This window comes from Vagococcus hydrophili (genome assembly GCF_011304195.1).
In the GTDB taxonomy this organism is placed as follows: domain Bacteria; phylum Bacillota; class Bacilli; order Lactobacillales; family Vagococcaceae; genus Vagococcus; species Vagococcus hydrophili.
Window position 1 is genome coordinate 2,938,788 of the sequence record NZ_CP049887.1, and the last position, 57,671, is coordinate 2,996,458.

General features: G+C 34.6%; 55 protein-coding genes and 1 riboswitch (2 of these 56 cut by a window edge). Of the genes, 12 read left to right on the top strand and 43 right to left on the bottom strand.

Annotated features, from left to right (window positions below; genetic code table 11):
- The 11 genes from G7082_RS14385 to G7082_RS14435 form a co-directional block, all read right to left on the bottom strand.
- Positions 1-789, bottom strand: the 5' portion of a protein-coding gene (locus tag G7082_RS14385) for a YlbE family protein (RefSeq protein WP_166035888.1). 468 nt of this gene lie to the left of the window's left edge; 789 of the gene's 1,257 nt are visible here — the first part of the coding sequence; the start codon lies at positions 787-789; its stop codon lies off the left edge, out of view.
- Positions 790-801: 12 nt separating this feature from the next.
- Positions 802-2,535 carry an acyl-CoA synthetase FdrA gene (gene fdrA, locus G7082_RS14390; RefSeq protein WP_166035889.1) on the bottom strand — a complete coding sequence of 578 codons (1,734 nt, stop codon included), beginning with the start codon at positions 2,533-2,535 and terminating at the stop codon, positions 802-804.
- Positions 2,536-2,563: 28 nt separating this feature from the next.
- Positions 2,564-3,637 (bottom strand): ureidoglycolate dehydrogenase, encoded by a 1,074-nt coding sequence (gene allD, locus G7082_RS14395; protein ID WP_166035890.1) that lies wholly within the window; start codon positions 3,635-3,637, stop codon positions 2,564-2,566.
- A gap of 20 nt (positions 3,638-3,657) precedes the next feature.
- On the bottom strand, positions 3,658-4,443 hold the full coding sequence (gene allE / locus G7082_RS14400) for a (S)-ureidoglycine aminohydrolase (protein ID WP_166035891.1): 786 nt from the start codon (positions 4,441-4,443) through the stop codon (positions 3,658-3,660).
- A gap of 22 nt (positions 4,444-4,465) precedes the next feature.
- Positions 4,466-5,698 carry an allantoate deiminase gene (allC, locus tag G7082_RS14405; RefSeq protein WP_202983115.1) on the bottom strand — a complete coding sequence of 411 codons (1,233 nt, stop codon included), beginning with the start codon at positions 5,696-5,698 and terminating at the stop codon, positions 4,466-4,468.
- Between the two features lie 120 nt (positions 5,699-5,818).
- Positions 5,819-7,045, bottom strand: a complete 1,227-nt coding sequence (locus G7082_RS14410; RefSeq protein WP_202983116.1) for an MFS transporter — start codon at positions 7,043-7,045, stop codon at positions 5,819-5,821.
- Positions 7,046-7,219: 174 nt separating this feature from the next.
- Entirely contained in the window at positions 7,220-8,587 is a 1,368-nt protein-coding gene (gene allB / locus G7082_RS14415) for an allantoinase AllB (RefSeq protein WP_166035893.1), read from the bottom strand.
- Positions 8,588-8,610: 23 nt separating this feature from the next.
- On the bottom strand, positions 8,611-10,065 hold the full coding sequence (allW, locus tag G7082_RS14420) for an allantoin permease (RefSeq protein WP_166035894.1): 1,455 nt from the start codon (positions 10,063-10,065) through the stop codon (positions 8,611-8,613).
- 314 nt (positions 10,066-10,379) lie between these two features.
- On the bottom strand, positions 10,380-11,612 hold the full coding sequence (locus G7082_RS14425) for an aminopeptidase (RefSeq protein WP_166035895.1): 1,233 nt from the start codon (positions 11,610-11,612) through the stop codon (positions 10,380-10,382).
- Positions 11,613-11,636: 24 nt separating this feature from the next.
- On the bottom strand, positions 11,637-13,088 hold the full coding sequence (yjeM, locus tag G7082_RS14430) for a glutamate/gamma-aminobutyrate family transporter YjeM (RefSeq protein ID WP_166036114.1): 1,452 nt from the start codon (positions 13,086-13,088) through the stop codon (positions 11,637-11,639).
- Between the two features lie 261 nt (positions 13,089-13,349).
- Positions 13,350-14,504, bottom strand: a complete 1,155-nt coding sequence (locus tag G7082_RS14435) for a hypothetical protein (RefSeq protein WP_166035896.1) — start codon at positions 14,502-14,504, stop codon at positions 13,350-13,352.
- A 131-nt stretch (positions 14,505-14,635) separates the two neighbouring features.
- Between G7082_RS14435 and G7082_RS14440 the strand changes: the two genes are divergently transcribed.
- Positions 14,636-15,334 (top strand): DsbA family oxidoreductase, encoded by a 699-nt coding sequence (locus tag G7082_RS14440; protein WP_166035897.1) that lies wholly within the window; start codon positions 14,636-14,638, stop codon positions 15,332-15,334.
- A gap of 48 nt (positions 15,335-15,382) precedes the next feature.
- Here the strand turns inward: G7082_RS14440 and G7082_RS14445 are convergent, their stop codons facing one another.
- Positions 15,383-15,901 carry a GNAT family N-acetyltransferase gene (locus tag G7082_RS14445; protein WP_166035898.1) on the bottom strand — a complete coding sequence of 173 codons (519 nt, stop codon included), beginning with the start codon at positions 15,899-15,901 and terminating at the stop codon, positions 15,383-15,385.
- A gap of 227 nt (positions 15,902-16,128) precedes the next feature.
- On the opposite strand from G7082_RS14445, the gene G7082_RS14450 reads away from it, so the two are divergent.
- Both G7082_RS14450 and G7082_RS14455 read left to right on the top strand, forming a co-directional pair.
- Entirely contained in the window at positions 16,129-16,755 is a 627-nt protein-coding gene (locus tag G7082_RS14450) for a FusB/FusC family EF-G-binding protein (RefSeq protein WP_166035899.1), read from the top strand.
- A 14-nt stretch (positions 16,756-16,769) separates the two neighbouring features.
- Complete coding sequence (locus tag G7082_RS14455) at positions 16,770-17,288, top strand: GNAT family N-acetyltransferase (RefSeq protein WP_166035900.1); 519 nt, start codon at positions 16,770-16,772, stop codon at positions 17,286-17,288.
- Between the two features lie 82 nt (positions 17,289-17,370).
- On the opposite strand, the gene yjeM (G7082_RS14460) is transcribed toward G7082_RS14455, so the two are convergent.
- Positions 17,371-18,885, bottom strand: a complete 1,515-nt coding sequence (yjeM, locus tag G7082_RS14460) for a glutamate/gamma-aminobutyrate family transporter YjeM (protein WP_166035901.1) — start codon at positions 18,883-18,885, stop codon at positions 17,371-17,373.
- Between the two features lie 256 nt (positions 18,886-19,141).
- On the bottom strand, positions 19,142-20,332 hold the full coding sequence (locus tag G7082_RS14465; protein ID WP_166035902.1) for a coenzyme F420-0:L-glutamate ligase: 1,191 nt from the start codon (positions 20,330-20,332) through the stop codon (positions 19,142-19,144).
- 123 nt (positions 20,333-20,455) lie between these two features.
- On the opposite strand from G7082_RS14465, the gene G7082_RS14470 reads away from it, so the two are divergent.
- On the top strand, positions 20,456-21,352 hold the full coding sequence (locus G7082_RS14470; protein ID WP_166035903.1) for a LysR family transcriptional regulator: 897 nt from the start codon (positions 20,456-20,458) through the stop codon (positions 21,350-21,352).
- 99 nt (positions 21,353-21,451) lie between these two features.
- Positions 21,452-22,822, top strand: coding sequence for an LPXTG cell wall anchor domain-containing protein (locus G7082_RS14475; RefSeq protein WP_166035904.1), 1,371 nt, complete (start codon positions 21,452-21,454; stop codon positions 22,820-22,822).
- A 108-nt stretch (positions 22,823-22,930) separates the two neighbouring features.
- Here the strand turns inward: G7082_RS14475 and G7082_RS14480 are convergent, their stop codons facing one another.
- From G7082_RS14480 to G7082_RS14500, 5 genes are read right to left on the bottom strand one after another with little or no spacing between them, the layout of a single operon-like run.
- Positions 22,931-23,494 (bottom strand): cob(I)yrinic acid a,c-diamide adenosyltransferase, encoded by a 564-nt coding sequence (locus tag G7082_RS14480; protein WP_166035905.1) that lies wholly within the window; start codon positions 23,492-23,494, stop codon positions 22,931-22,933.
- A 17-nt stretch (positions 23,495-23,511) separates the two neighbouring features.
- Positions 23,512-23,928 carry a DUF4430 domain-containing protein gene (locus G7082_RS14485; protein ID WP_166035906.1) on the bottom strand — a complete coding sequence of 139 codons (417 nt, stop codon included), beginning with the start codon at positions 23,926-23,928 and terminating at the stop codon, positions 23,512-23,514.
- Positions 23,929-23,944: 16 nt separating this feature from the next.
- On the bottom strand, positions 23,945-24,619 hold the full coding sequence (locus G7082_RS14490) for an ECF transporter S component (RefSeq protein WP_166035907.1): 675 nt from the start codon (positions 24,617-24,619) through the stop codon (positions 23,945-23,947).
- Positions 24,612-26,288 carry an ABC transporter ATP-binding protein gene (locus G7082_RS14495; RefSeq protein WP_166035908.1) on the bottom strand — a complete coding sequence of 559 codons (1,677 nt, stop codon included), beginning with the start codon at positions 26,286-26,288 and terminating at the stop codon, positions 24,612-24,614. Before G7082_RS14495 ends, G7082_RS14490 begins: the two co-directional genes overlap by 8 nt.
- Positions 26,261-27,172, bottom strand: coding sequence for an energy-coupling factor transporter transmembrane component T (locus G7082_RS14500; protein ID WP_166035909.1), 912 nt, complete (start codon positions 27,170-27,172; stop codon positions 26,261-26,263). Before G7082_RS14500 ends, G7082_RS14495 begins: the two co-directional genes overlap by 28 nt.
- Before the next feature lie 191 nt (positions 27,173-27,363).
- Between G7082_RS14500 and G7082_RS14505 the strand changes: the two genes are divergently transcribed.
- Entirely contained in the window at positions 27,364-28,254 is an 891-nt protein-coding gene (locus tag G7082_RS14505; RefSeq protein ID WP_166035910.1) for a LysR family transcriptional regulator, read from the top strand.
- A 125-nt stretch (positions 28,255-28,379) separates the two neighbouring features.
- Positions 28,380-28,512, bottom strand: a riboswitch (cobalamin riboswitch).
- Between the two features lie 51 nt (positions 28,513-28,563).
- Here G7082_RS14505 and G7082_RS14510 read toward each other — a convergent pair.
- The 18 genes from G7082_RS14510 to G7082_RS14595 all read right to left on the bottom strand — a co-directional run bounded on the left by G7082_RS14510 (position 28,564) and on the right by G7082_RS14595 (position 46,267).
- The gene (locus tag G7082_RS14510) at positions 28,564-29,937 is read right to left on the bottom strand and encodes a GlmL-related ornithine degradation protein (protein ID WP_166035911.1); all 1,374 of its coding nucleotides are present in this window, start codon (positions 29,935-29,937) and stop codon (positions 28,564-28,566) included.
- Position 29,938: 1 nt separating this feature from the next.
- Entirely contained in the window at positions 29,939-32,158 is a 2,220-nt protein-coding gene (gene oraE, locus G7082_RS14515) for a D-ornithine 4,5-aminomutase subunit OraE (RefSeq protein WP_166035912.1), read from the bottom strand.
- A gap of 2 nt (positions 32,159-32,160) precedes the next feature.
- Positions 32,161-32,520 carry an ornithine aminomutase subunit alpha gene (locus tag G7082_RS14520; protein WP_166035913.1) on the bottom strand — a complete coding sequence of 120 codons (360 nt, stop codon included), beginning with the start codon at positions 32,518-32,520 and terminating at the stop codon, positions 32,161-32,163.
- 13 nt (positions 32,521-32,533) lie between these two features.
- Complete coding sequence (gene ortB, locus G7082_RS14525) at positions 32,534-33,940, bottom strand: 2-amino-4-oxopentanoate thiolase subunit OrtB (protein ID WP_166035914.1); 1,407 nt, start codon at positions 33,938-33,940, stop codon at positions 32,534-32,536.
- On the bottom strand, positions 33,940-34,239 hold the full coding sequence (gene ortA / locus G7082_RS14530; RefSeq protein ID WP_166035915.1) for a 2-amino-4-oxopentanoate thiolase subunit OrtA: 300 nt from the start codon (positions 34,237-34,239) through the stop codon (positions 33,940-33,942). Before ortA ends, ortB begins: the two co-directional genes overlap by 1 nt.
- Before the next feature lie 18 nt (positions 34,240-34,257).
- On the bottom strand, positions 34,258-35,316 hold the full coding sequence (gene ord, locus G7082_RS14535; protein WP_166035916.1) for a 2,4-diaminopentanoate dehydrogenase: 1,059 nt from the start codon (positions 35,314-35,316) through the stop codon (positions 34,258-34,260).
- 19 nt (positions 35,317-35,335) lie between these two features.
- Positions 35,336-36,415 (bottom strand): ornithine racemase Orr, encoded by a 1,080-nt coding sequence (orr, locus tag G7082_RS14540; RefSeq protein ID WP_166035917.1) that lies wholly within the window; start codon positions 36,413-36,415, stop codon positions 35,336-35,338.
- 100 nt (positions 36,416-36,515) lie between these two features.
- Complete coding sequence (locus G7082_RS14545) at positions 36,516-36,677, bottom strand: alanine racemase (RefSeq protein ID WP_420825016.1); 162 nt, start codon at positions 36,675-36,677, stop codon at positions 36,516-36,518.
- Positions 36,678-36,744: 67 nt separating this feature from the next.
- Positions 36,745-38,109 (bottom strand): APC family permease, encoded by a 1,365-nt coding sequence (locus G7082_RS14550; RefSeq protein ID WP_166035918.1) that lies wholly within the window; start codon positions 38,107-38,109, stop codon positions 36,745-36,747.
- Positions 38,110-38,609: 500 nt separating this feature from the next.
- On the bottom strand, positions 38,610-38,843 hold the full coding sequence (locus tag G7082_RS14555) for a hypothetical protein (protein WP_166035919.1): 234 nt from the start codon (positions 38,841-38,843) through the stop codon (positions 38,610-38,612).
- A gap of 82 nt (positions 38,844-38,925) precedes the next feature.
- Complete coding sequence (gene folP, locus G7082_RS14560) at positions 38,926-39,705, bottom strand: dihydropteroate synthase (RefSeq protein ID WP_238842665.1); 780 nt, start codon at positions 39,703-39,705, stop codon at positions 38,926-38,928.
- 5 nt (positions 39,706-39,710) lie between these two features.
- Positions 39,711-40,298, bottom strand: a complete 588-nt coding sequence (locus G7082_RS14565; protein WP_166035920.1) for a non-canonical purine NTP pyrophosphatase — start codon at positions 40,296-40,298, stop codon at positions 39,711-39,713.
- A 2-nt stretch (positions 40,299-40,300) separates the two neighbouring features.
- Positions 40,301-40,864 (bottom strand): GTP cyclohydrolase I FolE, encoded by a 564-nt coding sequence (gene folE / locus G7082_RS14570; RefSeq protein ID WP_166035921.1) that lies wholly within the window; start codon positions 40,862-40,864, stop codon positions 40,301-40,303.
- Positions 40,865-40,869: 5 nt separating this feature from the next.
- Positions 40,870-41,358 (bottom strand): 2-amino-4-hydroxy-6-hydroxymethyldihydropteridine diphosphokinase, encoded by a 489-nt coding sequence (folK, locus tag G7082_RS14575; protein ID WP_166035922.1) that lies wholly within the window; start codon positions 41,356-41,358, stop codon positions 40,870-40,872.
- Complete coding sequence (gene folB, locus G7082_RS14580) at positions 41,355-41,726, bottom strand: dihydroneopterin aldolase (RefSeq protein ID WP_166035923.1); 372 nt, start codon at positions 41,724-41,726, stop codon at positions 41,355-41,357. The genes folK and folB overlap by 4 nt, the downstream gene beginning before the upstream one ends.
- Before the next feature lie 209 nt (positions 41,727-41,935).
- Positions 41,936-42,346 (bottom strand): GTPase, encoded by a 411-nt coding sequence (locus tag G7082_RS14585; RefSeq protein WP_166035924.1) that lies wholly within the window; start codon positions 42,344-42,346, stop codon positions 41,936-41,938.
- Between the two features lie 127 nt (positions 42,347-42,473).
- Complete coding sequence (locus G7082_RS14590; RefSeq protein ID WP_166035925.1) at positions 42,474-45,317, bottom strand: endo-beta-N-acetylglucosaminidase; 2,844 nt, start codon at positions 45,315-45,317, stop codon at positions 42,474-42,476.
- A gap of 224 nt (positions 45,318-45,541) precedes the next feature.
- Positions 45,542-46,267, bottom strand: a complete 726-nt coding sequence (locus G7082_RS14595) for a nucleoside/nucleotide kinase family protein (RefSeq protein ID WP_166035926.1) — start codon at positions 46,265-46,267, stop codon at positions 45,542-45,544.
- Positions 46,268-46,309: 42 nt separating this feature from the next.
- On the opposite strand from G7082_RS14595, the gene G7082_RS14600 reads away from it, so the two are divergent.
- Positions 46,310-47,212: a LysR family transcriptional regulator gene (locus G7082_RS14600; RefSeq protein ID WP_166035927.1), complete on the top strand. Its 903-nt coding sequence runs from the start codon at positions 46,310-46,312 to the stop codon at positions 47,210-47,212.
- Positions 47,213-47,287: 75 nt separating this feature from the next.
- Here the strand turns inward: G7082_RS14600 and G7082_RS14605 are convergent, their stop codons facing one another.
- The 4 genes from G7082_RS14605 to G7082_RS14620 form a co-directional block, all read right to left on the bottom strand.
- Positions 47,288-48,844 carry an acyl CoA:acetate/3-ketoacid CoA transferase gene (locus G7082_RS14605; RefSeq protein WP_166035928.1) on the bottom strand — a complete coding sequence of 519 codons (1,557 nt, stop codon included), beginning with the start codon at positions 48,842-48,844 and terminating at the stop codon, positions 47,288-47,290.
- Positions 48,845-48,854: 10 nt separating this feature from the next.
- The gene (fabV, locus tag G7082_RS14610) at positions 48,855-50,048 is read right to left on the bottom strand and encodes an enoyl-ACP reductase FabV (protein WP_166035929.1); all 1,194 of its coding nucleotides are present in this window, start codon (positions 50,046-50,048) and stop codon (positions 48,855-48,857) included.
- A 3-nt stretch (positions 50,049-50,051) separates the two neighbouring features.
- Positions 50,052-50,492, bottom strand: a complete 441-nt coding sequence (locus tag G7082_RS14615; protein ID WP_166035930.1) for a MaoC family dehydratase — start codon at positions 50,490-50,492, stop codon at positions 50,052-50,054.
- A gap of 198 nt (positions 50,493-50,690) precedes the next feature.
- A complete protein-coding gene (locus G7082_RS14620) occupies positions 50,691-51,590 on the bottom strand; it encodes a LysR family transcriptional regulator (RefSeq protein ID WP_166035931.1) in 900 nt (299 codons plus the stop codon).
- Between the two features lie 227 nt (positions 51,591-51,817).
- Here G7082_RS14620 and G7082_RS14625 point away from each other — a divergent pair, with 227 nt between their 5' ends.
- The 5 genes from G7082_RS14625 (at position 51,818) to G7082_RS14645 (ending at position 56,676) form a co-directional block, all read left to right on the top strand.
- Complete coding sequence (locus G7082_RS14625; RefSeq protein WP_166035932.1) at positions 51,818-53,014, top strand: acetyl-CoA C-acetyltransferase; 1,197 nt, start codon at positions 51,818-51,820, stop codon at positions 53,012-53,014.
- A 15-nt stretch (positions 53,015-53,029) separates the two neighbouring features.
- Positions 53,030-53,680, top strand: a complete 651-nt coding sequence (locus G7082_RS14630) for a CoA transferase subunit A (protein ID WP_166035933.1) — start codon at positions 53,030-53,032, stop codon at positions 53,678-53,680.
- A gap of 3 nt (positions 53,681-53,683) precedes the next feature.
- Positions 53,684-54,346 carry a 3-oxoacid CoA-transferase subunit B gene (locus tag G7082_RS14635; protein WP_166035934.1) on the top strand — a complete coding sequence of 221 codons (663 nt, stop codon included), beginning with the start codon at positions 53,684-53,686 and terminating at the stop codon, positions 54,344-54,346.
- 23 nt (positions 54,347-54,369) lie between these two features.
- On the top strand, positions 54,370-55,149 hold the full coding sequence (locus G7082_RS14640; RefSeq protein WP_166035935.1) for a 3-hydroxybutyrate dehydrogenase: 780 nt from the start codon (positions 54,370-54,372) through the stop codon (positions 55,147-55,149).
- Between the two features lie 195 nt (positions 55,150-55,344).
- Positions 55,345-56,676, top strand: a complete 1,332-nt coding sequence (locus tag G7082_RS14645; protein ID WP_166035936.1) for a GntP family permease — start codon at positions 55,345-55,347, stop codon at positions 56,674-56,676.
- 102 nt (positions 56,677-56,778) lie between these two features.
- Here the strand turns inward: G7082_RS14645 and G7082_RS14650 are convergent, their stop codons facing one another.
- Both G7082_RS14650 and G7082_RS14655 read right to left on the bottom strand, forming a co-directional pair.
- Positions 56,779-57,156: a VOC family protein gene (locus G7082_RS14650; protein ID WP_166035937.1), complete on the bottom strand. Its 378-nt coding sequence runs from the start codon at positions 57,154-57,156 to the stop codon at positions 56,779-56,781.
- 1 nt (position 57,157) lies between these two features.
- On the bottom strand, positions 57,158-57,671 hold the 3' portion of the coding sequence (locus G7082_RS14655) for a GyrI-like domain-containing protein (protein ID WP_166035938.1). 104 nt of this gene lie beyond the right edge of the window; only the last 514 of its 618 coding nucleotides appear in the window; its start codon lies off the right edge, out of view — the gene reads right to left on this strand; the stop codon is at positions 57,158-57,160.

Genomic DNA, 57,671 nt, shown 5'->3' on the forward strand with positions numbered 1-57,671 from the left:
AAAGTCTTTTCCGTTACGACACATTGCTGTAACGATCGTTCCTTCAGTCACCGTTCTAGCGCCATCCATAACGGCTTTACTAGCTGCCATCATGACATTCAAGAAAAATTGATCTGTGTCTGCTAAGAATTGAGAGACTTCTTGTTTTTCTTTTTCAGTAATATCTAAAGTGGTGATAATCGGTCCTAATTCTTTGTAGAAAGCAAGAGACGCTGCAATATTACGTTGGTGAAACTCATCTCCCATCGCAATCGCTTTAGCTACTAACACATTGATATTCACGCCGTCTTCCATGGTTAAAAGAGCTTTGCTTAAAACTGGTCCTAATGTGTCTCTCATCCATCGTAAGCGAGTGACAACTTCTTCAGAGTAAGCCCCAAAACGTAGAACTGCTCCAATTCCTTCATTCATTGTACAGTAAGCTGTATTTCCTTCTGATTTGTTTTCTACCACAAAAACTGGCATGTTAGCAGAAGTAATTCCGCCCATTGGTCCCACTGCATTGTGGTGGTGACAAGGAGAAAATTCGACTTCACCTGAGGCTAACATCTTGCGAGCATCCTCTTCATTATCAGCCCATTCTTCAAAAAGAACAGCTCCCACACAAGAACCTTGCATTGGATCAGTCATGTCTTCCCATTTAATTGGAGGACCTGCATGAAGTAACATTTTTTTATTTAAATCTGGAATCACTGATTTAGCAGGGACAACATCTAATAAGAAAGGTGCTGATTGAACCACTTTATCAATGACTGCTTGATTGGCTTCTTCTATTGTTTTAAAATTCATTTACGTTTCCTCCTATTTAGCGTTAAATTCAAATTGATTTAAGAAATACAAGACTTTTTGTAATTCTACGTTACCACCAGCAGATGGTCGCCATTCAAAATGAACCACTTCCCCTTTATTATCGACAATTGATTCTGTAAAACTTTGTAAGCCAATGTTGATAATTTTTGGTGTTTCTGAAATTAACTTAGCTAAACTTTCAGAGACTTCTGGTAATTCTTTTAATGTACTCGCTTCTTTTGCTTTCACTTCTTTTGGTTCAAAGATTAATTCACTACCTACGACACGAAGAGCAGTTTGTAAGGCTTGAACGTTATTCTCACAAACAATGACACCAATCTCTTCTAAAATAGCAATTTGATTGTCCATGTTTTGACGGTCTTCATCTGTTCCAACAACAACGGACACAAAAGTAACATCACTCGCTGCTTTTGCTTCAACAATCGCTGGTTTCAAGGCACTTGCCATATCTTCATGAGCACCATAACCAAGAACCACATCAAATACTACAACGGCAGTTTCAGGTTGGTTTACAACGGATTTGATTTTCTCAATACGGATTTCAGGATCAATCATTGGATGTGGTTTCCCTTTGGTATACATATCATCCCCTAAATCAATCACTTCATGAAGGTCTGATTTTAACGTGTAACCTTCTGATGTGTTCTCTTTTGATAACTTAAGGGCATCACTTAATAAAAAGGCCGCTTCATAAGCTAACGTACCACCTGAATAATAACCTTTGATTCCTTCAGACTCACTCAATGAAACTTCTTTAGCAGGAAGAGGAGCGTAAACAACTTCTTCTTTGTTCATTAATTTTGTTCCAAGTTGAGCGGCTTCTTCTAAGGTATACGCATGGTATAACCCTTCTTCATGAGCCACAGGTTTTGAACCTAGGAATAATGTAACAACTGGTTTCTCAACTTTTCTTAACACATCTAAAACACGTGCTTCGATTTCTTTTGCTGGTGGTTTTGAAATAACCACAATGACTTCTGTATCTGGATCGTTGTTAAGAGCCACAATACTATCAATCATTGAAACAGCTCCAACAGCCGTTGATAAATCTCGTCCACCTGTTCCAATAGCATTCGTCACACCTTGTCCATAACGGTGAATTAAAGTTGTTACTTCTTGAATACCAGTTCCAGAAGCACCGATAATGCCGATTTTTCCTTTACGATTGTTGTTAGTAAACGCAAGTGGCAAGCTATGAATCACGCCTGTTCCACAATCTGGTCCCATTACTATTAAGCCTTTTTCATGAGCTTTCGCTTTTAACCTGGCTTCTTCTTTAATCGGCACATTGTCACTAAAAACAAAAGCGTGTAAACCATTATCAATTGCTTTTTCAATTTCTAAAGCAGCATATTCACCTGGAATTGAGATTAAAGCAACATTGGCGTCTGGTGCTTTTTTCAAAGCTTTTTCCCATGAATTGATTTTCTCTTCAACAGCACCACCGCCGTCATTTGTACTACTCAACTCTGTTTCAATCATGTTTAAGACGTTTTCTTTGTCGTCTTCTGATGCTACTTCAAGCATCACAATCATGTCGTTACTTGTTGCTTCATCTAATTCTGGTGTGTCAAAGCCACTTGCTCTAAAGATATCAATATTTGAAGGTGTTCCCATCATGATTGACACTCTTTCAACTTCTGCTAATTGATTTAATTTACTTGTTAAAAGCATCAAAACAACAGAGTCTTGATAACTATTTTTCATTATTATTGTTTGAAGCATATTGTTCTCCCCTTTTTTCTTTCAAAAATTATTTCTCAGTTTCTGCAAAAGCATCAGAATGATCGTAACGGTCAAAATGAACCGCATCACTGACTAAGTAATCATAAATACTTTTGGCAACAGGAACACCACTGGTTTCGTGTTCTTGCTGGCGAATTTCTGAAAGCTCCCCTGGATAGTAAACTTGATCAAATCCTGGTGCGGCTTTATTATCATGTAATTCTTGAATCATTTGAGATAAATTTTGTTTGAATTGATCTAATTCTGTGAAATAACTTGGATTAATCAAGATAAATAATTGCCCCAAATCACGACCCTTAGATAAATCCGAATACATTGATGAGACGTGTTGTCCAAATGGCAATCCTAATAATGATCCTGATAAAATATCAACCATCATCATAAGTCCATATCCTTTAGGACCAGAAATTGGTAATAAGCCATTTACCTTATTGGCATCTGTTGTGGCTTCTCCGTTTTCATCGACCGCCCAAGTATTAGGAATTGGCATGTTTTTACTGCGAGCATCTAAAATTTTTCCCCATGCTTGAACCGTTGTTGCCATATCAAAAATAATTGGTCGCGCATCGTTGGTCGGTGCACTAAAAGCAATCGGATTAGTCCCAAAATAAGGCTTAGTTCCACCAAAAGGCACTGCCATTGGATCCGACTGACAAACAGCTAATGCCACAAGATCATTTTGAGCGGCTAAATCAACGTAGTAAGATAACATCCCGCTATGTCCCATTTTAGAAACACCAACGATCGCAACTCCAGTTTCTTTTGCCATCTCAATGCCGTAACCTAAAGCTTCTTTAGCAGCAACGTGACCGATGGCATTATCAGCATGAAATACTCCCGTACTTGGTCCCGTTTTCTCAAATCTGAATGCTGGATCAATGGTTGTTCCACCTTTTGCGATTCGCTCAGCATAGTACTCCACACGAACTGTTCCGTGAGAATGCACCCCTCTTAAATCAGCATAAGTTAAATGATTCGCCACTTCTTTAGCGTGTGATTCTTTTAAGCCTGCTTTTTCAAGTTTCGTTTGCATTAAACTTTGTAGTTCTTCTTTATTTAAATAAACTAATTCTTCACTCATTGACTGACTCCTTCTATTCTTTATAGTTCCACATCACGATTACAATCTTTAGAATAAAGGTAAGTTAAGGCTCCCTTACGTCCAACTGAATAACCAGCTTGTAGATTGTAAGCTCCCATAAAGACATAATCCCCCTCACGAACTGGAAGCCAGTGATTATCTAGGTTATAAAGACCTTCACCTTCTAGCATTAAAGCACCATGTTCTTGATAGTGCGTTTCAATATAGCCATGAGAAGCGCCAGTTTCAAACTTTAAAATATGGAAGTTCATATCAAAGTTTAAGTCAGTTGGTAATAAATCCTTCAAACCAACATCTGTCATGCCTTCATAGTCCTGGTAATCCATTTCATTTGTATTCCCTGTTACTGGATAAGGGGCATAACCTTCTGCTTCTTGGTAACGTTTTTTATAAAGGAACGTTTCTGTTTTCTCATTTGATTTATTTTCAAATTTTAAGCTTTCTGTTGGTGGGCAATACGCATAACCACCTGTTGTTAATTCATAGGTTTCTGCACCGATTGTGACAGTTAATTCACCTTCTAAACAATAGATAAACGTTTCAATTCCGTTGCCGCCAAAACCTTTTTTATTGCCACCACCTGGTAAGACACGGCATAAATAATCAACAAAAGCCGCTCCTAACTTTGGTGTCGCTAAAATAGTCATTTCACAGTTTTCGAAATTTGGTAACACATTTTTAACCAATCCTTGTGGTGGAATCAAGGCAAAATTGCCTCTTTCCACGATTGATCTTGATGCTAATAAATCATTTGGATAACCTAATTCATTTGTACGATAACCCATTACTAATACCTCTTTCTATTTTCTATTCTTCGTAAGCCAATTTATATAGTGAAGCTATTAACGCTTTAATCCCTTCAACTAAATCTTCTGTTTTTGTTGCTTCTGCTGGATTATGACTAATACCCCCAACACTTGGTACAAATAACATCGCTGTTGGTACTTGTGGTGCAAATATTTGCGAGTCGTGACCAGCACCACTGTGCATCGTTGTATAATTCAAGCTTTTTTCCTGACAAGCTTCTTCTAATATTTTTACTATTTTTTCAGACATTGGTACTGGCTTTTCATCCATCCAATTATCAATATCTATTTCCAGTTCTAAATCCTTTGCTATTTTTCTAAATAAACTTTCCATTTCCTTTGTAAAATCACCAAGTACCTGGCCATCTGTATGACGACAATCCATGGTAAAGAACGTTTCTCCCGGCACAACGTTTACTGTATTGGGTTTCACATCAATATGTCCAAACGTTAAAACTAAGGGATCGCCCAGTTCTTTCGCTTGATCAATACTTTCAGAAATCATTTTACTCATTCCATAAACCGTATCATGTCTGAAGCCCATTGGTGTTGTCCCTGCATGATTTGCTTGACCTTTCAGCGTGATATCATACCTTTTTTGTCCAACAATACTATTAACCACAGCGACCTGTTTTCCAGTTTTTTCAAGGACATTACCTTGTTCAATATGAATTTCAACAAACGCTTTGATATCTTCTCTAATTTTTTCATTTTCATCTCTAAAATTAAACCCAGCTTGATTCATCGCATCTTTAAATAAAATTCCTTTTGTGTCTTCTGCATAAAGAACATCATTTTTATCTGCTAAACCGAATATGTTTTTACTACCCCAAAATGCGTAAGGGAATCGACTGCCTTCTTCTTCTGCCATAGCAACTACTTCTAAGTTTCTAAGTGGTTGACCATACTGCTCTTTTAACATTTTAATAGCTAAATAAGAGGCTATTATACCAAATTGACCATCTAACGCCCCACCATTTACAACAGTGTCAACATGAGATCCTGTCATAATAGTTTCTTTAGGGTATTTAGATCCTTCTAATTTACCAAATAAATTCCCTACACTATCAAATGAAGCGGATAATCCTGTTTCCTCAAATTTATTTTTCAAGCTGTTTTGAGCTTCAATCCAAGCTAAATCATACAACAATCTTGTTGTTCCACCTTTTGGATCCAGTCCGATAGAAGATAACCAATTCACATGTTTTTCTATCTCTTTGTACAAATCTGTCAACACGAACACATCCTTAATCGTTTATATATTAAAATTGTAAGCCTTTACTAACATTCTTTCATTGGTCATCTTCACAAATTGTACTTCCATTTTGTGCACTTCAACCAACTCAGATAAATATTAACTAATTACAGTTTTTTCTTTTGATTTATTCGTTACAAAAAAGATCGTTGTTCCAATAATTAGAATGACAATCGCTATATAGAAGGCATTAATTTTAGAACCAGTTGCATCTGAAATTACACCTGTCAAAGAGGGTGCAATCACTGAAGAGCTCATGCCTAAAAAATTAAATACTCCCAGTGTTGTTGCTAAACCTTTTCTTGGTATTTGCTCTCCTAACCAAGAAATAATAATCGGCTCTACCACTACTTTCCCAAAAAAACCATATAATACTAAGCCTAGCATCAACATATTTTTATTAGTAGACATAACAGCTAAATACAAGGATGCTGTCGCTACAATTTCAAGAAATACAGCAATTTCAACCTTTTTATTAACATGTTTATCTGCTATTCGACTAAATATTAAGGCACCTGGTACTGAAGTAACAAAAATCAATGAGGAAGCCAAACCAATCGTCGCTCCTTCAAAACCTCTTTCTGTTTCCAAAAAATTAGGTAACCATGTATTCACTAAATAATAAGCATAACAAGTAGCAAAATAGATTGAATAAGCTCCTATCATTTTGGGTATAAATAACCTTTTCAGTGTTACTTTCTTTTCTATATCTCCACTAATTACAGTATCCTCTTGTTTTTTAGGTTGCTCTTTTTTAATAAAAACAAAAAATACAACTGTCATCAATAAAATTGTAACAAATGACGTCCACTCTACATATTGCCAAGGAAGTCCCAATTGAGATACAAAATAACTGGAGGCTATCATACCAATACCACTACCTATTGCTGTTCCACAATTTACAACAGCTGTTGCAACACTTCGATATTTAAGAGGTACATATTCATTAGTTAAAGAAAAAGCAACACCATAAAAAGTACCGCTACCTATTCCTGCTAAAACATTTCCTACATACATCATTTCCAAACTTTTAGAAGATGCTAAAATTAATGTCCCAACTGCAAACAATAAAAAGCCAGGAATTAATACTGTTTTCTTTCCATACTTATCAACTAAAATCCCCGAAGGAATTTGCATTAATACATAGCCCAAGAAGTAAAAACTTGAAATAGCTCCTATTTTTGCATCACCTACTCCACCAAAAAAGTCACTTAATTGTGGATAAATAGGTGTTAACGCCGTTCGATTTAACCAAACAACAATCCATCCAAAAGTTAAAACGATGACTATTTGTTTCCAATAATTATTCTTTAGTTTCTCATTCACATTATCTCTCCTCATTACTATCATTGCTTATCTTATTAATTATAGTGTGTTTTTTCCTCATTTTCATTAGCTGATTTTTGCAAAGTTGATAGCTTCTTTGGTCAAAATGAACGAAAATTCATATTAAATGAATAAAAAGAAGCTGGCGACACGTTCAGCTTCTCTTCTTAGTTATTATTTTTTTATGAACACACCAACGGCATCTTCAGAAACACCTGTTTCTTTAGAATAGATTGTTTGACCTCTTAAAACAGTCTTAACAACTTGCGCTCCAATTTCACGACCAATATAAGGACTAATTTTATTTAAATATTCTAGATCCTCTGCTTTTAACACATAAGAGTCATTAGGCGAAATGAATACAAAATCTGCATCTTTTCCAATAGAGATACTTCCTTTTGAGTTTAAGCCAAATCTTTCAGCTGGATTCGTTGCAATCATCTCAGCGAATTTTTTTAATGACATACCACGTTTTTGGACACCTTCATCAAATAATACATCCACATTATTTTGAACCCCTGGAATGCCTCCCCAAGCTTCAAAAGCATTTTCTTTATCCTTTAAATCTGGTGTACAAGGAGAATGGTCAGATGTCACAAATGAAATTTCACCTGTCATTACTTTTTCCCACAAACCATTTTGAACTGCTTTATCTCTAATTGGTGGTGAACATTTAACAATCGGTCCAATACTATCTAACTCGTTAGTTTCAAAATATAGGTAATGTGTACATGTCTCACACGTAACATCCACACCTTCTTGACGAGCTTTTGTCACTTCATCCACACCTTCTGGACAAGCCACATGACAAATATGAATGCGACAACCCGTTTCTTTAGCTAACAGAATAGCTCGGCGTATTGGTTCGACTTCTGTAAAAACTGGTCTTGTTTCAACATATGCTTTTAACGTTGTTTCACCATTTTGATAGGCTATTTCACCTAGTTTATCTGTGATTCCTGCATTTTCAGCGTGAATCGCGAGAACTTTACCCGTTTTAGCAATTTGTTTCATTCCTTCATAAAGTGAATAATCATCCACATTCATAAAGTCGCCTTCAATCGTCCGATCCCCACAAGTTGCCATAAAGGCCTTATACGCTGCAACACCTCCGTCATTTAATTCTTGAATCCCACCATCTAAATTATATGGCACCAAACCACCAAATGATCCCACATCTGACATTAACTTACCTTCGCCCGCAGCGAACTTAATTTCTAGTGATTCTTTATTCACTGTTGCTGGTACCTGATTTAACGGCATCTCCATAAACGAAGTTACACCACCTTTAGCACAAGATCTCGTTCCTGTCACATAACCTTCCCAGAAATCACGGAATCCACCTCCTGGATCAGTAATATGAACATGAGCATCTACCATACCTGGACTAACGATTAACCCTTTCGCATCTATCACTTCTTTAGATTCACCTAAATTTTCTCCAATTGCTACAATTTTACCATCTGTTACCGCGACTTCAGTAGTAACTTCACCCTCATTAAGAATAACTAAACCATTTTTTATCAATAAATCAAAACTCATACTAATTTCCTCCTAAATTGAATTTATTTTAATTTTTTTAATCCTAAATATATGATAAATGATAAGCCAGCCCCAACAATAAATGACAGGCTAGAAATAATACTTAAACTCGGTATAAATTGTCCTAACATTGAAACAATTAATGCAATGATAGTTGCTATGTACGCTTCTTTATTAATTCCTTTGTATTGATTGTCTTTATTATCTTTGATTGGATCCATATAAAGTTCATTTAAATCTATTTCCTCTTTAAGGATAAAGAAATATTGAGCTAACATAACACCTGCCACAGGTCCTAATACTGCCCCGATCATATTTAAGAAAGCAAAAATACTATCCGAATTTTCCATTAACTTCCAAGGCATAATAATATAACTTATTACTGCCGCAATAATAACACCTTTACGATAGTTAATTTTCTTTGGAAAAAGAGCTGATAATTGATAGGCTGCTGGTACTATATTACCTGTTGCATTGGTTGAAATCGTTGTCATTAATAAAACAATAATCGCTAATAACATTGCTGGTAAATTATCCCATTTATCTACAATATTTAACACATTCCACTCTTGTACACCATAATGAATAGAGCCACCAATCAAAATTGAAATACTTGAAAAAGCGAAAATTGCATACCCCACTAACATGCTTGCTGTTTGACCAATTCTTTGATCTTTTGTTGATTTTGCATTTTGAGTAAAATCAGATACACTAGAACCTGGTCCTGCCCAAACTGCTAGAACAGAATTAATAATCATAAAATAAACTAGAATTGGAGAATGGTTTTGAACTTGATTTCCCGTTGGTGTAAAATTTAAAATATTTCCAATTCCTCCACCCACGTTAATTGCCCAAATGGTCATTCCTATAAAAACAACGTAAATCAAAGGATTTAAAATTGCTGTGAATTTATTTAACGCTGCTCCGCCACCTAATCCTATTAAGAGATTTATTGCCCAAAAAATAGTGAAAGCAATTAAACCAGGTAAACTAATACCAAAAAAATTAAAGTCACCACCAAGCACTAAAAATCCAGGCCATAATTTTCCTATTAAAATGAGCAATGCTAATGATGCTGTATAATTCTGTAACCCAAACCAAGCAATTGCTGCCACTCCACCCCTTAGGAATCCAGGTAATTTTGCACCAACATCTCCGTAAACTGATCTTAAGTGCATTGAGAAAGGAATTCCATATTTAGAACCGGCCTTACCATTTAAAACCATTAATGCTGAAACGGCTAGTCCACTAATTATTAAAGCAATCATTATATTAATCGGTGAAAGGCCTAAAAATAGAAAACCTCCTACTGCAGTATAATTAGGGATATTATGAATAGAGCCCATCCATAAAGTAAAGTAATTCTTAGCACTCATATTCCTTTTATCTTCAGTTTTTGGTAATAAATCTTCATTATATCCTCTCTCTCGGATCAAATCTACTTGTTCCCTCGTTACCGATATATCTTTGTTCGACATCGGAATATCCCCTGATTCGCTTCCATATTGCCCTCCTTAGATGTTATATCAGCTGCTGATATCCTTATATTACACAAAGTGTAAAACGGTTACATTGTCTCAATTTTACAATTTCCAGTTTTTGTTTGTGCATTTTAAACAACTCTCTTATTAACTCTACACTCTAATATACATAAGAGTTAATAAACTTTCATTTCAAACGTTTGTCATTTTAATTTCTATTTTGTCTATTTAATACAACCAGATTTTTTTGTGAAACACAAAAAAGCGAAGAGATTCTCATCTCTTCGCTTTAAAATAGATTTATTCAGTTATTAAGCCCAGTTACCATTTCTAAAAATAGGAATGATTGTGCCGTCTTCTTTGATTCCATCAACGTTCATTTTGTCAGAACCAATCATGAAATCCACATGGTTTTGACTTCTATTCAAGCCGATTTCTTCTAATTGTTTTTCATCCATCTCAACACCATCTTTAATGTTGAAGGCATAACCATTACCAATAGCTAAGTGGTTAGAAGCATTTTCATCAAATAAAGTATTGTAGAATGTAATACCTGATTGAGAAATTGGTGAAGGATCCGGAACAAGTGCTACTTCACCTAATCGCTTAGAACCTGGGTCCATATTGATTAAATGATTTAGAACGTCTTCCCCTTCTTTAGCTGTTGCTTTAACAATTTCGCCGTTTGCAAAATGGAATACCATATCGATTAACGTTGTTCCACCATAACTTAATGGTTTTGTACTTGTCACATAACCATCAGCCACGCGGCAATCAGGAGCTGTGAAGACTTCTTCTGTTGGCATATTTGCCATGAATTCTTCACCTGACGCGTTAATACTTCTAGCGCTGTCCCAAACATGATTTTTAGGCAATCCTACGGTTAAATCAGTTCCCGGAGCAGTGTAGTGAAGTTTTGTAAATTGCTCCTTATTTAACATATCTGCTTTTTCTCTAAGTAAGGCTTCATGTTCTTGCCAAGCTTGAACTGGTGAATCAGCATACACTTTTGTGGCTTTAAAGATTGCATCCCATAAAGCATCCACTTGTTCTTCTTCTGTTGCTAATTCTGGGAAGACTTTTTTCGCCCATTCAACCCCACCAGCAGCAACCACTGTCCAGCTAATTTTATTTGATTGACCTGCTTGTCTTAAATTAAACAATAATTTGCGGTCAAATTTTTGATACAAACCAACACGTTCACTTGGTACACCTGAAAGCGCATCTGGATTAGCTGAAACAACACTGATTCTTGATGCTTTTTTGTCTACCCAGTCTTGCACTTCTGCTAACTGATAGTCAGTAACTGTTTCTAAGGCAACAGCTTCTTTATGAGCCACTGTTTCTTTTAAGATTTCATCATCATTCCATCGAACTATTACTTCTTTAGCGCCCATTGCATAAGCTTTTTTAGTAATCAAACGAGCAAGTGGTGCTTGTGTCACTGAGATTTCTAAAATAACGCTGTGATTGCCACTAACATTCACACCGGTTTTAACAATTAATTCAGCATATTTGTCTAAGTAATGATTAAAATTTTCCATCTTTAAAGACTCCTTTAATAATTTTTATTTGATATTATTTTTCTTTTCATATCTACTATACATGAAATATGCTAATAGACCAAAGAAGATTGGACCCATGATTGAGAAGATTGTTTCTTTCAAGTTTCCATTCATCGCTGGGTTGATAATTGTAAAGACATTAGCAAAACCAACCACGAAAGTTACACTAAATACAGCAATTTTGTAGAACGATTTTGATTTATATATCTCAAATGGTTTATGAATATTTTCTTTTTTCTTAAATCCTAAGAAAGCTAAAGCTAAGAACATATAAGGAACGGTCATTGATACGTTAGTCATAGCTACTAAAATTTTGAAGAACTCAGTTGCACCTTCACCACCAAATGAAACTAAAAAGATAATTCCAATAACGATAGCTGCTTGTACCCACATTGCAACAATTGGCATACCATTTTCTCTTTTGCTGAAAGATTTAGGCCAAACTTCTTTTGGTGTTCCTTCAATCAATTGTTTTAATGGTGAGAAGATTAAGGTAAAGAATGCACCAGTTAAAGCTAAGAACATAGAAAGACCCATATAACGAGAAACCCACATTCCTATTGTTACAGCAGTAGCATCTGATAAATTAAGGGCTAACCCTAATTGATATCCCATGTTGTTCATGGCAACATACGCCACGTTACCTAATGTGATATCTGCTTTTGAAAACTGAGTGAAAGCAAATGTCCAGTTAGTAAATGCCCCCATAATAAAGATACCCACAGCGTAACCAACTGCGATAATAATTGCTGAAATAGTTACACCTTTAGGGAAAGTTACTTCGGCATTTTCTGTTTCATCCACTAAGCCACCCACAACTTCTAAACCACCGTAAGCAAAAATAGCAAATACTAAGAAACTAAATACCGAGATAAGTGATGTATAATCTGCATTTGGTGAATGAGTGAAGGCTGCCGCTGTTAATGGTTCAGCCATTTGACCTTTGTTAAGGCCTAAAATTAATAGACCACCTAAAATTAAGACCACATTAATTAAGGCAACTGCTGTCCCACCGATTGATGTTACTTTTTTAATTTTGTCTAAACCTTTAGATGAAACGAAGGTGATTAAAAGAATCCAAGCAATTCCTAAAAGTCCTAAACTTTGTACACCGTTTAATCCAAAAAAGCTCATTGTTTGTGTCTTATCAACACCAAAAATCCCGTTTGATAAAGGAATCCAAATCCCTGTACCAACGTTTACCATCCATACGATATATGAAGCATACCACATGAATGTTCCAACAAAAGCATACTTAGGATTGACTGATTCAGCCATCCAAGAGTAGATACCACCCTTACTATCTTTGAACGCTGCCCCAAATTCTGATAGCATAAACGCAAATGGTAAGAAGAATGTTACTGCTGCAAGAATGTACCAAATGATTGAGCCATAACCCATTAAGTAATAGGCTCTAATAATGTTGGTAAAACCGAATACTGATGTAAAGATCATGAGAATAAGTGCTTTTAGTGTTAACTTCTGTTTTTTCTCCACTTGTACCGCTCCTTTTAATTTAGTTATATAGCACACTAAATATAACACGCTTTCACGATTTAATTATTTAACATTAAAATGAAATAATCTATATTAAACCAACATCTTACGTAACTTTAATCATCCTTTCACAATGTAAGCGTTTTTTGTCATAATCTTCTCCTTTTGTCTTTTAATTTATTAAAACTACGATAGATATAAAAAAACAAGACTGACATTTTAATCAATCTTGTTTTTAATTAAAAGTTCTAATAACTTTTCTCTTTCTGCAACATCATATTTGGCTAATATTTCCGTTATTTCTTCTAAATCTTGTTTGAGCTCTATATCTTTCTGATCTTCAACAATATAATCGCTTAATCCTTCTCTCATAAATGGATGAATCCCATTTAGAAAACTTTCTGATAATCCGTATTCTTCGACAGTTTTTAATAAGTGAAGATAGACTTCTTTTTGAATCCACTTGCCCATTCCTCTATTACCAAATGCGAGCAATTTTTTTTCTCGATCTTTTCCTGATTGACTTAAGATTTCATATAACTCTTCAAAATAAGTCGTAGGTAACTTCGGTTCACTGACGCCTGAAGCCATTTGTTTTTGAATTTGAAGAGACCAAATAGAAACTCGATCAAACAAGCTTTTTTGTTGAATATTAGATAGTAGGTTTCTTTTAAACTCTTTTAAATTTGATTCGTTTATTGTCTCCTGAGGCATTTCAATACTCGCTTTTTGTAACTCTTTGATTTCTTTTATTAGTAACTGATAATCAGAAAAATAAATCGGCATATCAGCTTCTTTAAAAGCTCCAATTCGTTGAGCTAAAGAATAGTTAATCGCAAATGGTTGTTTTACTTGCTGATTTTTATAAAGGTACAAGGCGTAGTTTTCCCACAATTCTCTTGGAAACTCGATTCCTTTTCTCTTTAACCATAACAATTCGTCTAAGCCAAAATCTACATTACTTAAACGATCCACTATTTCTTTAGCAACTTGCTGAGGGATATTTAAATGATCTTTAAAATGCTGAATGCCTAATCCCATCTTCTTGCCTGTTTCCTTTGATTTAACAATATATTGATACTTTAATCTGCGACCACACTGACAATATAATTGCTTTTCTTTTTGATGCGTCTCAGGGTAGCGCTCATCAATTCTTAAATCAACAAATTCCCAATCAGAAGCACTCAAATAACTGTCTTTAATAAACTCAGACCTAATTAAATATTTTCGATGTTCATCAATTAATGCTCGTTGGACCTTTGTTAATTTTGAATAGATTTCTGATCGTTCTTTCATTGTTAACGGCCTAAAGTCAACTAAGCCATATTCTTCACTAACTTGGGGTATTTCTGCTTTTTTATTTTTTTTATCCATACTAATACGTCCTTATCTGGCCTTTTTTATACGCGGTTCTCTTGTTTTGTGTTATATTTCATAAGCAAAATTTTTGTATTTCATTATGAATCTCGTTATGATGTACTCAATAAAAGATAGGTGGTTATAAAATGAAAATTGAATTTTTTCATGATGTCATTTGTAGCTTTTGTTTTCCCATGTCTTACCGTATGCGTCAGATTAAGGAAAGATATCCTAACGTTGAAATCATCCACCGCTCCTTTGCTTTAGCATGGGAAAGTAAGGATTTGGCTCAACAATTTGGAACAAGAGACAATGCCAAAATTGAAATACTGAAACACTGGGAACATGCCAACGAAAACGACGACTTACATCGTTTTAATATATCAGGAATGAAAGATACTCCTTTCCAATTTCCAACATCTAAACCAGGACTTTTGGCTGCGGCTGTGGCTAAAGAAATCGCTGGAGATGAGGCTTACTGGAATGTCTTTGATAAGCTTCAAGAAAAATTATTTGTAGAAAATAAAAATATAGAAGATCCTGAGGTTATTAAAGAAATTATCCAAAAAGAAGGAATTGATATAGCGACCTTTGAAGAGCTTTTCAATTCTGAAAAAACGATTGAAGCCATTAATAATGACCTTAAATTAGCCCAAAACTATAATATTCACGGCGCTCCTTTTCTTGTCATTAATGGAAAATACGGTATTAATGGTGCCCAATCTCTTGAAGTTATTCAAGAAACGATTGAAAAAATTGCCGAACAAGATCATGAACCTTTGATACTTGTAGAAAATGGTAGCACTTGCTCCCTTGATGCAAATGGAACCTGGGTCTGCGAATAACACATGAAAACCAGAATTAAATCGTTTTGATTTAATTCTGGTTATTTTTTAATTTAAAATCAACTGGTAAGCTTTTCTCTCACCATCTGGACAAGGTAAAACAATGTTTCCTTGATAAGAAAAACCAGATCGATCAATTACTTTTTGCATCCCTAAATTTAAGGGATGAGTATCCACTCTTAAATCTGAATGTCCTAGCATTTTTGAAAAAGAGATCAAATGCCCTAAAAAGAATTGGGACATTCCCTTTTGCTTGATTGATGTGGTGATAACAAACCGATGAATAGAAACATAATCAACGCCACCAAGCCATGAAGCATCTGTTATATCAGCATAGCCATCTTGCTCACCTGTAGTAATGGTTCCATAACCTACAATTTGATCAACTTCGATTAAAACATATCCTTCACCAATTCGAAGATCTTCTGTAAGAACTTCTTTATTTGGACCTTCATCATTGCGCCACTGGGGAACATTATTCTTAGCAAGTGTTTCTCTCCCATTTTGTACAACATTTAATATATCTTCTAAATCACTTATTTCGGCTTTTCTAACATAATATAACATATATTTCCTCCCTTTTACTTCTTTTTTTGTAAGTCTAATTCTAATGCTTTACAAATTAATTGTAAAATTATATGCTAAGACCATTAATAGGAGGTGATTGAGATGATACCGTCATCTTTAATCTTGACTCAAGGTAATTTTTATTAAAGATACTTTGAGCAACAACTTAAGATAAGTAGTTTGTTTTCCTCAGAGTATCTCAAACTCATGAGAAAGAAGGAAAAAACATGCTACAACCATATGAATATAACTATATTAAAGGACAAATCAGCCATCTGATTAATGTTTATAAAACAGTAAATGATAAAAGCGTCATTTTGACTATTCAAGAAACGGTGACTCAAAATATATCACCCTTCTTAGAGGAAGCTTTTTTGGCAGAAATTCAACCTATCTATCTAGATAAAACGTTAACTAACGCTAAAGCTGTTTCTCTATTTGAAACAATTGAAGCACAGATTTTACCTTTTAAGGAAGTTTCTGATAAGCAAATCGAGAAAGTCTTTCGAAAAGTTAAAAAAATCAAATATCCTAAATGGGATAGTATTAATTTAAAAGCAATAAATTACCTTGCTTGGGACGATATAGGCACCCAAAGAAAATATATTACCTTTTACCATGAGGAGCGTCTAACTGGTTGTTACGGTGTTATGTCCACAGACGTGATCAAAAACGTGTGTGCCATTTGCCATAAAATAGATAATGTTGCTATGTTTTTAACCACAACCCGAGTCGCTGGTGATGGTACTTATACTAAAAAAGGAAATTATATTTGTAAAGACAGCCAAAAATGTAACCAACAAATGGAAGACTTAGATCATTTACATGATTTCTACCACACAGTTACTAAATAGGAAGGAATGATTTTTTGATCCGCCAAACACATTCTAAAGATTATGAAACTATTTCAAAATTGACCATTGCAGCCTTTAAGACCACTGAATTTGGTTACCAAGGCGAAGCAGAATTAATCGAAAAGATTAGAAATGAAAAAGATTACGATACTGCTTATGAGCTTGTCGCACTAACAGATGAAAAAATCCTTGGACACGGACTATTAAGCCGTTGTTATATCGAGGATGACTCGACTCAACTAGCTGGACTCTCCTTAGCACCTTTGTCAGTGGATCCAGACTATCAAAAACAAGGGATTGGTTCAAAATTAATGCTATCCCTTGAAAAAGCAGCTAGCGAAAATGGTGAACCATTTATCGTTATTCTTGGACATCCTGAATACTATTCAAAATTCGGCTACACCCCAGCAAGCAACTTCAATGTCAAAGCACCGTTTGACGTTCCAGATGAATTCTTTATGATAAAAGAATTACAGAAAGACAGTCTGAATAATGTTTACGGTACAGTAAAGTATTCAAAAGCGTTTGAATAGAGTGAATTAAAAAGCGTTTTGCTCCAAGCATCTGGAGCAAATTAAAAATCATCAGATCCTTTTATTGGATCTGATGATTTTTTTAATTTATCTCATTTTTCTCCATTTTCTTTTCATATCTTCTAAACGTTAGTAGTGCTAGAATACTAAAAACGATTGGTCCTAAAATAGAAAAGAATGTTTCATCATACCTTCCGTGAAGTGCAGGTTCAATAATTGTAAAGACATTAGCAAATCCAATCACGAAAGTTACCATTGCCACAACATATTTGTAACCATTTTTTGATTTAAACATAATGAAAGGTTTTTCGATTTCTTCTTTCTTCTTAAAGCCATAAAAAGCAATCACGATGAACATATAAGGAATACTTACCGCGACATTTGTCATCGATATAATAATTTCAAAAAATTCTTTCGCACCTTTTCCACCAAATGAGACAAATAAAATAATGACAATCACGACAAAAGCTTGAACATACATGGCGTGAACAGGTAAACCATTTTTAGTTTTTGTCCATTTTTTAGGCCAAATTTCTTTAGGTGTTCCCTCAATTAATTGTTTTAAAGGAGAAAAAGCTAAAGTAAAGAATGAACCTGTTAAAGCTAAGAACATTGAAATTCCAATGTATCTTCCCATCCAAACACCAATTTGAATCGCAACACTGTCAGATAAATTTAAGGCTAAACCTAATTGATATCCCATATTATTCATAGCCACATATGCTACATTACCTAGAGTAATATCTGCTGCTGAAAATTCTGTAAAAGCAAATGACCAATTCGTAAAAATTCCCATAATGAAAATTCCTACAGCATATCCCACTGCAATCACAATCGCTGATAATTTGATACCCTTAGGAAAATTAACCACAGCATCTTCCGTTTCATCCACTAATCCACCAATGATTTCCAAACCACCATAGGCAAAAATTGCAAATACTAAGAAACTAAAGACTGAAATAATTGATCCATAATCAGGATTGGGTGACTTAACAAAACTTGCTACAGTCACTGGTTCCGCCATTTGACCTTTATTTAAAACTAATATAAATATTCCGACTAAAATTAAAACGACATTTAATAGGGCAACTGCTACCCCACCAACATTGGTAATTTTTTCAATTTTATCAAGTCCTTTACTGGATACAACCGTAATAAACAAAATCCATATTGCTCCGAGTAACCCTAATGTCTGCACACTATCGAGACCTAAAAATGACCATTGCTGGGTTTTATCAACTCCAAAGATTCCGTTAGATAAAGGAATCCAAATTGATATCCCTGTACTTACCATCCAAATAATATTAGAGGCGTACCACATAACTGTTCCCACAAATGAAAACTTCGGATTAACCGAAACTGCCATCCAGGAATAAATCCCACCCTTTTCATCTTTGAATGCTGCCCCAAACTCAGATAGCATAAAAGCAAACGGTAGAAAGAAAGTCACTGCTGCTAAAACATACCAAATGATTGATGCATACCCCATCAAGTAATAAGCTCTAACAATATTGGCAAAACCAAATACTGAGGTAAAAATCATTAATATGAGAGCTGTTAACGACAGTTTCTTTTTGTTACTCTGTTCTTCGTCCATTGACTATAAACTCCTTAGAAAATTCTATTTGAATACTTATACAGTTTAATTTAAATATGTGAATAAAACACGGTTGTGATACAATTTTCCTTTTATTCTAATCTTAATTTTAGATGTTCCTCATTAAAATATTCATCTGACATTTTGAATGAGAGATGAATGGCAAAAAAAGAAGCTGACAAGTGTCAACTTCTTTTTGAGTTTAGATTTTGATAGTTCTTCCAGTTGCTCGGAGCTAAACGCCCTTTTCACCATTCTATTTCGTAAAGTTATCGAAATATCCTTGGATATAAACGATTGGTGTTCCTTTGTCGCCGCTTCCTGATGTTAAGTCAGCTAGTGAACCGATTAAGTCAGTTAATTGACGAGGTGTTGTTCCTTGGGCTTCCATTGAGCCTGTTAAATCTTCGTCTTTTTCATTGATATGTTTCTTGATGGCTGCTTCTAAATCAGCACCACGTAAATCTGAGAAGTTGTTATCAGCTAAGTATTTTAATTTAACTTCATTTGGTGTTCCTTCTAAGCCAGAAGTAAAGGCTGGCGAAACAACTGGATCAGCAAGTTCCCAAATTTTTCCAACTGGATCTTTGAAAGCTCCGTCCCCATAAACCATCACTTCAATTGTTTTACCTGTTTTTTCTTTGATTGTTTCTTGAATGGCTTCAACAACTGGTTGGCAATCTCTTGGGAATAATTTAATGCCTTCTTCAGTCGATTTGTTTGATCCTAGTAAACCATAATTTTCATTAAATCCACTACCATCAACAGAACTTGATAAAATATCATCTAAAGTGAAAACTTTTTCAGCCCCACTATTTTCTAAGATACGTTTTGTGCGGTAACGTGTATGGATGTCACATGTTAAAACATTTTTAGTGTAATCTAAAATTGTTTTAGGTTTTTGAGAGAAAATAACTTCACATTCGGCACCTTCAGCAGCGATTAATTCTTTGTAATATTCAATATAATCAACACCAGTAAAGGTATGCTTGTTATAACCAAATAACTCTCTAAATTGTTTTTCATCTAAAACATCAGTCCAAGGATTTACACCTTTTTCATCTAACGCATCTAAAGATACTAAGTGATTTCCCACTTCATCTGATGGATAGCTCATCATTAAAACGATTTTTTTAGATCCACGAGCAATTCCTTTTAAAATATTTGAAAAACGATTACGGCTGAAAATCGGGAAAATAACGCCCACTGTTGATTCACCGAATTTATTTGTGACATCTTTGGCAATTTGATCGATTGAAGCATAATTACCTTGCGCTCTTGCAACGATTGATTCCGTTACACAAACGATATCTTTTTCTTCAATACTAAATCCTTCTGCTTTTGATGCATTTAAGACGCTATCGACAACGATTGTTTCGATGCTATCCCCTTCATTAATAATCGGACAACGTAGCCCTCTAGTTATTGTTCCAACTGTGCGTTCCAATAGAAATCGCTCCTTCTTGCATAACCTGTATGCGTTTTAAAATTTTTCTACTCTTGTACTATACCGTGTTTCATGTTATAAGTAAAATTAATATCTACTATATGAGGTATAAGGAGGATTTATATGGTTAACAAACTAGATTTATATCGTGTTTTCTATGAAGTCGCGCAACACAGAAGTTTCTCAAAAGCTGCCAAAAGCCTTTATTTAACCCAACCAGCAGTCAGTCAAGCCATTGCCCAATTAGAACAAGAACTCTCCATTCGCTTATTTAACCGGAACCCACAAGGCGTCATTTTAACTGACGAAGGAAAATTACTTCATGATTATGTTTATTCTGCTCTGAATCTGCTTGACTCTGGTGAGAAAAAGATGGAAGAATTCAAGCTACTAAAAGGTGGAAAAATTGAAATTGGGGTTGGTGATACCATTTCTCGCTATTTCCTACTACCTTTTTTAGAGCACTTCCATCAAATTTACCCTGAAATTAGTTTTAAATTAGTTAACGGAACGACTTCCGAATTAATTGATATCCTAAAACAAGGTAAAATCGATATTGCCATTTGTAACTTTCCAATTGAAGATGACAAACTTGAGAAAATCCACTGTGCTGATGTGCAAGACACTTTTGTCTACGGTTCAAAATACGCGAAGAATTTTTTAGAACCTCAATCAATAGAAGATGTTTTAAAACATCCTATCATTTGTTTAGATCAAGACTCAATTTCACGGCGTTTTATTGATAGTTTTTTGAAGGAGAAAGAATTATCATTAAATCCTGAATTTGAATTAGGTTCTCATGATTTATTATTAGATTTTGCTAAAATTAATCTTGGCGTTGCCTGTGTTACAAAAGAGTTTTCAAAAGCTTATATTAAACAAGGAATTCTTCAAGAAGTGGATTTAATTGAGCAAATCCCTAAAAGAGCGATTGGTTTATGTTATTTAAAAAGCGTTTCACTCTCTTTAGCCTCGCAAAAATTCGTTCAAGTCATCATTAACAACAAAAACACATTGTAAACTCATAAAACTGATATAATAAAATAACTATTTAACTTTCGAACAAATTCATGTATAATAATTACATATAGATTATTTAAATTAAAAGGAGCGAATCTCATGAAAAAAAATTCATTACGCGTTTCAGCACTAGTCTTAGCTTGTGTCCCTTTATTGTTAGGTAGCACAACATTGGTTAATGCAGAAGAAACAACAAAAGATACAACTGAAACAGTTCTTAAAGCTGATGCAGCAGATGAAACTGTGAAAGAAGATGAAGTCACAGCAGCGGACAAAGATAAAGCTGATGAAGCGACGAAAAGTTTTAAACTAGGATTGAAAGACAGCCCTATTAAAACTAAAGAAGGTTCAAAAGGCGTTATCAACCTTGGAAAATTGAAAGACAAAGAATTAAAAGGTACATTTGAAACTGAGAAACCTGCTGACAAAGAAGACCTTGTTACCATTAACGAAAAAGGTGAATGGACTGCTTTAAAAGCTGGGAAAACAGATGTTAAACTTTTCTTTAAACCAGATACAGCTACAAAAGAATTTTTGAAGAAAGAATATCCTACTCAAACAATTGGCGATAAAATTCCAGTTGAAAATGTATCATTTGTGATTGATAAAAAAGATACTACGACTGTAACTCCAACTCCATTAGGATTAACGTTAACTCCAACTATTAAAGACAACAAAGGTAAAATTACACTCGACTATAATGGTGCTGCTTTAAATGCTGATTTTGATATTCTTGATTCAAAAGACGGAAAAATTAAATTAGCTAAAGATGGTTCATTTGAAGTTCTTGAAAATGGCGTTAAAGAAAAGAAATTTAATCAAGAAGTTAGCTTTAAATTAATCAAAGATAAAAACTTTGATGCAATCGCTAATTCAGATAAATTTAAAGGAAAAGAAATCAAATTAGACTACAAACAAAGTGTTAAAATCAATGCTTCAGATGTAAAAAAAGAAGAAAAAGTAATCAAAATTACTTTTAAACAAAAATCATTAGATGCTACATTTGACGGTTCTAAATGGTCTGGTCAAGGTAGATTACAAGCTATAGCTGATGGTAAAATCGATGTTACAGGTACTTTTGGAGCAATTAAAAATGATCCTTATCTTTCACTTAGTGATAAAGGTGATTGGGAACCTTTAAAACCTGGTTCTGGAGAATTCACTCCTGGATTTACTATTGATGATGCTTCTATGAAAAAACTTAATGCAGAGTATCCTAAAAATGAATTAAAAATTGTTTATTCTGAAGATAAAATCAAAGTAAACTTCGTGGATAAAACAAACACTGGTGGCAACACTGGTACTCCTGGTGGAAAAACTGCCAAAGATTATGTTCCAGTCAACAAATTACCTCAAACAGGTGAAGAAAAAATGAAATTTGCTGGTGTTATTGGTGCAGTAGTTATCGTAATCGCTGGTATTATCTTCTTCATGAAAAAGAAAAAAGGCTCTGACGATACAGAAGCTTAATATTTAAATAAAAAAACAGACATCTCCAGTTAAATGGAAATGTCTGTTTTTTTATTCCGGGGTCAAACGGCAGTTGCCTGGAGCTTAACGCCGTTTTCACCACTCTGATTAGTGAAAAACGATCTTACTTCTTTCATAGAAGTGCTCTTCTTCTTCCCCTAAAACATTGGCTAATCTTGCAACAACAAAAAAGTAATCTGATAAGCGATTCAAGAATTTAAACGCATCTGTTGGAATGTCTTCTTCTTCAATTAAAGAAGCCACCGCACGTTCTGCTCTTCTTGTTATCGTTCTAGCAACATGTAATTGACAACTTGCTTTGTTACCACCAGGCAAGATGAAGCGTTCAATTTTTGGCAACTTTTCTGTATGCCCATCAATCTTGTCTTCCAACCATTTGACATGTTCTGAGGTTATCATAAAAGGCATCTCATCTGACACATTCGCTAAGTCTGTTCCACAATCAAATAAATAGTTTTGAACTTCTGTTAATTCAGCGACAAGTTCTTCGCTATTTTTTAACTCTCTTACTTCACAAATACCTAAACCGACTTGGGAATTAATTTCATCTGTGGTACCATACGCCTCAACACGCTTATTGCCTTTGTTAACACGTTTACCACCGATTAGACTTGTTTTCCCTTTGTCTCCACCTTTTGTATAGACTTTCATGTTGTCACTTCCTTTATTTATTTCATTTCGAATTTAGATAAATTCCAGATAACTTCGTCTCCAGCTTTTAATTTGTATTCGTTAGCTCCCACTTCTGCTTCTTTACCGTTTACTTGGTAAATCCAATATTTTTGAGCTTTTGCATCTTGTTTTTTGTCATCGATTGAAGAAATCATGTTGTTTTCTTCACCAATTTTAAAGTTATCAGCCATTACATCGCCTAAAATAGCATCTTCTTTAATTTCGATTTCTTTTGTACTGAATTCTTTTCCATCTTCTTGTAAGACAACTTTAACAGCTTTTTCAGTTTTTTCTGATGAAGCTACTGCTGAACTGCTTGCTTGTTGGTTACTATCTTTCGTTGTGTCTGCTTGTTTTGAGCCACATCCTGTTAAAGCTACTAATAATACAACTAATCCTACTATTTTTTTCATTTTCTTTCCCTCTTTCTTAATTTTCCAAACCATATTTTTGTTTAATACGTTTTATTTTCGTACTTAATGGCTTGATTAATATGTTTACAAATGTTGCATTCGATATCATATACGTCATTGTATAAGGTATCGCTGGAATTAATACAGTGAAGTAACGACTCCACGTAAAGACGCCATCAATGGACAGCACTGTCCATATATCCATTAAGAGTGAATACATCACTCCTGACATGATAGCTAAAATACTTATAATGATCCGATTATTTTCATGCTTTCTAACCCACTTACTACCTGCAATTAATCCAATTATGCCCGTTGTTATCATTTGGAACGGCGTCCAAGGCCCTTGTGTAAAGATCATATTGGCGACAAATGGAGACAAAGCTCCCACCATAAAACCAAATAATGAGCCAAACTGAAGTCCGGAAATAATAACCACTGCTACTAAAGGATTAATCGACGGGGCAAAGAAAAAAATAATTTTTGAAACAACTGCCGTCGCTGTCATTACCGCAATCAAAACTAATTCTCTCGTTGCCATCTCTTTTCTTTCAAATTTTTCTAAAAATGGAATAAAAGAAACTAACACCACAAATATGGATAATAAGTTATAGCGATTGTGTTGATAAAAGAAATACATGAGCGTTAGGCATAAAAGAAAAATGATTAGTTTTCTGATTTTCTTAACCATTAGCTTCATTCCCTTTTTCAAAAGAACACCATTGTTCTTTTGCTTGCTCCACAGTGACTACTTTTGGTAAGTAATTCTTCACTATTTTATTTGTCGGTGTCGTATAGAAATAATTACTTGAAAAGAACGTTTCTGGATCAGATATGGAAATCATTTGTTTATCAAAAAATAACCCGCAACGATCTGCAATACTAGCTGAAAACGCCATATCATGAGTAACAATAATAATTGTCTTACCGCTCTTTGATAAACTCTTTAATATTTTACCGATTTTTTTCTTATTTTTAGTATCCACGCCTTTTGTTGGCTCATCTAAAAATAAAATATCCGGTTGAAGAAGTAAAGTTTTACCTAAAGCCACTAACTGCAGTTCCCCACCACTTAAATCAAAAGGATGTTGATCCATCAAATGATCAATTGATAAAGAGTTAACCACTTCCTCTATTTTTTCATCTACTTGCTGTATTTTCATAGCTTCTAAAAAGCCTTGATAATCATCTTTGACTGTTTCTTTAACAAACATAGCAGCTGGTTGCTGAGGTAAATAAGCAATTTCATGCCCGTAATTTTTATTTTTTCCTTTTAATTTTTTACCATTAAGAAGAATTTTTCCTTGATAAGGATTTACAAGGCCACTCATTACTTTAAGGAGTGTACTTTTACCAGAGCCATTCCCACCAAGAATCGTAAAAATTTCTCCTTGATTGATATCTAATGATACGTCGTATAAAATATCCGTATCAAGGCGCGAATATTTAAAAGCCACTTGATTTAAAGAAATAACAGGATTTTTTTCTACTACTCCTTCATTTTCTACCGTGTTAAAAGCTGAAACATTCCTACTTTCAAAAAAAGTATTCATCTGTCTGATGCCTTCACTGATAGTTAATGGATAGCTTGTCTTTAATTGATACAAACGATGTAATCGAATGGCTGAAGGTAAATTTTCTTCACCCTCTTTTGTTTTTATTAACGTCTCAATCAACTCTACTGGACTTCCTAAAATAGCGCTCTCGCCTTTTTTTAATAATAACAGTTGATCCGCTGTACCGAAAACTTCCTCTAAATCATGTTCTGCAATAATTATCGTCGTGTTTAATTCTTTATTTATCCGGCTAATGGTTCGTAAAAAATCTAATGAGGCGATTGGGTCAAGCTGAGCAGTGGGTTCATCTAAGATGACAATTTCAGGTTGCATCACAAGAACAGCTGCTAAGTTCAATAATTGTTTTTGTCCCCCTGATAATTCACTCACATCTTTGTGATACCAATGATGAATCCCAAAATAATTCGCCATCTCACCAATCCGACTTCTAATAATTTCCCTTGGTAATCCTAAATTTTCTAACCCAAAAGCAAGTTCAGACCATACTTTATCAGTCACAATCTGAGCTTCAGGATCTTGCATCACATAGCCTATTTTAGAGGCAGCTTCTTCGTCAGATAGTTCTGTTATTAAACGATCATTGAAATAAATAGTTCCTGTCATCTTGCCATGAGGTTTTAATTCTTCTTTTAATAATCGTAGCAATGTGCTTTTTCCACTTCCAGAAGCTCCCATCACAACAACAAAATCACCTTTTTTAACATTAAAGGTTATATTTTCTAAAACATTTTGAGAGGCCTGATCATACCTAAACCCTACATTTTCCATTCTAAGTATGTCCATTTCACTTGCTCCTTTAATTCAACTAATAAGGGTAAACATAATAAAAACCCTAGACTAATATAACCTAATAATGACACGCCTTCTTCAATCCCTAAATTAATTCTTGGGTAATAATAAAATGAGAAGCCACCACTTTTTGAGCATAGATATACGCCACTAAATAATATGGCACTCACTAATACAAGCGTGATGTCTCTTCTTTTGATATGATACGCCTGATATTGTGTTCTATTTTTTAAACCGTACCCTCTAGAATTCATTGAATCAGAGGTGATAATTGATTTCTCTAATGCCCATCCAAACAAACTTAAAAATGTTTGGTACTCTTTTTCGATCTTTTTTCGTCCTTCTACTTCATTATTTAAGCCAATTCCTTTTTGAGCTAGTTTAATATTATCGACTTCTTTTTGATACAGAGGAATAAACCTTAAAATCATTGATAAAACTAAAGAAACTTTAGGCAGCCTTTTTCCAAATAGATACAGAATTTTTTCACTATCAAAACATAATGAAAATAATCGAAACCAAATAAAAATGGCACACATCATCACACCAAAAGATATACCATAAAATAACGACTCCCATGTAAATCGGTAGCTCTTACTTGCGCTAATCACCCATTCAAATAAAATCGTTCTTCCTGTATGAACAAATAAAAAATTACCTAACATAGAAAAGATAAAAATGATGGCAAATAATTTTAGATCACTTTTTATTTGCTGCTTCTCAACTAAACGCCACTGGGTGAATACACCTACTATAAGCGCCATTAACCGAATGATAGGATTCACAGAAAACATGATAATCATTAGGATTAAACAAAAATATAAAAAAATAATAACCGGATGAAAATGTGGAAAGTATTGCTTTTTTAAAGAATTCATAGGATAGCCTCAATCTTATTATATATTAACTAAAAAAAAATTTTTAAACAAATTAGAATAGTCGCTATTCACTTTATAATACCATGTAAAAAGAACAAAAAAAATAACCTATAAAAAAGAAAACGTTTACCGATTATGTCTTTTGAGATATAATATAACGTGAGGCATTTAAAAATTTAGGAGGTGATTTTTTGGAGATAAGAACCTTACAAACTTTTCAAGTTGTGGCTGAGGAATTAAACATGACCAAAGCAGCAATTAAACTAAATTATTCACAACCAACCATCACCAAACATATCCAAAGTTTAGAAACTGAACTAGGAAGTACCCTACTTATCAAAAGAAACGGAAAGTATCTTTTGACAAAAGCTGGTGAGGAGCTTTACATGAGATCAATCAACATCTTAAAAGAGATTAACTTGATCAAAAATATTTCACCTGACCAAGGCAACCATATCTCACTCCAACTTCAAGGTCATGACTATTACGGTTTTCGCTATTTCATGCCTGCCATAAACAAGATGGCTAAAACAAATGAAACAGTGACTTTCACCTTAAATGGTGCTAGTAATGAGGAAACCATTAGTAAAATTTTGAAAAACGAAATTGATCTTGGCATTATCACAGGTAAAGTAGCCAGTTCTGATTTAATCACTAAGCAAATTGCTGTTGAGAGTACAGCTCTTTGTATCCACCATTCAATCTTTAATCCAGAGTATTCACTGGAAGATTATTTTTCTAAATATCCAATCGTTATTGATCAATCTGAGTATTATAACTATGATAACTCTTTTCAGCAATGCTTTAATCAACCGACAATCATCAATACGAGTAGTGATGAAATTGTTCAAGAAGCCATTTTATCTGGTAAAATGCTAGGCATCGTTAGAACGGGTAGACTTCAAGAATATATTGATTCTGGGACAATCAACATTATTGAAGTCATAGCAAAAGAAGAGCCGATTCAAGTCATCATGAATAAATCCAACTGTACAAATCAATCTATCTCAACCCTTTTTAATTTTGTTTGCCAACAAGGTGCTCACAACACTCCGAAACTGCAAACCATAAAATGGGCATAAACTGAGAATACTATAAGTTCTTTTACTTGCCGGTAAAAGAACTTTTTTTAATGAAAAAGAGCCACTTTGTTTACACAAAGTGGCCCATGTTTTAGACATGATTAGCCACTTCTCTACTCCCGAAAAAGTGAATTTAGAATACAACCAATGTTCCTGACTCAAACATCATGATGATGTTTATACAGTTGCGGGTACAGTGTTGGCCTCTCACCAACTTCCATTGTCATTCATAAGAATGTTTTATTCTAAATTAAACGATATTATTAATTATAACTTATCTTTTCAGCATTTGAAAGCCTTTTCGACTAATTAATCTTTAAAAACTTGTTCTCTAAACGATTTTTCCAACAATATAAGTGCAGCCTCTTCATATTTGTGTGCCAAGACACCTAATGACGCCATAATATAATCATGATCGATTAAGACTTTTACACTTCCTGTTGGTAATAAAAGAGATGATTTTGAATCCTTATCCTTTGTGATTTTTTGTAAAATAGCCGGACCATTGGCAAGCCTTGTTAATGCCCCACCTGTTCCAATCACATACTTCACATTGGATAAATCTTTTCCTTGTGCCAAAGTAGAACGACCTGTTGGACCATAAACATATCTTACTTGCCCAGCGTGTCTTTCAACAGCAGTTAATGTGGCTGCTTCTGAAAGAACCTCAACCAACCTTCGCTCTTCTTCAGTTTTAGGAATCGAATGATATTCATTTCGAAAAAGGTCTAAATCAAACCCTTGTTTAACAAGTTCTTCTTCTCCTACTAACTCAATCACATTTTCTTTATTAACATAGAGTCCTAAATCACCTTCAACCGTTCTTTTAGCTAAAGGTTCCGGAGCTACCTGAATTTTAGAAATCGCTTCTGAGCCTTCTGTCACGGAGTGGACATCTGTTGTCGCCCCACCCACATCAATCACCAACACGTCCCCAATTTTGTCATAAATTAATTGACTTAAATTCATTACCGCTGCTGGCGTCGGTGTAATTGAACCGTTCACAATATCATAGACATGCTCCATTCCAGGCGCATGGACGATATGTTTTTCAAAGGTATCTTGAATAACTTTTCTAGTCGGTTCAACGTTTAATTCATCGATTTTTGGAAAAACATTTTCAACCACATAAAGATCATTATCGTAGTTTTCAAAAATCAATTTAATTTCTTCGTCATTTTCAATGTTCCCTGCATAAATGACTGGAATCGGTAAGTTTAATTCAGCCAACTTTTCAGCATTATTTAAGGCTGTATCTCGCTCACCGTAATCCACACCACCTGCGATTAAAATAATATTAGGATTCGTTTCTTGTATCTTTTTAAAATCCGTTCTTCGCATATTACCAGCCGTTACCATTTTGACAATCGCACCAGCACCAAGAGCTGCTTCTTTAGCGGCTCTTGCTGTCATGTCAAAGACTAAACCATGAACAGTCATCTTTAATCCTCCTGCTGCAGAGGATGTGGCAAATAACTCATCGTAGGTTAAAGTATCTGCTTGTAGATTTTTTTGTAAATCACGAATACTGTTTTCTAGACCGATACGAACATCGCCCTCCTCAACAGTAGTTGCTGCCTGTCCTTGACCAATAAATTTCGGTGAATCTGTATGAATATCATGGAAGGCATTAACGACGGTTGTTGTTGATCCAATTTCTGCTACCAAGATATCTATTTTCATCTTATTTTTTTTCCATTTCTCGGCGACGTTCCACTAACGCTGTCGCCACATTTGATCCGTTACTTCCTCGTCCAAAGGCTGCATCCATCCCATGTTTCACAGCGATTTCTGGAATAACTTGCGTTCCACCAGCCATGATCATGATTTTTTCACGGATTCCTTTTTCAATCGCTAAATCATTAATACGTTGCATATTCTTGTAGTGAATATCATCATGACTGATAATTGTTGAAGCTAGCATGGCATCAGCATTTAATTCAATCGCTGCATCCACTAGTTTTTCAACTGGCACGCTAGTTCCTAGATAATGAACTTCAATTCCGAAACGTTCGATACCACCATGTTTAATATCGATGATTTCTCGTAAGCCCACTGAATGCTCATCTTCTCCTACAGTTCCTGCTACGATCACCATTTTCTTGCGTTTAATGTCTTCACGAATTTCGTCGTCTGACATGACAACAGGTTCTTCTGGAATGATGAGTGAATCTTTCTTAATTGAGAATGGCATACGCCCTTTCATCTCAATACGAGTTCCTTCTGCCGCTTGCATCACTTCTTTATTGATGACTTCGCAATCTTCAAGACCCATTTTTTTACCCATTTCAAGCGCTGCAAATTCTGCTACACGACTTGATTCTGGAATCATGAAGGTCATTAAAACCGTACCGTCTCCTTGCCACTCTGCTTCTGGTTTAATTAAGCCTTCTTCTCTGAATTCTTTTGTTTCTTCTAAACGTAAATTCACGTTATCATTTTCATCTAATTCATCAATAAAAATAATTTTTTCTGGTTTTTCAAATGTTGAACCACCAATTAATTTTGCTGGATCATCAATTGCTGACTCGTCATATTGAGCCACATTGTTGTAACCAAAGTGAGCGGTAACTGGTGCCATGTAGTCTTCATCACGTTTGTAAATCGTGTCAGCTCCTACACCACCATTAATTTTTCTTGAAATCCCGTCGCCATTTCGCTCTGGATAATTACCTGAATCCACAAAGAAAGCATCTTCTACCGATTGGAAGTAACCTCCTGCTTCAATCATTCCTTCTAAGAATAAAACAGAACGTTCTTTGATTTCACGCGCTTGTTCTCGCAATGGTCCATCTTCTTTTAACTCAACCATTTGATTGAAACCATCTAAGCCTTGGAAAACTTGTTTAGCTGTATCACAGGCTTCAACATTATAAATATGCCAAGGAACGTTACGTCCTTCATCTGGCGTGATTGTTGATTGAATATCCGCACTTGTTAATTTTGAAATTAATAAGTTTAATACGTGAGTGACTGTTGCTTCACGAGTTGATGCTTCCATGTATTTCGTATTTTGTTGGGCACGCATGCGGTATTCACTAAAGAATTCACGTAAAGCCACAGCATATGGTAAATCTAAGAACATAGATGGTGCTGGTGGCGCTGTTGGTGGTACTGTTGATAAACAAATATCTGATTTAGCCATCCCCACTTTATAAGAGAAGACTGAGTTAAGGGCATGTTGGACCATTAATTCAGGCATTACTTTCCACGCTTCACGAGCTGTTGCATTGGCATTATGTGCTCCGTCAATTTGAGCAATTCCTGCCCAAGCCATCACTTTTTTAGACTCACAGGCATCGATGAATGAACGAACCATATTAATGTTACGATACAATACATTATATTGTGGATCTTGATGGGCTCCGTTCACCCCTTCTTCAGCAAACATAACCGCAACTTCCGGTCCTGCAATTCCTGATACATAACTATGATAGTTAATTGGGCGACCCACTTCTTCTTCAATGGCATCCAAAGCTTTTCTTTGGGCACGAACTTGTTTTCTTGTGATTGGAATTCCACCAATCCCTTGAGGCGTTCCTTCAATTAACCCTTCGAAATGGGATTGTCCTGCAGTTCTGATTACCATAATATGATCGGCACCATGCCAAGCAGCCATACGCATTCTTCTAATATCATCTTCAAAACGACCAGAAGCGATTTCTGTTGTGATAGATGATGTGCCTTGAGGATCAATATTACCAAAGTATTTAGCAGATGGTAGCGGCACTGATTGTTTTAACGATTCTGCCATGTCATGGTATTCAAATTTATGAAGTTGATAATTTGGTACTGGTGTACGCCATACCCAACCACGTCGTTTAGGTCGGTAATTTTCTAAATCTGTCAAAATTTCATTAATATCTAATTTTTTATTTTTATCTAGTTTGATTGTTTCTGTCATCACTAGTTACCTCCCTTAAAAATAGTTAAAACATCGTCCCAATACTCGCCTTGACTTAATTTAATGCCAGCTTCTCTCACATCGATATTTTTTTCTTTAGCGATTCGGTAAACAATATGTCCTGCACCTTTTCCCATTAATTCGTGAGCAAGCACTCGGTTCACAATTTCAGTTGCTTCAATCGAAGAGAATCCCATTCTTAATAAAACAGAACGCTCAATTGAAGGGGAAGTATATTCTCGTCCCATCTCAAGCATTGGTTCCATAATTTCCTCTGATAAGGCCCAAAAACGATCCTTTAATTCATCATCTGATAATCCCACAAGATGTTTTCTTGCTTCTTCGTAAGTTACTTCTTCCATTGATAGTCACCTCTTATTTTTTTAGTTGTTCGATATGTTTTATAACGTCTTCAACAGTTCCATTGATTTCTTCTGCTAAATAAGCTAATTCTTCTTTGGTTAATTCTCTCTCGATTCCTTTAATAGCATTTCTAATTGCTGAATGTCTTAATTTTTCTAAATCAACATCCTTAATCTCAATTGATTTTGGAGAATCAGGTAAGACAATCGATACGCCAGGCTGTTCATCTCTTGGATTTCCAAAGTGAATATCAATCCCATTATCTCGTGCAAAAGATAACTGAGGCTGAACCGTTTTTCCAGCTCCTGTATATTCTGTTTCTTGAACCAAAATAATTTGATCCTCATCCATCTCTTGAGCAATGGCAAAAGCCGCTGCAAGGGATGTGTTCCCAGCTGGTCCTTTTTCAAGACCTTCTAAATTAGCGAGCATTTCTGTCACATAGAATACTTCCCCTTGGCTCATGGTTACATAACGATCCATGTAACGAAGCGGACGGGCTGCTGAACGTGGCACATCTGATCGATCTGGACCTGTTGTAAAAGGAACACCAAAACCAGTGTGTCCGGTTGTAAAGGATTTACGGTTAAAATCACCATCTGAGGCCATATGTAAACCAGTTAGGTCAACACTTGCTGCTACAATTTTAGTGGTTGTATTCCCAGCTTTAATCATTCCTCTAGCAGTACCAGTTAAGTTACCACCACCAGCGTTGGTTGCTACTACCACATCTGGTTGCTTACCAACTTCTCGGTCAAACTGCTTAACAATTTCATAGCCTAAAGTTTCAACACCGGCTATCCCAAATGGTGTATAAAGTGACGCATTAAAATAGCCTGTTTGTTCCACAATTTGTAAGAATTGATAGAATAATTCTGGTCCAACAGTTAATTGAACGACTTCTGCTCCTAAAGCTTCACATTTCCTAGCTTTTTCAACAATCTCTGGTTGTCCTTTTCCTTTTGAATCAAAACATTCTTGTACCACGATACATTTCAAGCCTAATTTAGCTGCATGAGACGCAACTGCTGCGCCGTAGTTCCCGCTAGTTGCAGTCACTACTCCTTTATAACCTAATTTTTTAGCATGGTAACAAGAAACAGAGGCACGACGGTCTTTGAAACTCCCTGAGGCGTTCGCTGCTTCATCCTTCACAAAAATACGAGCGCCTTTTCCAGGTGCTGCATATTTACGAGAAAGGGCTGTGATATTTTTTAATTCAACAATCGGTGTATTACCAACACCTAAGGCAGATTGAATTTCAATCATTTCATCAATGGAATAACCCACTTCTGACATCATTCGCTCATAATCAAAAGCAACATCGGATAATTTAAAATCTTCATAGTTTATTTTTAGAGAATCTTGAACTATTTTGTTTTTACGATCCATGACTGCTTGATAGCTATTGTTAGACATTAATAATCACCTCCAAATAATTCTTTTCTGATGGTTTGGTCAATCTCTAGAATTTCTGGCACAAATTCACCAAAACTATGTCGGAATGTTGGATGTACCTGAATTAATTTTCCTTCAACTAATCGTCCAGTTACCGTTTTTACAGTCACCATTTCGCCTAATTCAGCATCTTCAGTTAGAAAACCCTTCACCCACATTTCTAGTGGCACACTTTTTGTATCATCTGGTACTTGTGGCGCTCTTTGATCAGATGTCAAAACAACTGAATGAACTTGAACCCACTCATTTTTCTTAATCATGTCTAAAGCCTCCATTATTTATTTAACGATTTTTGCCTCTGGATGAATTTGATCTCTAAAATCACCTAAAATAGCATGTGGAATTGGTAAATCAATCATTGTTACAAGTCCAGGACGAGCGTTGATGGTTTGCGGAATCATGTTGACACACATCGCTATCGTTCCAACACCACCTTCAACTTCTGGTGAGTTCACCACATTAATCGCTGGATTTCCATCAATAATCACGTAATCGCCTGTACTAACACCCACTTGTTCTGGTTCGATTTGTTGAGGATGATCCATCTCGATGATCGTTTCTCCGTCCTTTTTACCCCAAGCTTTCATCGCAACACCTGCAATTGAACCAGCTTTCGCTTCACCATGAGGCGCTACACGATCTACGTCTGTGACGATTGGTTCCATGTCTTGAACGATTTCATCTAATTCTATTCCTAAGGCTGTTGACATGAGTGAAATAGATTCAGGGAAACCAACGTGTCCAGCTAATGTTCCTTCTGCTTTACCTTTTTCAAACTCTTCTACAGAAATACCGATGCCTTGTTCTTCCATTACCGCTGCTCCAAATGGAGACAATGAATTGACACGACGAGATGTAATTTTTTTAATATCTGTACAAGCACCAGTCATAACTAAAACAAGTACATCCATAATTAAGCCTGGATTAATTCCAGTTCCTAAAACAGACACCCCATTTTCTTTTGCTAAAGCGTCAATTTTTTCTGCTAATTCAGGATTTTGAGCTTTAGGAAAAGCCATTTCTTCGGCACTTGTAACGACATTCATTTTATGTTCAACGATTAATTTAATTTTATCGAAAGCTTTTTTAGTAAATGAATCTGTACATAATAAAACAACGTCTGCACGTTTTTCTGTAATGTACTCTTCTACCGTTCCAATCTTGATATTTTCTTTTCCTTCAAAAGTTTCTCCTAAATGTTCAAAAATTGGTTTACCGATTTTATCACCAATATCAATAGCTCCAACAACATCCACACCTTTTTTTCCTAATAACATACGTGCCATTCCAGAGCCCATAGCTCCCATTCCCCAAATAATTACTTTTACGTTTTGCATTAATATTTCCTCCTATTTTTTATATAAATTCTTTTTTAACATACTCACTGGTAAAACAACTTAATAGCGAACCATAATCTAAACTAAATGAAACTTCATCGCCTACTTGGTAATCATCTTTTGCCTTAGTAAAATCAATAATCAAATGATCAGAGCTGGCTCCTATGATTTCAAGACGAGAATCAAGAGGCGTGATTGCTGTATGATCAACATCTTGACGCCCAATCCCGACAATACCTCGTTTCATTAGTCCTTTATCAACAAAGGTTGGTTTATTACCAAATGCGTCCACACCTACTTCACCAATGGGATAAGATGGTTTTGTTTTATACTCAACAATTTCTGTTTTTAAAGTAAACACATCTTGATGCATCTCTTGATAATCTTTTCCGTAAGCTGTTTCTCTTCCTAAAACAAAGGCTTCTCCAATTCTTAAATTAGTGATGCCATTCGGTAAATTTTCCTTCGTATCAGGTTCTAGCATATAAACGGAACTTGAATTACCACCAGAAATCATCGTTAATGCCACATCAAAGCACGCTTCTATTTGCATTTTGTATTTAACTAATTGATTTAAAATAGCTTCTGTTGGAATGACTGCTCCGTAGCACGTTAAGTTAACTCCTAAACCAACTAGTTCAATATTTTCTAATGTCATAATCTCTTCGACGATAGAAAAAAGTTCCTCTTCTTCAAAAATCCCTTCTCTCAAGTCTCCTAAATCAACCATTAAAAGAATGCGATGTTGCTTACCTTGACGAGCCGCTTCTTCATCTAGTTTCTTTATCACTTCAATTTCTGTATTAAAACTAATATCTGTGTATTTCACCACTTCTGGTATTTCACTGATCATTGGAATTCTTACCAAAACTTTTTCTTTTGATGTCTCCTGATTATTAATAAAATTTTCAACTCGTGAATCTCCTAAATAATCAATCTCCTCACACGCATCATAAACTGAGATTATCTCAGGATGAGCCGAAAAAGATTTAGTGATAGCGGTTACAGAAATGTCGTTATTTTTCTTAATTCTCTTTGAAAGAAAGTCGATATTTTCTTTTATTTTTACTAAATCAACCACAATTCTCGGATTTTGCATTGCGATCCTCCTCTTATTAGGTTTCTTCTCTACTTTAAGTATAACGGTCAAACAGGCTTTTAAATTGCCAAAATGGAATAGTCACTATCATAAATAACAACTAATCTGCCCCTGATTGAACAGAATTAAACAAAGCTTCATTTAAATTAGACACACACAAACCACTCGCACCAACTAAAAGTGCTGTCTTAGCAACTTCTACAACACCATGTCCATAGCTATCAGCTTTGACAACAGCAAACAATTCAACAGGAGAAGACAACGACTCTATTTTTTCGACATAAACTTGGAATCATTTTCTTCTCCCCTTTAAGGAATTATCAAGTGTTCTATGCGATATCTCCTGCTTTGTCATCTTTATTATGCTTGTCTTTTTTCTCATAATAATTGTAAACAGGTAAGCCCAGTAGCATGATAATAATGCCAGCCATTGCGTAAGTAAATTGAGTGATGATGGTACTTATAACAACAGCTGCCCCACCTAAAATAGCCACGATTGGAATAAATGGATATAAAGGAACTTTGTAAGGTCTAACAGCATCAGGTTGTGTTTTTCTTAATTTAATGACACCATAAAACGTTAAAATATAAAAATTCCAAATCATAAATGTTGATAAGTCCGTTAATAAATCATATTTTCCAGTTAAGCAGTAAAGTGAAGAAACAATAAAAACAAACCAAGTCGCATTGGATGGTACTCCATTTTTGTTAACTTTCTTTAAAACATGACTAAAAGGAATCCGGTCACTTTGAGCTAAAGTAAACGTTGACCTAGCTGCTGTAAAGACGTACCCGTTTAGCCCTCCAAACACCGAAATGAGAATCCCGATGGAAACAAATTGCCCCCCTTTTTGACCAAATAAAATTTTAGAAACATCTGCAGCTGGCGTTTCTGTTAACATTAATTGATCCGCTGGCATTACCCATAAATAAGCCACGTTCATAACAATATAAATAAATGCAACGACTGAAATCCCTAAAATTAACGCTTTCGGTAGATCTTTCCCAGGATTTTTCATCTCTCCAGCAATCATTCCAACACCCATCCAACCATCAAAAGCGAAAAGGGCAGCAAGTAGCGCAAGCGAGAATGCTTTCCCTGGATTTAAATCAGGACCAAGTAAGGGTGTTAACACATCATTACCTGTCCCTTTAACAAAACTTACAGCAATAATTGTGACCAACGGAACCAATTTACCTACAGTCGCAATGTTTTGAATAATACCACTTGTTCTTGATCCTAAATTATTCATAAAGGCAAGAAAACCAGTTGTTCCAATTGCTAAAAGCACTTTTGGCCAGTAGTTATCTGAGGGAAAGCCTAAAAGACTAGCTCCTTGCACTCCGAATACCACTGCAATTGCTGCTGTTGAACCGGTTTGATACAATGTCGAATCAACCCAACCTGTCATAAAACCTAATTTTGGACCGTAAATATCGTGAATATATGTTACCATTCCACCTGTTTTTGGAATCATTCCTGCCACTTCTGCAGCAGTTAAAGCACCTGCTAAAGAAAGAATTGCTGCAACAACCCAAGCCAACATACCTAGTCCCGGTGCGCCACCGGTAGCATTAAAAATCGCGTAAGGTTTAAAAAAGATTCCTGAACCTACAACCATTCCTATAATAGTTGTTAGAGCAACTGTAAAACCCAAAGTTTTCTTTAACTGATTAGTTTCACCATCAGACATGTTTTTACCTCCAAATTTTCTAATATAATTATTTTCCAAATAATTATAGTGGTTCTTTAATATTTTCACGTTGGACATTATTTTCAAATAAATGTTAAGCACAATTTAATCAAGAAATATAATCAAGGTTTTACTAAATAAATAGTTTAAGTATATTGAGATTTCTATCGACACATGTTATTGATTCATTTTTAACTGCTAATTAGTTTAGTAATTAACAAGTGAATACGAGATGATTGTGAATTTTTATGAAGCCTCCTTTTTTCTATACTTGTAATCAAACAACAGATGTTTTATTTGAACTGTACATTTATATATTAATGATAACGCTTTCTTTGTTATTTTGGAAACCTTCCTTCGAATAGTACCTATTCACTTTTAGAATACACCTTTAATCCTATTATTTTGAGAACTATTCACAAAAAAATAAGTCATTATTTCACAAAAACAACCTGTTCTTGTAAATAATGACTTATTTATAATAATCTTTAGGACACTCTTTATTCAATTATCTTTTTGACTTTGAAGGCATAGGTATTTTTTGATGGTTCTTCCTGATCAGATAAATCAAATAGTATATGCTCTTTTTCTGGATGATCTGGATCATTCACTATGACTAATTGACGTCCTTTTTTCCACTTCAACCGCTCAACTTGTGCTGTTCTTTCAAGTTCTTTGGTATCAAAATTCGAAGCCAAAGCATTCCCTAAATTAAAGAATAATGTCTCTTCCATTTTTACCACTTCCTTTATGAAATATTAGCTACATTTATGTATTAATTATATCATAAGTTGTAAAAAAGGAAGCCAATTTCATCTAATTACTCGATAATGTTGTCCAAACATTTAAAGCATCTTTCATTCCTTTAACATGATGAACTCTAATATATTCCACACCTTGAGTAGCCGGATAAAGAGTCGCTGCCACAGAGCCAAAATCACGCTCTAAAGGATTTTCCTCATGAATCAAATGATTGATTGTTCTTTTTCTAGAAACTCCGTACAACACCGGAAAATCTTTGTAACGGAATTTTTGTGGGTGTTTTAAAATTTCAACATTTTCTTCTACGGCTTTTCCAAAACCAATACCTGGATCAAAAATAATGCGTTCATCAGCGATACCAGCTGTTTTACAGGCTTGATATTTCTCCTCATAGAAATCCTGAATGTCCTCTTCAACAGTCATCTCTTTTCTTCGTGGTCGAGAATGCATAATCATCACGTCACTCTTAGGATACTTAAGAGCCACATCCATCATTCCAGGTAAATCTAAACCTCTCACATCATTAATAATAGTCGCACCAATTGATAGAGCATGATCTGCTACCTCTGGAAAATACGTATCAATCGAAATCGGAATATCACTATGCTCTCTAAGTCCTCTAATCACAGGATCAATTCGGCGAATTTCTTCTTCAAAAGACACTTCTGTATAACCGGGACGTGTTGATTGTCCCCCAATATCTAAAATATCCGCTCCGTCTTTAATCAACTGTAAACCGTGAGCGATAGCTGTATTGGCATCGAAAAATTGACCACCATCTGAAAATGAATCCGGGGTGACATTTACGATTCCCATTATTTTGACATCTTTCATGTTAACTAGCCTTCTTTCTCAATTTGTTCAACGATTTTTTTTAATGCTCTCACTCTTGGGCTATAAGCATTACGCTCTTCTAAAGGCAATTCTGCTAAGGTTTTCTTTTCATTAGGCAAGTAAAAACATTTATCAAATCCATAACCTAGATCACCGATTTCTTTTTCCGTTAACTCCCCTTGAAGAACCTCTTCTACTAATAAATATTTTCCATCTGGATAAACATAAGCCACTGCCGCATAAAGTGATAGTTTCCGATTTTCTTCACCTAACATTAAATCAAACAACTGCTGATTTTTCTGACTATCATTCAATCCTTTTTTGAAAAAACGAGCCGTTTTAAGTCCTAGTAAGTCAGGAAAAGCTTCTAAGATAAGACCACCATCATCAGCCAAAACTGGTAGATTTAAGTAGTCAGCATAGTTTTTGGCCTTCTCTAAAGCATTTTCTTTAAAGGTCGTCCCTGTTTCAGGAAAATCAATTTCTTTTCCTAATCTTTCAATATATGAAAGAAAAGTAATCTGACTAGTTGCCAGACTACTTTTAATTTCTCCTAATTTCCCCTGATTATTTGTGCCAATGATTACTTCCATCTCTAATCAAGTGCTCTTAAAAAGTCATTTTTCCACTCACGGTCTTCTTTAAAGACACCTGTGTAATGGAACGTTTTTGTTGAACTGTGAGGGCTTTTTACACCGCGCATTGTCATACACATATGCTCCGCTTCGATTGCTACTGCTACACCTTTAACTGGTACATGTTTCACCAATTGTTCTGCAATCATAATTGTTAAATCTTCTTGAACGCTTGGACGTTTTGCGCAATATTCAACTAAACGAGGTAATTTACTTAAACCTAATACTTTATTTCCATCTGGGATATAAGCGACATGAGCTTTTCCATAAAATGGTAATAAATGATGCTCACACATTGAGTAGAACTGGATATCTTTCACTAAAACCATATCATCATCATTGCGACTATCAAATAAAGCATAATCATCAAATTCTGGACCTGTTAAAGAACCAAATACTTCATCATACATTTTTGCAACGCGTTTTGGGGTATTTTTTAAGCCTTCACGTTCAGGATTTTCACCAATTGCTTCTAAAATTTGTCTTACTGCATCTTCAATAATTTTTTTATTTTCTAAATCCATTTGACTTACCAACTTTCTCGACTTTTCCAGACTTCATCTTGATTGCCTGTTTCACTGATTAATTGTTCTATATTTTTACCAAACAACGCTGTTTTTTCGTAAACATCCTTTAATGGAATTAAAACGAAAGAACGCTTTGCCACTTCAATATGAGGAATAGTTAACCGCTCATCCTGATAAGTAACCCCGTCCATTAAAATCAAATCAATATCTATGGTACGTGGGCCCCAACGAATTAACCGCTCACGACCTAATTCTAACTCAATTTTTTGCGTTGTATCTAACAATTCAATCGGAGCTAACGTTGTTTCAATTTTTACAACGGCATTTAAGTAATTATCTTGAGGAACATCTCCGTAAGGCTCAGTTTCATAAATATTTGACTGAGCCAAAACATTAATCTTCTCTTCTTCTGATAATAATTGCACAGCTTTTTTTAGAAGGTCTACTCGATCACCTAAATTACTGCCTAGAGCTAAATAGCAGATGGTCATTTGCCATTCATCTCTCTTTCCATTTCAATTTCGATATTATCGAAAATCCCTGGCATTGGCACACTGTATTTTCTAATGCGTACCATTGCTTTTTGTAATTTTTCACCGTGAACTTCTTCTATATCATCTAAAATAGCGGATGCTACTGCTTCTATTAAATCAAAGGAGTCTCTTTGCAGTCTTAAGGCAATTTGATCATTGACTTCTGCATAACTAACAGTGTCTGCGACATCATCAGTTTTACCCGCTTTTGTAATATCCATTGTTAATTCAACATCAACTTCTAATTGTTGACCTAAAACGCGTTCTTCTTTTAACACACCGTTCTTTGTAAAAAACTTAAGATTGTTAATACGAATTTTTCCCATTTGAGACACCTCGGTTATAAATTTTAGTCATCAGTCTCTTTAAATTTAATGTTGTAATAAAACCACTGATAACGCTATCCTACCATATTTTATAACCAACAACTACATATTTTTTTAGAAAATGTGTATAAAAAAAGACTGATACTTAACGTACCAATCTTTATTTACATTTTTATGTATTTTAGTCGATTTTTTGACTTAAATTTGATTTACTTAGCAATTAAACGTGTTGCTTTAGATAAAACCGCCATCAAATCATTGGTATTATCTATTTCGTTTCTTTCTAACCCTTCACTTACAGAAATACCCACCATCTCAGTCAAAATAACCGCAACAACAACATTAATTGCTATTCCCCAAAACGTTCCTATTACTGGGATAAATTTTATCAAGTTACCTGCTAAACCTTTGCCAATAACCGAAAGGGTCATGGAAGTCATAATTCCTTTAATTAAACCATCTGTTTGTTTTTTATGATTAACTTTATAAAGTTTCATAATCATCCATGCTTGAATCGGAAGTAGCATCACTGAATCAGAAAAGGGAATCGGACTTAAACAAACAATCCCACCTAAGACAGCAGCAATATGGACAATTTTTCTTGATTTAGATAATTTCATACAGCTCACCTCTTTTTCTGATTTTGAAAAATCATACCACTTATCCAACCTCTTTTCAACTTACTTTACTTTTTAGATTATAGAAAAACTATCTCACTAAAAACTCTGATGAGATAGTTTTAAATTATTATTTCAATCCATAAACACCAAAGTCATAAATTCTAACGGCAGAATCAGCGCCTTGTGTTGGTTTGTCAGCAGTAAATCTAACAAATTGTGCTTTAGTTGCTGCAAAGGTATCCACCGTTTCACCTTTTTCATTATTGATAACGCGAGTGACTTGTTTAAATTCTTTACCGTCTTCACTCACTTCAATACTGTAGGCTCTTGTGTTCATATCTGGGCCTTCGCCACCTGCTTCAGCGTGTCCAATATGAACTTCACTAATTGTTTTCACACTACCTAAATCAACGGTTAACGCATGTGGAGGGTTTCCTGTTGCACACCATTTAGTGTCCATTTTTCCATCCACAGCAAATTGTGGTGCTTCACCGTCATTCACAAAAGAAGAGGCTTCTGTTTTGGCACCTTTAGATAATAAAGCTAAATCACCTTTAGCATCATTTGAGACAGTAATTAATTTTTCCATTTCAAGAGGCGTTTCTCCCGATTTGTTTTTAGCTACCATTTTCACTGAATAAGTTCCCTCTTTAGCATAAGTTACTACGGGTTCCTTATCCGTACTACCCTTAATATCGCCACCTTCAAATTCCCACTTAATACTATCTGTATTGCTTGAAGATTTGTCAGTAAATGTCACTTTTTCCCCTGGTGCAATTAATGTTCTCGAAGCACTAAAGTTGGCTTTTGGTACGGTATTGTCTGGCCAATCCATTGTCACTGCTTTAGAGGCCTTACCACGCTCACCTGCAACATCGACTGGCACGACTTCAAATTTTGTTTTTGTCACATCTTTTTGTCGTTCTAGGGCATTGATGTAGAAGTTACTTGAAGGCGTTGCTCCTAAGAATGAACGTGTTTTGTCTTCGTTCACTCGGTAAATTTCATAATGAGATAAGCTATCTTCTTTTGATTCTTTCCAGTATAAACGTACTCCAGCAAAGTTACTTTCCTCTTCATCAAAAATTGCTTCTTCAATAGTTAAATCATCAACGGATAACTCTTCTTTTTTGATTTCTGGTAACATTGAAAGTTGACCTAGTTTAAGTTCAAAGGTATCTGATTTTTCTTGGGCTGTGATTTCATAGCCGATTCCTGTGACTGTTTTCCCAGCTGCTTTCTTCACATCATATGAGACTGTTGTCCACTCTTCACCGATTGCTTTATCTGCTTTAAAGGTTTCTGTTTTCTTATTATCATACGTCAAAACAAGATTAACATCTGTTTTAACATTTGCTTTAGCGGTTGTTGTGACTTTCAAGTCTTTTCCTAGTTTAACTTTTGATTCGTATAATTTCATCTGACTTGGTTGACCTTTAGCCATATTGCCACGCAGTTTTAGAGCATTTCCACCGTTAAAGGCATCTGCGTAATCCATTGTCACATCTAGCTTATTGTTTTTATTATGTTCAAATTGCCATCTGTAAGTTGGCATAATGTCTTGCATGCTTCGGTTGTTCCATTCACGACTTGAAACTTTTTCCCCGTTAATGAAATAATTAAAGCCATTTCCTAGATTAAAATTAGTCACAAATGGTAACTCTGTAATCGCTGTTTGCTCCACAGAGAAAGTTGAAATACCAGGCCATTCTTCTCCTTTTGGTAATTCACTCTTACTTGAGTCACCTTGTCCATTGACCCAAAACATACTCTCTTTTTCTTGGAATTCATCTGGATTACTTGATGATTCATGGGTCCATGTTGGCACATATAATCCTAGAGAAGTTAACGGTGTTCCTTTACTATCTGTAAATAAATCCCATTTAACAGGCGTCATGTAGCCATTTTCTTGAACGTCAATTCCAGCATATAAATCATAAGGATTAACTTTTAAATCTTTGGCTTTTTCATTTGATGCTTTTAGTAGTTCTTTTTCTGCGAGTTTATCTGTGTTCCACCAGAAATTTAAGAACATACTATCTGCTAATGGATTTAAATCTGCATCTACCATATAGGCTTTATTTTGATCTGTTAAAGCATTTTGCCAATCCATTTTACCGTCACTGGTCATCGAGTCATACCACATGATTTCTTGTTTATCATCTGATTTTGTTTTGAATTCAGCAATTAACTCTTGCATTAAATCAGCATGTTCTTTAGATAATCCTTTTTCATCAGATTTCTTCTCTGTTTTTTCTTTGCCATCTTTTACATCATCAAAACTCGTCACTTCTGTGTCGGTTTCTTGGTTAATAAACCAACCATCAAACCCATAATAATCAGCAACTTCAATCATTTTGTCAACAATTGGAAACTCATTATCGTTGTCTTTTTTTAGGAATGTATCCAACCATTCCAATTTTCCGCCATGAGCTGTTTGCGGGAAAAAAATTGTTCCTAGAACTGGCACACCGTTTTTATGAGCTACATCAATCACATCCGGACTTGGTGGCACGATAATCCCTTCACCAGAAGAGCCGCCCCAATAAACTAATTGGTCAATGTATTGCCAATTTGAAAAGACATTGGCATCAAAGTTATTTATTCCTCGTGGTGCATTGCCACTAGTACTACTATTCATGATAGATAAAGCGGCAACTTTCATCTCATCATTTTGGGTTTTATTAGACTTTGGTAGTTCTTTTTTGTCGACTCTCTTAGCCAATGGAATCGTACTTGTGTTATATTTGGCATCTAAATCTTTTTTTGCATCCCATTTAAGCAAATCCTCTGGGAACCAATAAGATGATTCGGGTTGGTTATCCATTCCCTTATCAATTTTACTTTTTTCCGTCTCAGCAAATTTGATGTCATTTTTTGCTGATTCCCCTGACTGACAACCTGTTAAAGCTAACGTTGTTGTTGCTAGTAAGACTGCTACCGACGCCTTACCAATTTCACTTTTCTTCATGTGTCTCCCCCTTGATTTTTAAAAACTTTTCTTTGAAGAAACAAAACAGCACAAACTTTCAAATAAAACTGGTTTTTCCAACAAAAAATGATGATTTCAAATACAAAACTAACCAATTTTAATAAATAGTTTCCGTTATTTTATTTTTCTCTTCACTTACTCATCAAGGATAACGCTTTCAACAAATATTATTAATAATCAAATTAAAGATTTTAAGTAACAAACTAAAGAAAGTGTTTTTTTGCTACCTCCATAATTTTTATTTTCTTGTTATATTCTATTTTTTTTATTTCGTGATTTCGATCCAATTCAACTAGCATGTCTGCCTGATTTTTAACTGGTAAAATATAGGTATAATAAGCTCTCATGTTGATTTCTTCCCAAATTGATGAGATCAACAGATCTTTTTTTTCTGGGGCTATTTGAGCATATTCTTTTTTAGATGATATGTTTTTCATCGTTCTTTGTTGATACCATTTGAAATTTAAATTTAGCTCGACATTTAAAAATAAAGAAAAATCAATATACGAATTAAACAAAGAATTTAAGGCCATTGTTCCTTCAATTATTAAAATACTCGGGTTATTTATTTGTTGATTTTTATTTATGATATCTCCTACTACTTGATCATAAACACCTCTTAAAACAACGCTTTTATTTTGAAATAAATAACTAAAAAAAGCAGCTATTTTTTCCTCATTATACGTTTCAACCCAACCCTTTTTATCAAATAAATGTTTTTCATTTAACTCTTCATTACTATACAAAAAATCATCTGTTGAAATGATTTGAACACGCTCTGTCGGATAAACACGATTTATCTCTTTTTTTAAGTAGCTAGCGAAAGTTGATTTACCTGAACATACATTTCCTGTTATGCCAATCATTAAAATATTATTTTTTAGCTTTCTATTTGGTAAATGATTCGCTACAATGTCTATAAGATACATTTTTTATTCCCTTTCTAAACATTATTTTTGGAGGTTTTATTTATGGATATTAAGCATCTCGAATATTTTACAACCATTGTTGAAAATAATTTTAATCTCTCTCAATCTGCAAAAATTTTATTAATTTCTCAACCAGGTTTAACCAAATTCATCAAAGAATTTGAAGAAAAAGAAGGTGTAGAATTATTTATCCGCTCCAAAGGAAGATTAGTTAGTTTAACACCGATTGGTAAAGAATTTTATGAAAACGCATTAAACGTTTTAGAACAATATAATCAATTAATGAAAGGTTTACGAATCAATAAAACAGAGATTAAAGGCAAAATTAAAGTTGGCATTCCACCAGTTATCTTAACTGTTCTTTTTAAAAAAGCCATCCCTCAATTTATTATTGAAAACCCTAGTATTCAACTTGAAATTATTGAAGCTGGTGCCTATGAATTACAAAAAATGCTTCTACTTCAAGAAATTGATATCGCCTTTTTAATTGATCCAATCACAACATCTAACATTCAAAGTAAAACGGTTGTTGAAAATGAGGTTGTCGTTGTTTTTAATAAACAGCATAATTTTGCTAAAAGCCAAGCTCCAATTCCTTATAAAAATTTAGCTAGTGAACGAATTATTCTTTTAAATGATACGTTTATGATTCATCATCAAATCAAAAAGAATTTCCAAGTAGCAGGGGTAACCCCACATATCTTTTTTGAATCTGGCGCATGGGATTTGCTTGCGAGCATGTGTGAATCACTTAACATTATCACCTTGTTACCAGCACCTATCATCCCTCATTACTCACAAGATACCTTGATGTGTCGCTCTATTGAGCCACCACTTCACTGGATTGTTAAAATATGTCGTTTAGAAAACATTCATCAAAATCATTTAACTGAATTTGTTGAAGATTTCTTTATTCAAATTTTTTCAAAAGAAAATATTTTTTAAAGACAACCTAATTCTTTATAAATAAAGGAGCGTAACTTTTAGGTCACACTCCTTTATTTACGAACAACCTCAAAATTAGTTAAGATTCTTCATTTTTTCTTCAGAAAAGATCGCTGCATCCATTAATTTAATGTTTTCTTTCATCACAGGTTTAAAGGACATATGCGCTAAAATATCTTTTTCTAAATCAATTCCTGGAGCGATTTCAATCAACTCAACGCCATCTTTCACAAGCTTAAAGACAGCTCTTTCAGTAACATAATAAATATTTTGTTCATTATTTAGAGCGGTTTTTCCACTAAAGGTAATTTGTTCCACATCATTCACGAATTTAGATTTTTTACCTTCATTTAAAATAGTTAACTTGCCATCTTTCACTTCTGTTTTAAGACCACCTGCAGTAAATGTGCCACAGAAGACCACATTTTTAGTGTTTTGAGTAATATTAATGAAACCACCAGCACCAGCAATTTTTGGTCCAAATTTAGAAACGTTGATGTTTCCATATTGATCACATTCCGCTAAGCCAAGAAAGGCAATATCAATCCCACCACCGTCATAAAAATCAAACATATAAGATTGGTCGATGATTGATTCAGGAGAAATAGCTGCACCAAAATCAAGGCCACCAACTGGAATACCGCCAAAACTTCCTGGTTCAATGGTTGTTGTAAAGCGATCATTAGCTCCTTCTTCTTTAAGTACGGCAGAAATAACTTCTGGCATACCAATTCCGTAATTCACAATCTTAGCATCTTCTGGAATTAAAAAAGCAGAACGTCTAGCAATAATTTTACGTTCATTTAAAGGAACTGCTGTTGCTCCCTCTGATTTAATCACATCAGATTTAATGAAATCTGAATTAAATTGTGTACCAAAGGTTTGCATATGTTTGGTTTCATCTTCAACCTCAACCACATAATCCACTAAAAGACCTGGGATTTTAACTAATTTTGGATCAAGTGAGCCTGAAAGTACACGTCTCTTCACTTGAACAATTACGATTCCACCAGCATTTTTTACTGCCATTGCTAAAGATGTCGCTTCTAAAGTTAAAGGTTCTTCATCAAAAGCAATATTACCGTGTTCATCAGCGAACGTTCCTTTCATAATTGCCACATTTGGTTGTAGTAATGAGTAAGCTAAGTATTCTTCACCATTAAAGATCATTTTCTTAACTAATTCTTCTTTAGTCGCTTCATTTAAGCGACCACCAGCTATATCTGGATCTACAAAAGTTCCTAAGCCCACTTTACTGATTAAGAAAGGCTTTTTAGCTGCTATGTCACGGAACATTTGTGAAATAACACCTTGTGGGAAATTATAAGCTTCGATTTTATTCTCTGAAACAAGAGGTTGTAATTTTGGTGCTAATCCCCAATGTCCGCCGATAACTCTTTTTAATAACCCTTCTTTTGCGTAATGATTTAATCCACGATCACCACCATCACCAATTCCAGCGGCATACATCAATGTTAAATCTTTAGGATGTTGGTTTTCATTATAAAAAGTTTCCACTGCTTCATGAATTTCTTCAGCAACACCTGTTCCAATAAACCCTTCAACAGCTAAAACATCGCCATCATGAATTAAACTTGGGACTTCGCTTGCTTTAATAAACTTAACGCTCATGATATTCCTCCTATGGTTTCATTCTCATTAATTCAGCCACATCAACGTCATTATTTGTATTACCATCAACGTCAAATCCGTTTAAATTGAAAAATTCTTTTTTAAATAAATCATATGCTATTAAATCTGTTTTAAAATTATCAGCTGTTAATTGTGCCATTAAATTATTAACTTTTTCTTGCACATCTGCTCTTAATTCCCAACTATCTGGACGCAAACGGCCTTTTTCATCATAATTAGATTCTGTTCCGTATAACATTGTTCTAAAAATACGGTCTTTATGCATAATTGGCGTTTCGTGAAGATTCATTTCTTGCATCACTTTATATAAACAAATTAAGTATTTAGGTAAGATTGGAATAACCACACTTGCTTTAGTTGTCACTGCTTTTGACACACAAATCAAACTTTCACCGTTAAGACTCTTAAGATTTTTATTAATTCTTTTAGATGATTCTTCTGCTTGTTCTTTTGCAACACCTAAAGAACCGTCGTGATAAAAGGCATGAGTCACATCTGGGCCAATATAAGAATATAAAACTGTTTTGAAACCTTCTGCTAAGCAGCCAGCTTCTTTTAAGAGTTCAACCCACCATTCCCAATCTTCGCCACCCATCACTTTAACTGTACCTTCAATTTCTTCCTCTGTTGCAGGTTCAACTGTTTGGATAAATAGTTCTTCTTTTTCTAGGTTAATATTTTCTCCTGAAACTTCTTGCCCGATTGGTTTTAAAGCTGAAGAATAAGTGATTCCTGTTTTATAGTCTGTACGTTTTGGTGCTGCCAAACTATACACTAATAAATCAATTTCGCCACCAAATTCTTGTTTAATATAGTCAATGACTTGTTCTTTCATTTCTAAACTGAAGGCATCTCCAATAAAATTTTTGGCAATCAGCCCTTCTTTTTCAGCAAATTCTTTGAAGAAAATGTTGTTATACCAACCAGCAGTTCCTAACATAGTTTCATCTTTTGGTCCTCTTTCAAAAGAAACACCAATTGTATCCGCATGACTACCAAAAGCTGCTGTAATACGGCTAGCTAAACCATAACTAGAAGACGCTCCTAAAACTAACGCTTTTTTAGTTCCTTCATAATCGCCTTGTTTTTTTACGTAGTTAATTTGATTTAAGACTTCTTGTTTACACCCATTAGGATTAACGCTTCTTGCCATATTACCTTTTAATTTCATTTCAACTTTCATTGTTTACTCTCCTTTCGGTGGGATAACTGTTGCTGTCCCATCTATTAATAATTCACCGTTTTGATTAACAACAGTGGTATGTAACTCAGCCATAATAAATTTCTTTTTGTCGATGATTTTTGTTACTTCTACTTTTGCCACAATCACATCATCAAAATAAATTGGATGGATAAATTTAAGATTTTGACCTAAATAAATCGTTCCAGGTCCAGGTAAATCCATTCCTAAACAAGCAGAAATTAAGCCTGCTCCTAACATACCATGAGCGATTTTAGTTTTAAAAATACTGCTTTTAGCATACTCTTCATCAGTATGTGCTGGATTCATATCTCCTGTTGTTTGAGCAAATAAATCCACATCTTGTTCTGTCACACGTTTTGATTTTTCCCCAACTTGGCCAACTTTTATTTTGTCTTGTGTAATGCTTGGATACTCTTTTAACATTTATGACACCCCTATCTTTATTTGTTAAAAAATGAGCAATCAAAAAAACAGTGAAAGATATAACACAAAAGTATCATTTTTCTATTGCTCGTTTCAACAACATGAATATAATACCTTTTTCAGTTAATAGCTAATACTGTTTTTTCATATATTGAATAACTTTTAGTTATGGTAAATCAAACCGTATATAGTAAGAAATCATTTTCCGTTAAAAGCTTGCGTCAGTGATTCAATGATATAGGCTTCTATTTTTGAATAATTATCTTTCCTAAGTCTAGCCAAAACAACTTGCCAACTGATTGGTTTTTCCATTGGTAAACAGACCACATCCGTTACTTGGTACAAATCTTTCGTAGGCTTAGGTAAGATTGTTGCAATATCATGATTTATCTTGGTTGAATTCAACATAAAATCCCAAGATCCAGAAGTTAAAATAATATTGGGATGTACTTGATGACGTTCAAATTGATCCATTAATAAGTGATTAATCATAAAAGAAGAATCAAAAATAGCCAATTTTTCATTATCTAAATCACTCCAACCAACCTTTTGACGTTTAGCTAGTTTATGACTAGGGGAAACAAATAAACTTAACTCAGAACGCTGAATCTCGTAATTTTCAATAAGATTATCTGCTAATCCTGTTGGTGAAAGCAGTACGGCTATGTCAACATTTCCTAAAAGTAATTCATTTTTTAGGTCATACGCTCCAATTTCTTTAATATTAAATTTAATTTCTGGATTTTCTAAAATAAGCCTTGGCATCACTGTAGAAAAAACAACTGATAAAACAAGGGGTGGAATGCCGATTGTTATTGTTCCCTTCATACCCTTAAACTGCTCGTGCAGATTTGTAAACATGTCATTGTAATTTTGAAGAACAATCATCGCATCTTCATAAAAGGATTCTCCAGCATAAGTTAATCCTTTGATTCGACCACCTGCACGCTTAAACAACTTAAGTTCTTCTCTTTTTTCAAAGTCGTTAATCATCATACTTAAAGTTGGTTGTGAAACATACAACAACTCTGCTGCTCGACTCAAATTAAAGTTATTGTCAACAATCGTAACAAAATATCGCAATTGTTTAATATCCATGACGTATCACACTCCCTATATAATTTGTAGTAATACCTTCAATAACTATTATGTATACTTATACTTAATTTCAAACTCATTATGTCACAACCTTATAATAAAAGCCATTAAGATCATAACTATAAATATTATTTATAGTTATCTAAATTTTATATATTTTCTTTTACCTAAATTCCTTGTTATCTTGTGAGTGTAGAAAGCGTTTTACAAAGAAAGGACTTTAAATTATGAATAACAAAAAAATTGTCATTGTTGAAGCTTTAAGAACACCCATTGCCTCTTTTGGTGGTGCTTTTAAAAATATTTCAGCCGTAGAACTCGGAACAACTGTATTAAAAAGAATTTTAGAAACAACGAAAGTCGCTCCTGAAATGGTCGATGAAGTGATTTTAGGAAATGTGCTTCATGCTGGTTTAGGTCAAAATGTGGCGAGACAAGTTGCCATTCATGCAGGTATTCCAAGCGAAAAGACATCATTTACTCTTGATATGGTTTGCGGTTCTGGTTTAAAAGCAATCGAACTTGCTGCACAAAGTATTCTTTTAGGTGATGCTGAAATTGTTATTGCTGGTGGTGTTGAAAACATGTCCCAAGCAGCTTACGTTTTAGAAAATCAACGTTTTGGTCAAAGACTAGGTAATGGTAAAGTCATCGATACTCTTGTTAATGATGGTTTAACAGATGCTTTTAATCACTATCATATGGGAATTACAGCTGAAAATGTTGCCAAACAATATGGTATTACTAGAGAAGATCAAGATCATTTTGCTGAAAACAGTCAAAGAAAAGCAGCTCTTGCTTTAGAAAATCATGTATTTAAAGATGAAATCGTACCTGTTTCAATTCCTCAACGCAAAAAAGAGCCAATTTTAATAGATACTGATGAATATCCAAAACCAGGGACAACTTTTGAAACGTTACAAAAATTAAGACCTGCCTTCTTACCAAATGAAGGAACTGTCACTGCTGGAAATGCTTCAGGGATCAATGATGGTGCGGCTATGGTGATGTTAATGACTGAAGAAAAAGCAAAAAGTTTAGGACTAAATATTTTAGTTTCTTTAACTAGCTATGCCAGTGCAGGTGTCGCTCCTGAACTTATGGGAACTGGTCCAATTCCAGCTTCTAAAAAAGCATTAGAAAAAGCTAACCTAACAGTTGCTGATTTAAACTTAATTGAATCAAATGAAGCCTTTGCTGCTCAATCAATTGCAGTCTTAAAAGAATTAGATTTAAATCCAGAAATCGTCAATGTGAATGGTGGCGCAATTGCTTTAGGACATCCAATTGGTGCTAGCGGTGCTAGAATTTTGGTTTCTCTTATTCATGAAATGAAACGTCGCCAAGCTGAAAATGGTTTAGCTACCCTTTGCATTGGTGGCGGTCAAGGAACAGCAGTTATTGTTAAGAATTACAACTTATAGAAAGCAGGTTTTAATATGTGCAAACAGATTTCAATTTCTGAAGCCGTTACTCACATCAATGATGGAGATACAATCATGGTTGGCGGCTTTATGGCTAATGGAACACCCGAAAAACTAATCGATGCCTTAGTAGAAAAAGGTGTTAATAATTTAACTCTCATTTGTAATGACGCTGGTTTTATTGATCGAGGTGTTGGTAAAATGGTAGCCAAAAAACAATTTTCTACGATTATTGCTTCTCATATTGGCTTAAATCGTGAAGCAGGTCGTCAAATGACAGAAGGTGAAACAACTATTGAACTTGTCCCTCAAGGAACTTTAGTGGAACAAATCAGAGCTGGTGGCTTTGGTTTAGGTGGTTTCTTAACCCAAACTGGCCTTGGAACCCTTGTTGAAGAAGGAAAAGAAATTGTTAACGTTGATGGGCAAGATTTCCTTTTAGAAAAACCATTAAAAGCTGATGTCGCTTTAATCTTTGCTAATAAAGCTGATACTCAAGGTAATTTACAATATTTAGGTTCAGAAAATAACTTCAATCAAATGATGGCTACAAATGCAACTACCACAATTGTTGAAGCCAAAGAAGTAGTTAAAGTTGGCGATATTGATCCTAATTTTGTTCATACACCAGGAATTTTTGTTAATTACTTAGTAAAAGGAGCATAAAAAATGACGACAGAAAGCGTAACATTATCCAAAGAAGAAGTTCAAGCACGAATCGCAAAACGTGTCGCTCAAGAATTAGAAAATAATACCTTAGTCAATTTAGGGATTGGATTACCAACACAAGTTGCCAACTACATTCCAGAAGATGTAACGATTACTTTGCAATCTGAAAATGGCTTTGTTGGTTTAACAGCTGATATTGATCCGGAACACATCGATCCATCCATTGTAAATGCTGGTGGACAACCTGTTGGAATCGTTAAAGGAGGAGCTTTCTTTGATAGCTCAACTTCTTTTGGAATTATCCGTGGTGGACACGTTGCAGCCACTGTTTTAGGTGCTTTACAAGTGGACCAATACGGAAATATTGCTAACTACTTAATTCCAGGAAAAATGGTACCTGGTATGGGTGGTGCGATGGATTTACTAGTTGGTGCAAAAAAAGTAATCGTTGCAATGGAACATACTAATCGAGGAAAACATAAAATTTTGAATAACTGTTCCCTTCCGTTAACAGCTAAACAAGTTGTTAATCTAATTATTACTGAGATGGGCGTTTTTGAATATCAAGAAGAAGGCCTTTGTGCTATCGAAATTCATCCTGATTATTCATTTGAAGAAGTACAAGCAGCAACAGAAGTTACTTTAATCAATAAAACAAAATAAAAAATATACTGGAGGATTTTATTATGACACATTTAAAAGAAGTCGTTTTCGTTACAGGAGCTGCAAGTGGTATTGGTAAACAAATTGGAGAAACTTTCTTAAAAGAAGGAAAAACAGTGGCTTTCTCTGATATTAACAAAGAAAAATTAGATGAAGTTGTAGCTGAGTACACTAAACAAGGATATGATGCTTTTGGCATATTATGTGATGTAACAAGTGAAGAAGCAATCAATACAGCAATTGATACTGTTATTGAAAAATATGGTCGTATTGATATTTTAGTTAATAATGCAGGTTTACAACACGTTTCAATGATCGAAGATTTCCCTGCTGATAAATTTGAATTTATGGTAAAAGTAATGTTAATTGCGCCATTTATCGCCATCAAGAGAGTTTTCCCAACAATGAAAAAACAAAAACATGGTCGTGTCATCAATATGGCTTCTATTAATGGTGTCATTGGTTTTGCTGGAAAATCAGCTTATAATTCTTCAAAACACGGTTTAATCGGTTTAACTAAAGTTGCAGCTCTAGAAGCCGCTGACTCTGGTATTACAGTTAATGCCATTTGTCCTGGTTATGTTGATACACCACTTGTTAGAGGACAATTTGAAGATTTATCTAAAACTCGTAATATTCCATTAGAAAATGTTTTAGAAGAAGTTCTTTATCCTTTAGTACCACAAAAACGTTTAATCGACGTTCAAGAAATTGCTGATTACGTTTCATTCTTAGCAAGTGATAAAGCTAAAGGTGTTACTGGCCAAGCATGTATTCTTGATGGTGGTTACACTGCACAATAAAAGTTACATTGTTAAGTAAAGAGATTGACTTCAACGTCAGTCTCTACCTTATTTATATGAATATTCTTTAATAGTCAGAGGATAAAATGGCATCTCCTACACCAACTTCACAAATACTAATCAATCCATTTGCTTGGAGCTAGGCGCCATTTTAACCACTCTATTTGTTTTATCAAGAAAAGAGGAATTTACACTATGGAAATTATTGGTTCTATTGGGGTTCTACTTGGTGTTATCGCCATTATTTATTTTTCCCTTAAAGAAATAAACATTATTATTGCTGCACCACTTGCAACGGCTATTGTGATTCTATTTAATCAAATGGATCCTTTCACTTCTCTTTTAGGTAAAGAAGCGAATCAATATATGGGTGCTCTTTCAACTTATATTTTAAACTATTTTGCGATCTTCCTACTTGGTTCTATTTTAGCCAAGTTAATGGAAGTTAGTGGGGCAACAACTTCTATTGCTGACTATATTTTGAAAAAAGTTGGTTATGATAGTCCTTATAAAGTATTAGTTGCAATTTTTGCAGTTAGTGCTATTTTAACTTATGGTGGCATTAGCCTTTTTGTTGTCATGTTTGCCGTCTTACCTTTAGCTCGTAGCTTATTCAAAAAAATGGATCTATCTTGGAACTTGATCCAAGTTCCACTTTGGTTGGGAATTGCAACGTTTACGATGACTATTTTACCAGGAACACCAGCCATTCAAAATGTTATTCCCATTCAATACTTAAATACATCTTTAACAGCTGCAGCAGTTCCTAGTATTCTTGGTTCTATTGGCTGTATCACTTTTGGTTTATTCTATATGAAACGTTGTTTAAACAAAAGTTTAGCTAAAGGTGAAAATTATGCCACTTATGCATTAGATGCTGATGAAGTTATTGAAGAAAAAGAACTTCCTAACTTTTTACCTAGTGTCACTCCTTTAGTTTTACTCATCATTTTAGCTTTATCAGGTAGTATCTTTGGTAATGAGTTTTTAAAGAAAAATATTATTTATATTGCTTTACTCTCAGCGATTATTTTAGCTGTTATTCTATTTAGAAATTTTATCCCTGAAAAAATAAAAACCTTTAATTTAGGAGCAAGTGGTTCTATCGCTCCAATCTTTGCCACAGCTTCTGCTGTTGCTTTTGGTGCAGTTGTGATGATTGCTCCTGGTTTTAAACTCTTCTCAGATTTAATTTTAAATATCCCAGGTAACCCATTAATCAGTTTAACTGTCTTGACATCTTCTATGTCTGCTATCACAGGTTCCTCATCTGGAGCCCTTGGAATTGTTATGCCTAACTTCGCTCAATTTTATTTAGATAAAGGCCTTGAACCTGAAATGATTCACCGTGTTGCAGCGATTGCGTCTAACATTTTAACCATTGTTCCTCAAAGCGGTGTGTTCTTAACATTCTTAGCTTTAACTGGTTTAAATCATAAGAATGCCTTTAAACAAACCTTTATTACTGTTTCTGTTGGAACATTAATCGCAGAAGTTATTGTCATTGTCACAGGATTGATTTTTTAATTTTCTTTTTTTATGCCCTTGAAACCTTATTTTTTCCTTTAAAATAAGGTTTCAAAAAAATAAAAGGATCTAGCTATGCCAAAATGTATGGCTAGAAACCTTTTATTCATTAACAAATAAGCTAATAATATTTTTATCATGATCTCTCACTAAAGCATAATATTGTCCCCAAGGAGCCAACCATGGTTCTTTAATCACTTCATAATTTCCTAAGCGTATTTTTTCAACTAACTCGTCTACATGATTAGCACTCTCACAAAGAAAAGCGAGTTCAACTTTATCTCCAGTTGTTTCTGGTTCAAATCCTAAAACAGCTGTGATCATCTCTTTGGTATTTAAAGAAATTCGCACCCCTTCATTTTCAAGTTCCACATAAGCATCTTCAGAGCTACCACTTTTAACTTTTAGTCCTAACAACTCATAAAAAGCAATTGCCTCTTTCATATTACTGACGATTATTCCCACCATATCAAGTTTCATCTTATTTCTCTTTTAACTTATATCGTAATAGTGTTTTTCTTTTTTCAGGGGCGACTCTTCTAAAATCGGAAAGATAAATTTCACGATGAACGTATGTATCCATGATCCAATCTCTTTTAAAAGGCATTTCTTCTAAAAATTGATCTATTTTCCTAAAGGTTTCAATTTCTGTCTCAAAGGTTCCTACATGAATTCCTTGAACAACCATACCATCTTCATAGGCTTCAAACTGTATATCTTCAATCCTTGGATTACCTTTTTTTAAACGAACTTCTTTCATGGCTTGTTGAACCATTTCAGCGGTTACTTGTTCTGGTTGACGTATCATGATTCGGTAAACTAAGGCGTCTTTGTTTAAATTTTCATCTTTAGAACCATCACTTGTTGTCCAAACACCTTCTAAAGGATAAACTGTATATTCAAATCCTTGTTTTTTTAAACTCATTCTAAGAGAATAAGAAACGCTATATAAAGCTTCAATTTGACTAGCGTAGTGAGAATTATTATTAGGATTT

Bases quoted from the DNA above. Each gene is read 5' to 3' on its own strand.
- G7082_RS14605 (WP_166035928.1), bottom strand. From the start codon at position 48,844: ATGAGCGTTAAGTTTATTAAAGCAAGCGAAGTCCCAAGTTTAATTCAT.
- G7082_RS14495 (WP_166035908.1), bottom strand. From the start codon at position 26,288: ATGGACATACTTAGAATGGAAAATGTAGGGTTTAGGTATGATCAGGCC.
- G7082_RS14490 (WP_166035907.1), bottom strand. From the start codon at position 24,619: ATGGTTAAGAAAATCAGAAAACTAATCATTTTTCTTTTATGCCTAACG.
- G7082_RS14650 (WP_166035937.1), bottom strand. From the start codon at position 57,156: ATGAAACTTGATATGGTGGGAATAATCGTCAGTAATATGAAAGAGGCA.
- ortB (WP_166035914.1), bottom strand. From the start codon at position 33,940: ATGTCTAACAATAGCTATCAAGCAGTCATGGATCGTAAAAACAAAATA.
- G7082_RS14475 (WP_166035904.1), top strand. From the start codon at position 21,452: ATGAAAAAAAATTCATTACGCGTTTCAGCACTAGTCTTAGCTTGTGTC.
- G7082_RS14500 (WP_166035909.1), bottom strand. From the start codon at position 27,172: ATGAATTCTTTAAAAAAGCAATACTTTCCACATTTTCATCCGGTTATT.
- G7082_RS14445 (WP_166035898.1), bottom strand. From the start codon at position 15,901: ATGTTATATTATGTTAGAAAAGCCGAAATAAGTGATTTAGAAGATATA.
- G7082_RS14485 (WP_166035906.1), bottom strand. From the start codon at position 23,928: ATGAAAAAAATAGTAGGATTAGTTGTATTATTAGTAGCTTTAACAGGA.
- G7082_RS14555 (WP_166035919.1), bottom strand. From the start codon at position 38,843: ATGGAAGAGACATTATTCTTTAATTTAGGGAATGCTTTGGCTTCGAAT.
- oraE (WP_166035912.1), bottom strand. From the start codon at position 32,158: ATGACAGAAACAATCAAACTAGATAAAAATAAAAAATTAGATATTAAT.
- fdrA (WP_166035889.1), bottom strand. From the start codon at position 2,535: ATGCTTCAAACAATAATAATGAAAAATAGTTATCAAGACTCTGTTGTT.
- fabV (WP_166035929.1), bottom strand. From the start codon at position 50,048: ATGAAAGTTGAAATGAAATTAAAAGGTAATATGGCAAGAAGCGTTAAT.
- folP (WP_238842665.1), bottom strand. From the start codon at position 39,705: ATGAAAGATGTCAAAATAATGGGAATCGTAAATGTCACCCCGGATTCA.
- allD (WP_166035890.1), bottom strand. From the start codon at position 3,637: ATGAGTGAAGAATTAGTTTATTTAAATAAAGAAGAACTACAAAGTTTA.
- G7082_RS14435 (WP_166035896.1), bottom strand. From the start codon at position 14,504: ATGGATAAAAAAAATAAAAAAGCAGAAATACCCCAAGTTAGTGAAGAA.
- G7082_RS14595 (WP_166035926.1), bottom strand. From the start codon at position 46,267: ATGTATCTTATAGACATTGTAGCGAATCATTTACCAAATAGAAAGCTA.
- G7082_RS14550 (WP_166035918.1), bottom strand. From the start codon at position 38,109: ATGTCTGATGGTGAAACTAATCAGTTAAAGAAAACTTTGGGTTTTACA.
- G7082_RS14635 (WP_166035934.1), top strand. From the start codon at position 53,684: ATGACGACAGAAAGCGTAACATTATCCAAAGAAGAAGTTCAAGCACGA.
- folK (WP_166035922.1), bottom strand. From the start codon at position 41,358: ATGACCATCTGCTATTTAGCTCTAGGCAGTAATTTAGGTGATCGAGTA.
- yjeM (WP_166036114.1), bottom strand. From the start codon at position 13,088: ATGATCTTTACATCAGTATTCGGTTTTACCAACATTATTAGAGCCTAT.
- G7082_RS14440 (WP_166035897.1), top strand. From the start codon at position 14,636: ATGAAAATTGAATTTTTTCATGATGTCATTTGTAGCTTTTGTTTTCCC.
- G7082_RS14630 (WP_166035933.1), top strand. From the start codon at position 53,030: ATGTGCAAACAGATTTCAATTTCTGAAGCCGTTACTCACATCAATGAT.
- allB (WP_166035893.1), bottom strand. From the start codon at position 8,587: ATGAGTTTTGATTTATTGATAAAAAATGGTTTAGTTATTCTTAATGAG.
- folB (WP_166035923.1), bottom strand. From the start codon at position 41,726: ATGGGAAAAATTCGTATTAACAATCTTAAGTTTTTTACAAAGAACGGT.
- G7082_RS14620 (WP_166035931.1), bottom strand. From the start codon at position 51,590: ATGGATATTAAACAATTGCGATATTTTGTTACGATTGTTGACAATAAC.
- G7082_RS14600 (WP_166035927.1), top strand. From the start codon at position 46,310: ATGGATATTAAGCATCTCGAATATTTTACAACCATTGTTGAAAATAAT.
- G7082_RS14510 (WP_166035911.1), bottom strand. From the start codon at position 29,937: ATGAAAATAGATATCTTGGTAGCAGAAATTGGATCAACAACAACCGTC.
- allW (WP_166035894.1), bottom strand. From the start codon at position 10,065: ATGTCGAACAAAGATATATCGGTAACGAGGGAACAAGTAGATTTGATC.
- G7082_RS14425 (WP_166035895.1), bottom strand. From the start codon at position 11,612: ATGGAAAATTTTAATCATTACTTAGACAAATATGCTGAATTAATTGTT.
- G7082_RS14565 (WP_166035920.1), bottom strand. From the start codon at position 40,298: ATGGAAGTAATCATTGGCACAAATAATCAGGGGAAATTAGGAGAAATT.
- G7082_RS14480 (WP_166035905.1), bottom strand. From the start codon at position 23,494: ATGAAAGTCTATACAAAAGGTGGAGACAAAGGGAAAACAAGTCTAATC.
- orr (WP_166035917.1), bottom strand. From the start codon at position 36,415: ATGCAAAATCCGAGAATTGTGGTTGATTTAGTAAAAATAAAAGAAAAT.
- G7082_RS14645 (WP_166035936.1), top strand. From the start codon at position 55,345: ATGGAAATTATTGGTTCTATTGGGGTTCTACTTGGTGTTATCGCCATT.
- G7082_RS14640 (WP_166035935.1), top strand. From the start codon at position 54,370: ATGACACATTTAAAAGAAGTCGTTTTCGTTACAGGAGCTGCAAGTGGT.
- G7082_RS14590 (WP_166035925.1), bottom strand. From the start codon at position 45,317: ATGAAGAAAAGTGAAATTGGTAAGGCGTCGGTAGCAGTCTTACTAGCA.
- ord (WP_166035916.1), bottom strand. From the start codon at position 35,316: ATGCAAAACGTAAAAGTAATTATTTGGGGAATGGGAGCTATGGGCTCT.
- allE (WP_166035891.1), bottom strand. From the start codon at position 4,443: ATGGGTTATCGTACAAATGAATTAGGTTATCCAAATGATTTATTAGCA.
- G7082_RS14615 (WP_166035930.1), bottom strand. From the start codon at position 50,492: ATGTTAAAAGAGTATCCAAGCATTACACAAGACAAAATAAAAGTTGGC.
- G7082_RS14470 (WP_166035903.1), top strand. From the start codon at position 20,456: ATGGTTAACAAACTAGATTTATATCGTGTTTTCTATGAAGTCGCGCAA.
- folE (WP_166035921.1), bottom strand. From the start codon at position 40,864: ATGGATTTAGAAAATAAAAAAATTATTGAAGATGCAGTAAGACAAATT.
- G7082_RS14520 (WP_166035913.1), bottom strand. From the start codon at position 32,520: ATGGAAGAAGTAACTTACGAAGAAGCAAGAAAACATCTTGTGGGATTA.
- yjeM (WP_166035901.1), bottom strand. From the start codon at position 18,885: ATGGACGAAGAACAGAGTAACAAAAAGAAACTGTCGTTAACAGCTCTC.
- G7082_RS14450 (WP_166035899.1), top strand. From the start codon at position 16,129: ATGCTACAACCATATGAATATAACTATATTAAAGGACAAATCAGCCAT.
- ortA (WP_166035915.1), bottom strand. From the start codon at position 34,239: ATGATTAAGAAAAATGAGTGGGTTCAAGTTCATTCAGTTGTTTTGACA.
- G7082_RS14585 (WP_166035924.1), bottom strand. From the start codon at position 42,346: ATGAAATTATCTAAATCAAGAAAAATTGTCCATATTGCTGCTGTCTTA.
- G7082_RS14625 (WP_166035932.1), top strand. From the start codon at position 51,818: ATGAATAACAAAAAAATTGTCATTGTTGAAGCTTTAAGAACACCCATT.